The 52,951-nt window shown below is 62.1% G+C and carries 62 protein-coding genes, 1 tRNA gene and 1 pseudogene (1 of these 64 running past the window's edge); 38 read left to right on the top strand and 26 right to left on the bottom strand.

Annotated elements, in window-relative coordinates; translation table 11 throughout:
• The 3 genes and pseudogenes from ACWGTO_RS07835 to ACWGTO_RS07825 all read right to left on the bottom strand — a co-directional run.
• Window positions 1-249, bottom strand: the beginning of a protein-coding gene (locus ACWGTO_RS07835) for a TonB family protein (protein ID WP_454574289.1). 744 nt of this gene lie to the left of the window's left edge; only the first 249 of its 993 coding nucleotides appear in the window; the start codon lies at window positions 247-249; its stop codon lies off the left edge, out of view.
• 127 nt (window positions 250-376) lie between these two features.
• Window positions 377-816 (bottom strand): annotated as a pseudogene (locus ACWGTO_RS07830) (hypothetical protein).
• Window positions 817-821: 5 nt separating this feature from the next.
• Window positions 822-2,954: a TonB-dependent hemoglobin/transferrin/lactoferrin family receptor gene (locus ACWGTO_RS07825; RefSeq protein WP_454574288.1), complete on the bottom strand. Its 2,133-nt coding sequence runs from the start codon at window positions 2,952-2,954 to the stop codon at window positions 822-824.
• 272 nt (window positions 2,955-3,226) lie between these two features.
• Here ACWGTO_RS07825 and hemP point away from each other — a divergent pair, with 272 nt between their 5' ends.
• Genes hemP through ACWGTO_RS07800 form a run of 5 tightly spaced genes read left to right on the top strand, consistent with a single transcriptional unit; the run spans window position 3,227 to window position 7,337 of the window.
• Entirely contained in the window at window positions 3,227-3,433 is a 207-nt protein-coding gene (gene hemP / locus ACWGTO_RS07820; RefSeq protein WP_454574287.1) for a hemin uptake protein HemP, read from the top strand.
• Between the two features lie 32 nt (window positions 3,434-3,465).
• Window positions 3,466-4,524, top strand: coding sequence for a hemin-degrading factor (locus ACWGTO_RS07815; RefSeq protein WP_454574286.1), 1,059 nt, complete (start codon window positions 3,466-3,468; stop codon window positions 4,522-4,524).
• Between the two features lie 11 nt (window positions 4,525-4,535).
• On the top strand, window positions 4,536-5,423 hold the full coding sequence (locus ACWGTO_RS07810; RefSeq protein WP_454574381.1) for a heme/hemin ABC transporter substrate-binding protein: 888 nt from the start codon (window positions 4,536-4,538) through the stop codon (window positions 5,421-5,423).
• Window positions 5,424-5,427: 4 nt separating this feature from the next.
• On the top strand, window positions 5,428-6,525 hold the full coding sequence (locus ACWGTO_RS07805; RefSeq protein WP_454574285.1) for a FecCD family ABC transporter permease: 1,098 nt from the start codon (window positions 5,428-5,430) through the stop codon (window positions 6,523-6,525).
• A 23-nt stretch (window positions 6,526-6,548) separates the two neighbouring features.
• Window positions 6,549-7,337 (top strand): heme ABC transporter ATP-binding protein, encoded by a 789-nt coding sequence (locus ACWGTO_RS07800; protein ID WP_454574284.1) that lies wholly within the window; start codon window positions 6,549-6,551, stop codon window positions 7,335-7,337.
• A 5-nt stretch (window positions 7,338-7,342) separates the two neighbouring features.
• Here the strand turns inward: ACWGTO_RS07800 and rirA are convergent, their stop codons facing one another.
• Window positions 7,343-7,804 (bottom strand): iron-responsive transcriptional regulator RirA, encoded by a 462-nt coding sequence (gene rirA / locus ACWGTO_RS07795; RefSeq protein ID WP_112565484.1) that lies wholly within the window; start codon window positions 7,802-7,804, stop codon window positions 7,343-7,345.
• Window positions 7,805-8,074: 270 nt separating this feature from the next.
• Here rirA and ACWGTO_RS07790 point away from each other — a divergent pair, with 270 nt between their 5' ends.
• From ACWGTO_RS07790 to ACWGTO_RS07780, 3 genes are all read left to right on the top strand, one after another.
• Complete coding sequence (locus ACWGTO_RS07790) at window positions 8,075-9,370, top strand: DUF445 domain-containing protein (RefSeq protein WP_454574283.1); 1,296 nt, start codon at window positions 8,075-8,077, stop codon at window positions 9,368-9,370.
• Window positions 9,371-9,585: 215 nt separating this feature from the next.
• Window positions 9,586-10,011: a phasin family protein gene (locus tag ACWGTO_RS07785; RefSeq protein ID WP_454574282.1), complete on the top strand. Its 426-nt coding sequence runs from the start codon at window positions 9,586-9,588 to the stop codon at window positions 10,009-10,011.
• Window positions 10,012-10,187: 176 nt separating this feature from the next.
• Window positions 10,188-10,685: a MaoC family dehydratase gene (locus ACWGTO_RS07780; RefSeq protein ID WP_454574281.1), complete on the top strand. Its 498-nt coding sequence runs from the start codon at window positions 10,188-10,190 to the stop codon at window positions 10,683-10,685.
• On the opposite strand, the gene ACWGTO_RS07775 is transcribed toward ACWGTO_RS07780, so the two are convergent.
• Window positions 10,682-12,118: an MFS transporter gene (locus ACWGTO_RS07775; RefSeq protein ID WP_454574280.1), complete on the bottom strand. Its 1,437-nt coding sequence runs from the start codon at window positions 12,116-12,118 to the stop codon at window positions 10,682-10,684. The genes ACWGTO_RS07780 and ACWGTO_RS07775 overlap by 4 nt on opposite strands.
• Window positions 12,119-12,248: 130 nt before the next feature.
• Between ACWGTO_RS07775 and ACWGTO_RS07770 the strand changes: the two genes are divergently transcribed.
• Complete coding sequence (locus tag ACWGTO_RS07770) at window positions 12,249-13,142, top strand: LysR family transcriptional regulator (RefSeq protein ID WP_454574279.1); 894 nt, start codon at window positions 12,249-12,251, stop codon at window positions 13,140-13,142.
• A 4-nt stretch (window positions 13,143-13,146) separates the two neighbouring features.
• Here the strand turns inward: ACWGTO_RS07770 and ACWGTO_RS07765 are convergent, their stop codons facing one another.
• Complete coding sequence (locus ACWGTO_RS07765) at window positions 13,147-14,583, bottom strand: aminotransferase-like domain-containing protein (RefSeq protein WP_454574278.1); 1,437 nt, start codon at window positions 14,581-14,583, stop codon at window positions 13,147-13,149.
• A gap of 106 nt (window positions 14,584-14,689) precedes the next feature.
• Here ACWGTO_RS07765 and ACWGTO_RS07760 point away from each other — a divergent pair, with 106 nt between their 5' ends.
• Window positions 14,690-15,553 (top strand): DMT family transporter, encoded by an 864-nt coding sequence (locus tag ACWGTO_RS07760; RefSeq protein ID WP_454574277.1) that lies wholly within the window; start codon window positions 14,690-14,692, stop codon window positions 15,551-15,553.
• Window positions 15,554-15,682: 129 nt separating this feature from the next.
• Here ACWGTO_RS07760 and ACWGTO_RS07755 read toward each other — a convergent pair whose 3' ends face one another.
• The 3 genes from ACWGTO_RS07755 to ACWGTO_RS07745 are packed head-to-tail and all read right to left on the bottom strand — an operon-like array spanning window position 15,683 to window position 18,110.
• Entirely contained in the window at window positions 15,683-16,723 is a 1,041-nt protein-coding gene (locus ACWGTO_RS07755) for a zinc-dependent alcohol dehydrogenase family protein (protein WP_454574276.1), read from the bottom strand.
• A gap of 39 nt (window positions 16,724-16,762) precedes the next feature.
• Window positions 16,763-17,413 (bottom strand): maleylacetoacetate isomerase, encoded by a 651-nt coding sequence (gene maiA / locus ACWGTO_RS07750; RefSeq protein WP_454574275.1) that lies wholly within the window; start codon window positions 17,411-17,413, stop codon window positions 16,763-16,765.
• 4 nt (window positions 17,414-17,417) lie between these two features.
• Entirely contained in the window at window positions 17,418-18,110 is a 693-nt protein-coding gene (locus ACWGTO_RS07745) for a fumarylacetoacetate hydrolase family protein (RefSeq protein ID WP_454574274.1), read from the bottom strand.
• 207 nt (window positions 18,111-18,317) lie between these two features.
• Between ACWGTO_RS07745 and ACWGTO_RS07740 the strand changes: the two genes are divergently transcribed.
• Window positions 18,318-19,001 carry a response regulator gene (locus ACWGTO_RS07740; RefSeq protein WP_023681717.1) on the top strand — a complete coding sequence of 228 codons (684 nt, stop codon included), beginning with the start codon at window positions 18,318-18,320 and terminating at the stop codon, window positions 18,999-19,001.
• Between the two features lie 46 nt (window positions 19,002-19,047).
• On the opposite strand, the gene ACWGTO_RS07735 is transcribed toward ACWGTO_RS07740, so the two are convergent.
• The 3 genes from ACWGTO_RS07735 to ACWGTO_RS07725 all read right to left on the bottom strand — a co-directional run bounded on the left by ACWGTO_RS07735 (window position 19,048) and on the right by ACWGTO_RS07725 (window position 22,055).
• Window positions 19,048-19,389 (bottom strand): hypothetical protein, encoded by a 342-nt coding sequence (locus ACWGTO_RS07735; RefSeq protein ID WP_454574273.1) that lies wholly within the window; start codon window positions 19,387-19,389, stop codon window positions 19,048-19,050.
• Window positions 19,390-19,570: 181 nt separating this feature from the next.
• A complete protein-coding gene (locus tag ACWGTO_RS07730) occupies window positions 19,571-20,914 on the bottom strand; it encodes an ATP-binding response regulator (RefSeq protein WP_454574272.1) in 1,344 nt (447 codons plus the stop codon).
• 4 nt (window positions 20,915-20,918) lie between these two features.
• Complete coding sequence (locus ACWGTO_RS07725) at window positions 20,919-22,055, bottom strand: FIST N-terminal domain-containing protein (protein WP_454574380.1); 1,137 nt, start codon at window positions 22,053-22,055, stop codon at window positions 20,919-20,921.
• 20 nt (window positions 22,056-22,075) lie between these two features.
• Here ACWGTO_RS07725 and ACWGTO_RS07720 point away from each other — a divergent pair, with 20 nt between their 5' ends.
• From ACWGTO_RS07720 to ACWGTO_RS07705, 4 genes are all read left to right on the top strand, one after another.
• A complete protein-coding gene (locus tag ACWGTO_RS07720) occupies window positions 22,076-22,294 on the top strand; it encodes a hypothetical protein (protein ID WP_454574271.1) in 219 nt (72 codons plus the stop codon).
• A 65-nt stretch (window positions 22,295-22,359) separates the two neighbouring features.
• Complete coding sequence (locus ACWGTO_RS07715; RefSeq protein WP_454574270.1) at window positions 22,360-22,860, top strand: (2Fe-2S)-binding protein; 501 nt, start codon at window positions 22,360-22,362, stop codon at window positions 22,858-22,860.
• Between the two features lie 113 nt (window positions 22,861-22,973).
• Entirely contained in the window at window positions 22,974-25,319 is a 2,346-nt protein-coding gene (locus ACWGTO_RS07710) for a xanthine dehydrogenase family protein molybdopterin-binding subunit (protein WP_454574269.1), read from the top strand.
• Between the two features lie 118 nt (window positions 25,320-25,437).
• Window positions 25,438-26,235: an FAD binding domain-containing protein gene (locus ACWGTO_RS07705; RefSeq protein ID WP_454574268.1), complete on the top strand. Its 798-nt coding sequence runs from the start codon at window positions 25,438-25,440 to the stop codon at window positions 26,233-26,235.
• Between the two features lie 138 nt (window positions 26,236-26,373).
• Here the strand turns inward: ACWGTO_RS07705 and ACWGTO_RS07700 are convergent, their stop codons facing one another.
• From ACWGTO_RS07700 to ACWGTO_RS07675, 6 genes are all read right to left on the bottom strand, one after another.
• On the bottom strand, window positions 26,374-26,856 hold the full coding sequence (locus ACWGTO_RS07700; RefSeq protein WP_454574267.1) for an SRPBCC family protein: 483 nt from the start codon (window positions 26,854-26,856) through the stop codon (window positions 26,374-26,376).
• 69 nt (window positions 26,857-26,925) lie between these two features.
• Window positions 26,926-27,420 (bottom strand): GNAT family N-acetyltransferase, encoded by a 495-nt coding sequence (locus ACWGTO_RS07695; protein ID WP_454574266.1) that lies wholly within the window; start codon window positions 27,418-27,420, stop codon window positions 26,926-26,928.
• Window positions 27,420-28,175 carry a copper homeostasis protein CutC gene (locus ACWGTO_RS07690; RefSeq protein WP_454574265.1) on the bottom strand — a complete coding sequence of 252 codons (756 nt, stop codon included), beginning with the start codon at window positions 28,173-28,175 and terminating at the stop codon, window positions 27,420-27,422. Before ACWGTO_RS07690 ends, ACWGTO_RS07695 begins: the two co-directional genes overlap by 1 nt.
• A 121-nt stretch (window positions 28,176-28,296) precedes the next feature.
• On the bottom strand, window positions 28,297-28,731 hold the full coding sequence (locus ACWGTO_RS07685) for a cupin domain-containing protein (protein WP_454574264.1): 435 nt from the start codon (window positions 28,729-28,731) through the stop codon (window positions 28,297-28,299).
• A 101-nt stretch (window positions 28,732-28,832) separates the two neighbouring features.
• Window positions 28,833-29,216: a hypothetical protein gene (locus ACWGTO_RS07680; RefSeq protein ID WP_454574263.1), complete on the bottom strand. Its 384-nt coding sequence runs from the start codon at window positions 29,214-29,216 to the stop codon at window positions 28,833-28,835.
• A gap of 64 nt (window positions 29,217-29,280) precedes the next feature.
• A complete protein-coding gene (locus ACWGTO_RS07675) occupies window positions 29,281-29,877 on the bottom strand; it encodes an alpha-ketoglutarate-dependent dioxygenase AlkB (protein ID WP_454574262.1) in 597 nt (198 codons plus the stop codon).
• 138 nt (window positions 29,878-30,015) lie between these two features.
• Between ACWGTO_RS07675 and ACWGTO_RS07670 the strand changes: the two genes are divergently transcribed.
• A complete protein-coding gene (locus tag ACWGTO_RS07670) occupies window positions 30,016-30,243 on the top strand; it encodes a KTSC domain-containing protein (protein WP_454574261.1) in 228 nt (75 codons plus the stop codon).
• 27 nt (window positions 30,244-30,270) lie between these two features.
• Here the strand turns inward: ACWGTO_RS07670 and ACWGTO_RS07665 are convergent, their stop codons facing one another.
• Window positions 30,271-31,773, bottom strand: coding sequence for a winged helix-turn-helix domain-containing tetratricopeptide repeat protein (locus tag ACWGTO_RS07665; protein ID WP_454574260.1), 1,503 nt, complete (start codon window positions 31,771-31,773; stop codon window positions 30,271-30,273).
• A gap of 265 nt (window positions 31,774-32,038) precedes the next feature.
• Here ACWGTO_RS07665 and ACWGTO_RS07660 point away from each other — a divergent pair, with 265 nt between their 5' ends.
• The gene (locus ACWGTO_RS07660; RefSeq protein ID WP_454574259.1) at window positions 32,039-32,305 is read left to right on the top strand and encodes a hypothetical protein; all 267 of its coding nucleotides are present in this window, start codon (window positions 32,039-32,041) and stop codon (window positions 32,303-32,305) included.
• A gap of 55 nt (window positions 32,306-32,360) precedes the next feature.
• Window positions 32,361-32,633, top strand: a complete 273-nt coding sequence (locus ACWGTO_RS07655; protein WP_454574258.1) for a hypothetical protein — start codon at window positions 32,361-32,363, stop codon at window positions 32,631-32,633.
• Window positions 32,634-33,969: 1,336 nt separating this feature from the next.
• Here the strand turns inward: ACWGTO_RS07655 and ACWGTO_RS07650 are convergent.
• The gene (locus tag ACWGTO_RS07650; protein ID WP_454574257.1) at window positions 33,970-34,143 is read right to left on the bottom strand and encodes a hypothetical protein; all 174 of its coding nucleotides are present in this window, start codon (window positions 34,141-34,143) and stop codon (window positions 33,970-33,972) included.
• A 336-nt stretch (window positions 34,144-34,479) separates the two neighbouring features.
• Here ACWGTO_RS07650 and ACWGTO_RS07645 point away from each other — a divergent pair, with 336 nt between their 5' ends.
• The 14 genes from ACWGTO_RS07645 to ACWGTO_RS07580 all read left to right on the top strand — a co-directional run bounded on the left by ACWGTO_RS07645 (window position 34,480) and on the right by ACWGTO_RS07580 (window position 47,914).
• Window positions 34,480-34,788, top strand: a complete 309-nt coding sequence (locus ACWGTO_RS07645; RefSeq protein WP_454574256.1) for a putative quinol monooxygenase — start codon at window positions 34,480-34,482, stop codon at window positions 34,786-34,788.
• Between the two features lie 916 nt (window positions 34,789-35,704).
• Entirely contained in the window at window positions 35,705-37,006 is a 1,302-nt protein-coding gene (locus tag ACWGTO_RS07640) for a tyrosine-type recombinase/integrase (RefSeq protein WP_454574255.1), read from the top strand.
• Between the two features lie 747 nt (window positions 37,007-37,753).
• Window positions 37,754-37,942: a helix-turn-helix transcriptional regulator gene (locus ACWGTO_RS07635; protein ID WP_454574254.1), complete on the top strand. Its 189-nt coding sequence runs from the start codon at window positions 37,754-37,756 to the stop codon at window positions 37,940-37,942.
• A complete protein-coding gene (locus tag ACWGTO_RS07630) occupies window positions 37,942-38,124 on the top strand; it encodes a hypothetical protein (RefSeq protein ID WP_454574253.1) in 183 nt (60 codons plus the stop codon). The genes ACWGTO_RS07635 and ACWGTO_RS07630 overlap by 1 nt, the downstream gene beginning before the upstream one ends.
• 211 nt (window positions 38,125-38,335) lie before the next feature.
• A complete protein-coding gene (locus ACWGTO_RS07625; protein WP_454574252.1) occupies window positions 38,336-38,578 on the top strand; it encodes a hypothetical protein in 243 nt (80 codons plus the stop codon).
• Complete coding sequence (locus tag ACWGTO_RS07620) at window positions 38,575-39,057, top strand: hypothetical protein (RefSeq protein WP_454574251.1); 483 nt, start codon at window positions 38,575-38,577, stop codon at window positions 39,055-39,057. Before ACWGTO_RS07625 ends, ACWGTO_RS07620 begins: the two co-directional genes overlap by 4 nt.
• A 399-nt stretch (window positions 39,058-39,456) precedes the next feature.
• Window positions 39,457-39,846: a hypothetical protein gene (locus ACWGTO_RS07615; RefSeq protein ID WP_454574250.1), complete on the top strand. Its 390-nt coding sequence runs from the start codon at window positions 39,457-39,459 to the stop codon at window positions 39,844-39,846.
• Window positions 39,843-41,282 carry a hypothetical protein gene (locus tag ACWGTO_RS07610; protein WP_454574249.1) on the top strand — a complete coding sequence of 480 codons (1,440 nt, stop codon included), beginning with the start codon at window positions 39,843-39,845 and terminating at the stop codon, window positions 41,280-41,282. Before ACWGTO_RS07615 ends, ACWGTO_RS07610 begins: the two co-directional genes overlap by 4 nt.
• Complete coding sequence (locus ACWGTO_RS07605; RefSeq protein ID WP_454574248.1) at window positions 41,279-41,473, top strand: hypothetical protein; 195 nt, start codon at window positions 41,279-41,281, stop codon at window positions 41,471-41,473. Before ACWGTO_RS07610 ends, ACWGTO_RS07605 begins: the two co-directional genes overlap by 4 nt.
• A gap of 11 nt (window positions 41,474-41,484) precedes the next feature.
• A complete protein-coding gene (locus ACWGTO_RS07600; RefSeq protein WP_454574247.1) occupies window positions 41,485-41,643 on the top strand; it encodes a hypothetical protein in 159 nt (52 codons plus the stop codon).
• Between the two features lie 106 nt (window positions 41,644-41,749).
• Entirely contained in the window at window positions 41,750-42,334 is a 585-nt protein-coding gene (locus tag ACWGTO_RS07595; protein WP_454574246.1) for a hypothetical protein, read from the top strand.
• A complete protein-coding gene (locus tag ACWGTO_RS07590; protein ID WP_454574245.1) occupies window positions 42,334-42,723 on the top strand; it encodes a hypothetical protein in 390 nt (129 codons plus the stop codon). Before ACWGTO_RS07595 ends, ACWGTO_RS07590 begins: the two co-directional genes overlap by 1 nt.
• Before the next feature lie 4 nt (window positions 42,724-42,727).
• Window positions 42,728-45,793, top strand: a complete 3,066-nt coding sequence (locus tag ACWGTO_RS07585) for a hypothetical protein (protein ID WP_454574244.1) — start codon at window positions 42,728-42,730, stop codon at window positions 45,791-45,793.
• Between the two features lie 99 nt (window positions 45,794-45,892).
• Complete coding sequence (locus tag ACWGTO_RS07580; protein WP_454574243.1) at window positions 45,893-47,914, top strand: hypothetical protein; 2,022 nt, start codon at window positions 45,893-45,895, stop codon at window positions 47,912-47,914.
• Window positions 47,915-48,000: 86 nt separating this feature from the next.
• On the opposite strand, the gene ACWGTO_RS07575 is transcribed toward ACWGTO_RS07580, so the two are convergent.
• A complete protein-coding gene (locus ACWGTO_RS07575; RefSeq protein ID WP_454574242.1) occupies window positions 48,001-48,225 on the bottom strand; it encodes a hypothetical protein in 225 nt (74 codons plus the stop codon).
• An 86-nt stretch (window positions 48,226-48,311) separates the two neighbouring features.
• Between ACWGTO_RS07575 and ACWGTO_RS07570 the strand changes: the two genes are divergently transcribed.
• Entirely contained in the window at window positions 48,312-49,187 is an 876-nt protein-coding gene (locus tag ACWGTO_RS07570) for an ATP-dependent DNA ligase (RefSeq protein WP_454574241.1), read from the top strand.
• Window positions 49,188-49,211: 24 nt separating this feature from the next.
• Window positions 49,212-49,433, top strand: a complete 222-nt coding sequence (locus ACWGTO_RS07565) for a DUF768 domain-containing protein (RefSeq protein WP_454574240.1) — start codon at window positions 49,212-49,214, stop codon at window positions 49,431-49,433.
• 11 nt (window positions 49,434-49,444) lie between these two features.
• On the opposite strand, the gene ACWGTO_RS07560 is transcribed toward ACWGTO_RS07565, so the two are convergent.
• Both ACWGTO_RS07560 and ACWGTO_RS07555 read right to left on the bottom strand, forming a co-directional pair.
• A complete protein-coding gene (locus tag ACWGTO_RS07560; protein WP_454574239.1) occupies window positions 49,445-49,693 on the bottom strand; it encodes a hypothetical protein in 249 nt (82 codons plus the stop codon).
• Between the two features lie 523 nt (window positions 49,694-50,216).
• Complete coding sequence (locus ACWGTO_RS07555; RefSeq protein WP_454574238.1) at window positions 50,217-50,438, bottom strand: helix-turn-helix domain-containing protein; 222 nt, start codon at window positions 50,436-50,438, stop codon at window positions 50,217-50,219.
• Window positions 50,439-50,528: 90 nt separating this feature from the next.
• On the opposite strand from ACWGTO_RS07555, the gene ACWGTO_RS07550 reads away from it, so the two are divergent.
• From ACWGTO_RS07550 to ACWGTO_RS07535, 4 genes are read left to right on the top strand one after another with little or no spacing between them, the layout of a single operon-like run.
• Window positions 50,529-50,681, top strand: a complete 153-nt coding sequence (locus tag ACWGTO_RS07550) for a hypothetical protein (RefSeq protein WP_454574237.1) — start codon at window positions 50,529-50,531, stop codon at window positions 50,679-50,681.
• Complete coding sequence (locus ACWGTO_RS07545; RefSeq protein ID WP_454574236.1) at window positions 50,678-51,241, top strand: hypothetical protein; 564 nt, start codon at window positions 50,678-50,680, stop codon at window positions 51,239-51,241. The genes ACWGTO_RS07550 and ACWGTO_RS07545 overlap by 4 nt, the downstream gene beginning before the upstream one ends.
• Window positions 51,238-51,459 carry a hypothetical protein gene (locus ACWGTO_RS07540; RefSeq protein WP_454574235.1) on the top strand — a complete coding sequence of 74 codons (222 nt, stop codon included), beginning with the start codon at window positions 51,238-51,240 and terminating at the stop codon, window positions 51,457-51,459. Before ACWGTO_RS07545 ends, ACWGTO_RS07540 begins: the two co-directional genes overlap by 4 nt.
• A complete protein-coding gene (locus ACWGTO_RS07535) occupies window positions 51,456-51,677 on the top strand; it encodes a hypothetical protein (protein WP_454574234.1) in 222 nt (73 codons plus the stop codon). The genes ACWGTO_RS07540 and ACWGTO_RS07535 overlap by 4 nt, the downstream gene beginning before the upstream one ends.
• Window positions 51,678-51,730: 53 nt before the next feature.
• On the opposite strand, the gene ACWGTO_RS07530 is transcribed toward ACWGTO_RS07535, so the two are convergent.
• The 3 genes from ACWGTO_RS07530 to ACWGTO_RS07520 all read right to left on the bottom strand — a co-directional run bounded on the left by ACWGTO_RS07530 (window position 51,731) and on the right by ACWGTO_RS07520 (window position 52,893).
• Window positions 51,731-52,303, bottom strand: a complete 573-nt coding sequence (locus tag ACWGTO_RS07530) for a hypothetical protein (protein ID WP_454574233.1) — start codon at window positions 52,301-52,303, stop codon at window positions 51,731-51,733.
• Window positions 52,294-52,644, bottom strand: a complete 351-nt coding sequence (locus tag ACWGTO_RS07525) for a Rap1a/Tai family immunity protein (RefSeq protein ID WP_454574232.1) — start codon at window positions 52,642-52,644, stop codon at window positions 52,294-52,296. The genes ACWGTO_RS07530 and ACWGTO_RS07525 overlap by 10 nt, the downstream gene beginning before the upstream one ends.
• 174 nt (window positions 52,645-52,818) lie before the next feature.
• Window positions 52,819-52,893 (bottom strand) — tRNA-Asn (locus tag ACWGTO_RS07520).
• Between the last annotated feature and the right edge of the window lie 58 nt (window positions 52,894-52,951).

Raw genomic sequence — 52,951 nt, 5'->3', positions numbered from 1 at the left:
CAAATCGCTGCCGACGACATCAGCGCCCGATTGATCAGTGCCCTCGGACTGTATCGCGCTGCTGGAATCGAATGTTCCCGCAGGCGCGATCAAAAACGCCGCTGCAACAGCAGCGTGGAGCAGGCCGGACGCAATGATCGCCACCGTCCACTTGCGGTCCGCGGCCGACGGCTGCAACTGCGCAAGCGGCTCGGCCGGCGCAATCGCCAGTTCGTTGCCGGCGTCGGGGAGGGGGCTGATGTCCTGCATGGTTTGCGGCGAGACCTGCCGCGAGCGGGGTGGGATTGTCAAATCAAGATCGGTTGCGGGCCACGGCGATGGACCGGAGATGGGCCACTCCGCGCTATCGTGCTTGAAGGCGGGATGCAGTCCCACCTCAGACGCCGAATGCGATGCCGGTCTTGGTCGCAGTCTTCAGCCCGCGCATGCAGGCGCCCGGCTCAACGCCGGCGCCGGCGCATTCGGTGGCCCTGTTGATCAGCACGCGGCTGAGCTTGGTGCAGTCGGTGCCGGCGAGGTCGAAACGGGTCACCTTGGTCTTGCCGGCCGGCAGGTCCTTGAAGTCGAGCACGCTCAGCCGATCGACGACGCGGCATCGTTGAACAGCGCGATCTCGAAGGCCGCCTCGGACAGATCGGCGCCAAGCGCATTGTTAACGACGAAGGTCAGCCGGCAGCCCTTGTCGGATGGCTGCGCGGCATTGAGCTCGAGGCTGAGTTGCGGCGCCGGCGCGGACTGAGCCCACGCCGGCGCCGAACCGAGCGACATCGCCAGCGTCGAGGTCAGGAGACGAAGCGATATCGTCAAGCTTATCATTGACGTCAGCCTCCAAAGCGCATGGTTGCCGCCAGCTTCAGCGTGATGCCGGGCTCGTAGATGACGGCGGTGGTGCCGCCGTTCAGCGGGTTGGTGTATTTGACATCGAACAGATTGTCGGCGCGGAAATCGACCTTCAAATTGTCGGTCGCCTGGTAACTGGCGAAGGCGTTGACCAGCGTATAGTCCTTGGCCACGGGGTTGCCCTTGGGCTTGCCGTTGTATTGCACCTCGCCGCCAACGGTCAGCTTGTCCTGAAGGAAGCGGAAGCCGAGCTGCCCGGTGACCTGCGAGGACGGGATGGCGGCAAGGTCGGCCCGCTCGCCTTCGTAAGAGATGGTGTGGCCGTTGATGATCGAGGCCGAAAGCCCGGCATAGCCCCAGGCGGCGTCATAGACGCTTTCCAGTTCGACGCCGTTGATCTTGGCCTGGGCGAAGTTTTGGTACTGGAAGCAGATCGGGATGCCGGGGCCGAACGGGCAGCCGCTGGTTGGGTCGAACGGCGACAGCGTCACGCCCTCGATGTAGTCGTCGACATCGTTGTGGAAGTAGGCGGCCTTGAGCCGAAACGCGTCCCCGGCCTCGATGATGTCGTTCAGCTTGTAGTTGACGCCGAATTCGGTGGTCTTGCCGGTTTCGGGCCGCAGGTTCGGGTTGGGCAGGAACGGGAAGGTGACGCCGGCCGGATGGTTGCCGCTGATCAGCGTTTCGGTCAGCGACGGCGAGCGATAGCCTTCCGCGTAGGTGCCATAGAACTGCAGGCCGGCAAGGCTGGCGCTTTCGAAGGGCGAGACGCCGACGGTGATGCGCGGCGACAGCCGGTCGCCTGACGTTTCGTTGGTGTCATCCTTAAGGCTGTAATTGTCGTAGCGCAGGCCGGTGATGACTTCGAGCCAGGCCCAGCTCAGCTTGTCCTGGATGTACGCGCCTGACACGTTGCGCTTGCCCGACGGCGTGTAGAAACTGTCGCCGCCCGATGTGCCGCCGGTCTCGACGTCGTCGCCGACCCAGTCGCCGCCATAGGTCAACTCGTGCGCGATGCCGGCGGTTTCGAAGCGCGACGTGTTCCAAATATCGATACCTGACGTGCCGATGTCGAAGGTCGATGTCGAGCCGGCCGGCAGCACGACGGGAAGACCGGTGACCGGATCGAACCGGTTTTGCGGCACAAGCGTCGTCAGGTCGAGATTGGTCTTGTTGTAGGAGGCATTGATTTGGAGATCGAGCCAGCTCTTGGCGTCGTCGGTGATGTTGTAGCGGGCGGTAAAGGTGTTTGACTTGAGGTCGACGTCGTTTGCCGGCACACCGCCGCTGGTTTCCGTCCAGCCATCGCTCGATCCGACCCAGCCTAGCTTCAATTCGCTGTTTTCGCTGGGGCGGATGGTGGTCTTGAGCAGGCCGCTCAGCACGTCGAAGCCGGTGCCGGCGACTGTGTTGCCGCTGCCGTTCTTGTAGTCGTCGTAGTCGCGGTAGACGATGTTGCCGAGCACATCCCAATTGTCGTTGAATTTGTAGGCGCCGGTCGCGCTGGAGGTCCAGCCCTTGCCATTGCTTTCGTACCGTCCAGTCACCGATGCGCCCCAGGTTTCTCCCGGCCTGAGGAAGTCTTGCGCGTCCTTGGTGTCGAAGAAGACGACGCCGCCGATGGCGCCTGAGCCATAGGTGTTGGCGGTCGGTCCGCGGATCACGTCGACGGATTTGATGAGCTCGGGGTCGACATAGAAGGTCGATTGCGTGCCGTGATCGGAGCGCTGGAAATTCTGCCTTGCGCCGTCGACGATCACCGCGACGCGGCCGAAATCCTGCAGGCCGCGAATGTTGATGCTGGAGCTGACGCGTCGCGCATCGGCCTGCACGGCGACGCCCGGCACACCGAGCAGCATTTCGTTGGGCGTCGTCGCCATGCGCCGGTCCAGCTGTTCCTGGTCGACATGGCTGGCCGAGGCCAGCGATTCGATCGCCGTCTCGCCTGTCCGGCTGATGACGAGGATCTTGTCGAGCAGCGTCACGCCGGCAGGGGCGGGCTGGGTTTCCTCGGTTTTCTTGGTCTGATCAGCTGCCGGCTGAGCGGCTTGTTGCGCGCTGGCCGGCGGTGTCAGCAGCGCGATCGCCGCTGCCCCCGCAAGCAAGGCCGCCATTGCCTTTGCCATAGGCCGATGCACCGGATCGGCGCCCGCCAGACCCAGTCGTCCACAATTTGCCAACCCCATGCCCCAACTCCAAAATCCAGGTTCGATGCTGGCTGGCGCGGTCGCTCGCTGGCATTTTTCATTCCGTCCGGCGTCTTAAATGTTGACTCATTTAGTCCGGTAATGCACTGACTAGTAAACATGATTATTCGAGTCAAGAAATGAATCGGCATTTTTGCAACGCCTAGCCAGACGCCCGGCACAGGAAGGGATAGACCGAGATGAACACCCACAATCCCAACGATTTCCGCTACCGCGTCCGCCGTTCAGAGGAGACGCCGACCCGCTTCGATCGGGTGCCGCTGGCGGTGCGGACCTTGTCGTCCAACGCGCTGTTCCAGGGCGAGCACGAGATCGGCATCGAGCACCATGGCGCGCTCTATCGGCTGAAGATCACCCGTCAGGGCAAGCTCATCCTCAACAAGTAACGAACCAGACAAGGCAGACAGGTAAGCAGGACATGGACCAGCGCGTAAAACCCGCCCCGCATGAAATCCGGCGGGCGCGGGCAGACAACCCGAAAGCGCGCGAGCGCGACCTTGCCGCCGAGCTCGGTATTTCCGAGGCCGAACTGGTTGCCGCGCATTGCGGCGAGGGCGTCGTGCGCGTCGAGCCGCGGGTCAACGATCTGCTGACCGGCCTCGACGCCGTCGGCGAAGTGATGGCGCTGACCCGCAACGAAAGCGCGGTGCACGAGAAGATCGGCGTCTACGACAAGGTTGTGCCCGGTGCGCACAATGCCATGGTGCTGGGCGAACACATCGACCTGCGCATCTTTCCGAAAGTCTGGGCGCATGGCTTTGCGGTGGAGAAGCGCGATGGTGGCGATATCCGCCGCAGCCTGCAATTCTTCGACGCGGCGGGCGATGCGGTGCACAAGGTGCATCTGCGGCCTGCGTCCAATCTCTATGCCTACCAGAAGCTGATGGCGGCGCTCGAATCATCGAACCAGGAGCCGACGGTTGCTGTCGTGGGCCTGGCCGAAGACGACGCCGAGACACCCGGGGTTGCCGCAAACATCGACGATCTGCGCGACCGCTGGAGCCGGCTGACCGACGTGCATCAGTTCTTCGGCATGCTGAAGGCGCTGAAGCTCAGCCGTCGCCAGGCCGTGCGCATGGTCGGCCAGGACTATGCCTGGCTGCTCGACAATGACGCCGTCAGCGCCATGTTCCATCATGCCGCAGCCGACAGCATGCCGATCATGTGCTTCGTCGGAAACCGCGGTTGCATCCAGATCCATTCCGGCCCGGTCAAGACGATCAAGCGGATGGGGCCGTGGATCAACGTCATGGACGAGACTTTCCATCTGCATTTGCGGACGGATCACATCCAGGAAGTCTGGGCCGTGCGCAAGCCGACCAAGGACGGTCATGTCACCTCGCTCGAAGCCTATGGCGCTGACGGCAAGATGATCATCCAGTTCTTCGGCAAGCGCCATGAAGGCGAGGGCGAACGCGACGACTGGCGGTTCCTGGCTGAAAACCTGCCGCGCATTCCAAGCCCGACCGCCGCCTGAGGACCACGATGATGATTTCACTGTTGACGCGCCCGACGCTTGCCGCGGCCATGGGCCTGTCGCTGTTGCTTGCGGCGCCGGGGCGGGCAACCGAGAACCTCGCCGTCTTCGCCGACACGTCGCGGATCGCGGCAATCGGCGGCTCGATCACCGAGATCGTCTACGCGCTTGGCGAAGAGGGCCATCTGGTCGCCCGCGATTCAACCAGCCGCTACCCGGCGGCGGCGGTCGCATTGCCCGATGTCGGCTATATGCGCCAGCTGTCGCCGGAAGGCGTTTTGTCGGTCAATCCGTCGGGCATTCTGGCGCTGCATGGCAGCGGCCCGAGGGAAGCGGTCGATGTGCTGAAAAAGTCGAGCGTGCCGTTCATCGACGTGCCCGAGCACTACAGCCATGACGGCATCCTGGAAAAGATCCGCATCGTCGGCAAGGCGCTCGGCGTCGACGCAAAGGCCGAGAAGCTGGCGGCCGAGACCGACGCCAAGCTGAAGGCGGCCGAAAAGCAGACGGCGTCGATCAAGGAGCGCAAGCGCGTCCTGTTCGTGCTGTCGATCCAGGGCGGCAAGATCCTCGCCGCCGGCAGCGACACCGCTGGCGACGGCATCATCAAGCTCGCCGGCGCGGTCAACGCGGTCGAAGGCTTTTCCGGCTACAAGCCGATGTCCGACGAGGCCATCGTCACCGCCAGGCCCGACGTGATCCTGGCGATGAAAAATGCCGGACCGCCGATTGCGGAGGCTGAGCTGTTCGCCATCCCGTCGATCATTTCGACGCCGGCCGGCGAAGGCCGCAAACTAGTCCTGATGGATGGCAGCTATTTGCTCGGCTTCGGGCCGCGCACGGCCGCTGCCATCCATGACCTCTCCGTCTCGCTCTACGGCAGTCAGGTCACGGACTGAGCTGATGGTGGATCAGTCGATCGCCGGTGCGGCGAGCAAGGTGGCGGCCGAGGGCGATCGTTCAGGGCGGGCGCGCCTTGTCATCGTGCTTTTGTGCCTGGTGCTTGCCCTTTCCATGTTCCTGTCGCTGATATCGGGCGCCTCCGATGCGTCGGCCGTCGGCGTCATCCGTGACTGGCTGACCGCCACTGTGCCGGCCGACGCCGCGCTCGGCGCTCGCGACAGGCTGATCGTCTACGACATCCGCATGCCGCGCGTGCTGCTCGGCGTGCTGATCGGGGCGGCACTCGCCGTGTCGGGCGCGGTGATGCAGAGCCTGTTTCGCAATCCGCTCGCCGACCCCGGTTTGATCGGCGTTTCCGCCGGATCGAGCCTCGGCGCGGTCGCCGTCATCGTGCTCGGTACGACCTGGCTGGCGCCGCTGACTTTGGCGCTGGGCAGCATGGCCTTGCCGCTCGCCGCCTTTTGCGGCGGCCTTGCGGTGACGCTGGTGCTCTACCGCGTCGCCACGCGGCAGGGGCGGACCTCGGTCGCCACCATGCTGCTTGCCGGCATTGCGCTCGCCGCCCTTGCCATGGCGCTGACCGGCATCCTGATCTTCATGGCCGATGACCGGCAATTGCGCGACCTGACCTTCTGGCAACTGGGTTCGCTTGGCGGCGCGACCTGGCCGAAGATCGCTTCCGTCGGCCCGATCATCGTGCTGGCGCTGGCGACGATGCCGTTTCTCGCCCGCGGCCTCAACGCATTGGCGCTGGGTGAGGCGACGGCCGGCCATCTCGGCATCCCGGTGCAGCGGCTGAAATACACCGCGATCGTCGGCGTCTCGGCGGCAGTCGGCGCTTCGGTCGCGGTCAGTGGCGGCATCGGCTTCGTCGGCATCGTCGTGCCGCACCTGCTTCGCCTGCTGATCGGTCCGGACAATCGCTACCTGCTGCCGGCATCCGCGCTGCTTGGCGCCTCGATGCTGCTCGTCGCCGATGCGGTCGCTCGCGTCGTCGTGGCGCCGGCCGAACTGCCGATTGGCATCGTCACCGCGATCGCCGGCGCGCCGTTCTTCCTCTGGATCCTGCTGCGCAAGCGCGGCGTGATCGACCTGTGAGATTTGAAACCTGTGAGGCAGGCATGATCGAAGCACGCGATGTCTCGGTGGCGATCGGCGGCAAACGCATTGTCACCAATGTAGATTTTGTCGCGCGGCAGGGTGAGATCGCCGCCATTGTCGGACCCAATGGTTCGGGCAAGACGACCTTCCTTAAGGCACTGTCGGGCGATCTAACGTTTACGGGAACGATTGCCGTTAACGGCCGCAACCTCGCTGATATGAAGCCGGTGGAGGCGGCCACTGCACGCGCGGTGCTGCCGCAGGCGACGACGCTGTCCTTTCCCTTCACCGTGCATGAAGTGGTCAGGCTCGGGCTTGTCGGCGGCCGTTCCGGCGTGCTGCCGGGTGAAGACGACAGGCTGCCGGAGCGGGCGCTGGCGCGCGTCGACCTCGACGGTTTTGCCGGCCGTTTCTACCAGGAGCTTTCGGGTGGTGAGCAGCAGCGCGTGCAGCTGGCGCGCGTGCTGTGCCAGGTCTGGGCGCCGGTGCTCGACGGCAAGCCGCGCTATCTGTTCCTCGACGAGCCGGTTTCCAGCCTCGACATCAAGCACCAGCTGATCATCATGAACATCGCGCGCGACTTCGCCCGGCGCGGCGGCGGCGTGATCGCCATCCTGCACGACCTCAATCTGACGGCCATGTATGCGGACCGGATCTTCGTCATGCATCGCGGAAGGCTCGCCGCCGACGGTTCGCCGCAAGAGGTGTTGAGCGACGATCTGATCGAAAAAGTGTTCGATTGCCGGCTGAAGGTCGGTGTGTTGCCGACTGGAAACGTGCCGTTCGTGCTGCCGCAGTCGGCGGCTTAGAAAGCTCAGGCGGCCGGAGCCCGCTGCACCAGCATGTCGATGCCGAGCAGATGGCGCACGTTTGGCCGCGCCGCCACCATATCGGCAATCGTGTAACGGGAGAGTACGGCAAAGAAGGCGTTGAGCGCCTCACGCAGCGCCGAGTTGAGGGCACAGCTGTCGACCAGCGGACATTCGGCCGCGTCGTTCTCGAAGCACTCGGCCATGGCGAAGCTCTCCTCGGTCACCCGCACCACGTCGAACAGGTTGATCTGTTCGGCGGGACGGCCAAGCCTGACACCGCCATTGCGGCCGCGCACCGTCTCGACCAGACCATGCTCGACCAGCGGCTGCAGGATCTTGAACAGGAAAAGCTCCGACACCGAATAAGCGGCCGCGATCTCCGGGATGCGGCTCAGCCGTTCGGTGTTTGCCGCGCAATACATCAGGATGCGCATGGCATAGTTGGTCTGGCGCGTTAACCGCATTTCATTCCTCACCCAAGTGCTGGCGCATTGGCACTGCACCAGATTTTAGATTGCGCTGGTGCGGCTTTCTCACCCGGAGTTTCGGATTCGCCCACACTGGCCTCTTCGGAATATGGCCTATACCTTGGAACAATTCCAGACTGGGATTGCATGATAGGTGAATATTCTTGTCAACTTTGTGTGCGTCTCGAGGCGAAATCGGCCGTCCGGTCATGTCCCGGGCCGAAACAGTCCCTAAATACCCCTGAGATCGACGAGGAGTGGCCCATCATGTCTCAATCGGCCCCGTCCCTGGCGTCCGGCGGTTTCGATACCGAAGCGGGCGCCAAGCTTTCCGCGCTGCGGTGGACAAAGTTCCTTGCCACGGCAGCGCTGGCGCTTTGCGTCGTGGTCTTTGCCGTCGCCAAATCGTTCGAGGGCACCTATCCGTGGCTTGGCTTCGTGGCGGCCTTCGCCGAGGCGGCGACCATTGGTGGCCTGGCCGACTGGTACGCGGTGGTGGCGCTGTTCAAGCGGCCGCTCGGCCTGCCGATCCCGCACACCGCCATCATCCCGGAGAACCAGAACCGCATCGCCGACAATCTCGGCCGCTTCATCGAGGTCAATTTCCTGGCGCCGGAGCCTGTGCGCGAAAAGCTTGCCGAGGTCGATTTTGCGGCGCTCGTCTCCGACTGGCTGGCCGATACCGAGCGCGCCCGCGGCCTGTCGCTCTTCGTCGTGCGGTTGGTGCCGCAGACGCTTGCGGCGATCGAGCAATCCGGCCTGCGCGGCTTCGTCACCAGCCGCATGCTGGAGCAGATTGACAAGGTGCCGCTGGCGCCGCTGGCCGCCGAACTGCTGTCGGCGCTGACCGACGACCGCCGCCACCAGAAGCTGTTCGATGAGTTCACCCGGGTGGTCGGCCGGTTCCTGAACGACGAACAGGCTCTGGGGACGATGCGCGAGAAAATCCGCGAGGAGTTGCCGTCGCTCTTCAACCTGTTCAGAGCCGACGCCTATCTCCTGAAGAAGATCGTCGCTTCCGCCGGTTCGCTGCTCGACGAGGTGAGGGCCGATCCCGATCACCCGATGCGGGCCGAATTCGACCGTTTCGCGCATAGTTTCATCGAGCGGCTCAGGACCTCGAAGCAATACGCCAAGCGGGCCGAGAAACTGAAGCGCGATTTCCTGGCGCGGCCAGAGGTCAAGGCGCTGGCCGGTGATATGTGGCAGAGCCTCAGCCTGTTCATAGAACAGGACGCCAAGGCAGAGAATTCGATCGTTCGCGAACATCTCGCCAACATGTTCGTCGAGGTCGGCCGCCATCTTGCCGGCGATCCGCAGATCAGGGCCGACATGAACCAGGGCTTTGTCGTGGCGCTTGGCTCGTTCGTGGAGAGCCAGAAGAGCGGCGTGTCGACATTCATCGCCGACCAGGTCAAGCGCTGGGACCTTGCCCAACTGACCAGGCTGATCGAGATGAACATCGGCAGGGACCTGCAATATATCCGCTTCAACGGCATGATCATCGGCGGCCTTGCCGGCGTCGCGCTCTACGTGGGTGAGCGGCTGCTGCTTGCCGGCTGACCTGCATTCGCCGCCAAATTGCATTGCGCGGGCGAATGGACACGCGGCGCGCGAGTGCTATTGTCCGGAATAGAGCAGTTCACCGTTTTCACAGAAAACTGCGACCTGCTCTAACTCTTTGTTTTGACGCAATTCCGGACGGAAAACCGTTTCACACTTTTCCTGGAATTGCTCTAGGGTTCCGCATTTGCAGTAAACTGGGGAGCAAACGAGCAATGGCCAAACAACCCGATTCCGATTCGTTCCTGGACATGTTCAGCCGCTTCGGCCGCGACCTGAAGGTGCCGAATGTCGAGGCGGTCCTTGCGCATCACCGCAAGAACCTCGAGGCGCTGGAAAAATCGGCGCGGGCGGGGGCTGCCGGCGCGACCTCGCTCTTGTCCAGGCAGCGCGAGATGCTGCAGGACACGCTGCGTGAAGTCAGCGACATGGCGCAAAGCTACCGGGTGCCGGGCAACCCGCAGGAGTTGATGTCGAGACAGGCGGAGTTCGCCAAGAAATCCTTCGAAGCCGCCCTGAAGAATGCCAGCGAAGTGGCCGAGATGGTTAAAAAATCCGGCACCGAATCGGTCGAAATCCTGCGCGAGCGCATCAAGGAAGCGATGGAGGAAATCCGCTCCGGCTACGAAAACAAGAAGTGATGCCAGGGGCGGCCTGACGACGGCAGCCAGCCGCGGCTCTGACAGGCTGCTTGCGCGCATGACCATGGACGAAGGGCGGTATTTGGCCGAGAATGGCGGAACAGAATCGCAACAGGCGAATTGACAGGGGCTGTCGGTTCGTGGTCCGAGGCATTGGAGCCATCGGGAAAGCAGGAATGACGGAACTACGGTCGAAAGCGCCGCCGACCTTCGAGCAGCTAAGGGCGATGGTCGGGCAGGAGCTCGGCGTGTCGGAATGGACGACCGTCGACCAGAACCGCATCAACCAGTTTGCCGAATGCACCGGCGACCATCAGTGGATTCATGTCGATCCGGAGCGCGCGAAGCGGCAGAGCCCATTCCGCACAACGATCGCGCATGGCTATCTGACGCTGTCGATCATCGGCGCACTGGCGCTCGACATGGGCATTGTGCCTGAAAGCACGCAAGCCGCCTTCAACTACGGCTTCGACAAGGTGCGTTTCCTGGCACCGGTCAGGGTCGGCGCGCGCATCCGGCTGCGCTCCACGCTGTTGTCGGTGGAGGACAGGGGGCCGGGCCAATACCTGATGAAGGCCGCCAACACGGTCGAGATCGAGGGCGAGCAAAGGCCGGCGCTGACCGCGGAAACGCTGGTCATGCTCTACGAACGCCGCAAGCGGGCTGGGGCCTAAGCCGGCCGGCCGGCGGCGCGGGCCGAGAGCAGCGCCAGCAACAGAGCAGCCACTGCCAGGGCTGTCGCCGTCTGAAAGGTGATCTGCATGCCTTGGGCGGCTGCCGCTGAGGTCAACTGACTTTCCGGTCCTCCAGTCGATGCGGTCGCAAAGATGGCGCCCATCAGCGAAGCGCCGGTGATCAGGCCGAGATTGCGCGACAGATTGAGCAGGCCGGACACGACGCCGCGCTCGCCGGCGGCGACACCGTTCATGACGGCTGCATTGTTGGAGGTCTGGAAGAGCGCGTAGCCGAAGCAGGTGACGATGATCGGCATGACATAGCTGGCAATGCCGAGTTTTGTCATAGCAAGCGACAGCAATGAGGTGCCGATGGCAAGGCTGAACAGTCCGGCGACCATCATCCTGTGCGCGCCGAAGCGATCCGTGAGGCGGCCGGCGATGAGCGCCGAGAGCGCCGAGACCAGCGGACCTGTCGACAGCACCACACCGACCATCGCGGCATTGAGCCCGAGACCGCGCGACAGATAGAACGGCGCAACCACCAGCGTCGCCATCATCACCGTGGCGACGACGAGGTTCATGGCGAGGCTGGCAGTGAGCCTGATGTCATACAAGCCGGCAAGCCGGATCAAGGGATTCTTCGCTCTCGTCTGCGCAACGCCGAAAAGAACGACGCCGACGCCGGCGGCGATCAGCAGGCCGATGTTGAGGGTGCCGAAATTGCCGCGGCCGAGCGACATCGCCAGCGCATAGGCGGCGAGCGTCAGAGCGAGCAGCGCGGTGCCCGCTGCGTCGAAGCTGCCTTGATCGGCTTCGGCAGCCTTGCCGCGGGCGGGCAGGGCCAGCCAGGCGAGCGCGAAGGCCGCGACGCCCAGCGGAACATTGACGAGGAAGATCGCCCGCCAGCCGAAGCCGGCGATGAGAAGGCCGCCAAGCGAGGGGCCGAGCGTGGTGCCGATCGCCGACATGGCGCCGAGCAGGCCCATGGCGCTGCCGGTTCGTTCCTTTGCTACCGTCTCGGCGACAAAGGCCAGCGTCAGCGCCATCATCAGAGCCGCGCCAAGCCCTTGCACGGCGCGCGCCGCGATCAGCAGCCACAGCGTCGGCGCCAGCCCGCAGAGAACCGAGGCCAGCGTGAACAGTGCGATGCCGCCGAGCAGCAACGGCCGGCGGCCGAACATGTCGGCCAGCCGCCCGGCGCTGACGATCAGGGCAGTGATGGCGAGCAGATAGGCGAGAACCACCCATTGCACCGACTGGAACGACGCGCCGAAGGCCTGCATGAGGGAAGGCAGCCCGACGCTGGCATTGCTGGTGCCGAGCGACGACAGCAGCGTGGCGAGCGACAGGCTGGCCAGCGCCAGGACAGAGGACTTGATCTGTTGCGGCGCGGAGACGCGCTCGCTTGCGTTCTGCTCGGCAATTGCCATGGCGATCTCCTTTTTTCTATCCGAGAGCGGACCCTGCCCGAGATCTAGTTTCTGAAGTGACATGGCGGAACTCGCAGCATTTGCATCTTATTCGTGCTTCAAACGCCATGTCTTGTGTTACAATCCGCTGATGACATCGCCCGATCTCAATCTGCTGTTCGCGCTCGACGTCCTTTTGGCCGAAGGCAGCGTGGCGCGCGCCGCCAGCCGGCTGAGGCTCAGCCCTTCGGCGATGAGCCGTACGCTGGCGCGGCTGCGCGAGGCGACGGGCGATCCGCTGCTGGTTCGCGCCGGCCGCGGCCTGGTTCCAACGCCGCGCGCGGAGGAATTGCGGCGGCAGGCTGGCCGCGTCGTTGGGGATGCCGAGGCGTTGCTGCGCCCTGCCAGGCTTCTCGATCTTGCGAAGCTGGACCGGATCTTCACGCTGCGCACCAATGAAGGGTTCGTCGAGGAGTTTGGACCGCGTCTTGTTGCCCGCATCCAGGCCGAGGCGCCGGGCGTGCGGCTGCGCTTTGCGCCCAAAGCCGACAAGGATGTCGCCTCGCTGCGCGACGCGGCGATCGATCTGGAGATCGGCGTCGCTGGCGAAACCGGACCGGAGGTGCGCATACAGGCGCTGTTTCGCGACCGGTTCGTCGGCGCGGTGCGAGCCGGCCATCCGTTGAGCGAAGGTGCGATGACACCAGAACGCTATGCAGCCGGCCGCCACATCAGTGTTTCCAGGCGCGGCCGCGAAAGGGGACCGATCGACGAGGCCCTCGCTCTGCTTGGCCTGCAGCGGACGGTGGTGTGCATGGTCGCCGGTTTCTCGGCCGCCCTCGCCATGGCGCGTGCGTCGGACCTGATCGCCAGCGTGCCGGGACGGCATACCCAAGGCGCACGTGCCGGCATGGTCAGCTTTCCGCTGCCGGTCGCCACAGTCGAGGTCACCATCTCGATGCTCTGGCATCCACGGCTTGACGCCGATCCGGCGCAACGCTGGCTGCGCGACTGCGTTCGCGAGGTCTGCGCGGCCTCTCGCTGATCGATCACCGCGCCATCGAGGTCTCAAGCACCCTGAAAATGCGCTCGTCCTGACACTGCGCGACGTTGAAGCGCAGGAAGCGGCTGGCGGTTCCCGACAGGCTGAACGCGTTGCCGGGCGCCAATACGATGTTGTCGGCCAAAGCGCGGCGGGCGACTTCGGCTGCATCGATGCCGTCGGGAAGGCTGCACCACAAAAACAGGCCCGCCGGCTGGTCGATCCATGGCGTGATGCCGATCGCTTTCAGGCGCGCGGCCGTCTCGCCCATGGCGCGCGAAAGGCGCGCCCGCAACAGATCCATATGCTTGCGATAGCTGCCATCCCTGAGCAGCGCCAGCACCAGTTCGGCCGCCAGTCGGCCGCCGCCGAAAGTGGTGGCGATCTTGAGGTCGGTGAGTTGCTCGATCCAGTCGCGCGGTGCTGCGATAAAGCCGCAGCGCACCGAGGCCGACAGCGTCTTGGAGAAGCTGCCGATGTGGACGACGCGATTGAGGCCGTCGAATGCCGCTAGCTGGGGGGCGGGGCTATGCTCGAAATCCGCAAAAATATCGTCCTCGATGATGGTCAGGTCCGACTGGTCGGCGAGTTTCAGCAGCCGGTGTGCGGTGACCGGCGACAGGATCGCGCCGGTCGGATTGTGGATGGCGGAATTGGTGATGTAGAGGCGCGGCCTGTGCTCGGCGAGAGCCTGCGCGAACAGCTCGATATCCGGCCCCGATGGCGTGTAGGGAACGCTGACGACCTTGGCACGATGGGCACGCAGCAGCGCGTGAAAATTGAAATAGCAGGGGTCGTCGACCAGAACGGTATCGCCGGGCTCGATCAGGAAGCGGCAAAGGAGATCGATGGCCTGCGTGCCCGATTCCGTCAGCATGATCTGTTCGGGCGAGACCTCGATGCCGTGGCCTGCCATGCGCCGCGCCAGCAATTGCCGCAGTGGCGGCAGGCCAAGCGGCGTGCCGTAATCGGCCAGCGCGACATCGTCAGCGCGCGCCACCGTGCGCAGCGCCCGGCGCAAGGCGGATTGCGGCATCCACGAAGCCGGCATCCAGCCGCAGCCGGGTTTGAGCATCTCGCCGCCGGCCTCCAGCGACTGGCGCGACACCCACAGCGGATCGACCTCACGGTCGAGCCGTGGGCCGATCTCGGCGAGCGACAGCGGCGCCAGCGATCCGGCGGCATAGAAGCCCGAACCCGGCCGGGAGCGGATCGCGCCTTCGGCGGCAAGCCGTTCATAGGCTTCAACGACGGTCGATTTCGACACCTGCATGGCTTTGGCGAAGGCACGGATCGAAGGCAACCGCGCGCCCGGCGTCAAGCTGCGCGCGGCAATACGCTGGCGAATGGTCGCCATGACAGTTTCGACCAGCGTGTGGGAGATAGGCGTGGTCGCAGCGAGGGCGGCGTCCGCAGGGTTAGTTTTGAGAGCGAGTTCGGTCATCTGTATTGCTCAGTCGGCCATTACAGTTTTGCAAAATTGTACCGCATTGTCTCTGGCAGTTCCATACCCTCAGGCCCGATAGAGAGCGCAAGAATTGGAGCCTGGAATGGACAAGACTGCGAGCGGCTGGGTGAATGGATTCGTCGGCGTGCTGATCTTCAGCGGTTCGCTGCCGGCAACGCGTGTGGCGGTGGCGGATTTCGATCCGACCTTTTTGACCTCGGCCCGCGCGGCGATTGCCGGGCTGCTCGGCTTGGCAATGCTTGTCTTGTTCCGGCAGAAACGCCCGGAGCGCACCGATTTCATGTCGCTCGTGATCGTCGCACTTGGCGTGGTGGTCGGCTTTCCCTTGCTAACGGCGCTGGCGCTGAAGCACGTCACCTCCGCCCATTCGATCATCTTCGTCGGCCTGCTGCCGCTCGCCACCGCGATCTTCGGCGTGCTGCGTGGCGGCGAGCGCCCGCGCCCGGCCTTCTGGCTGTTTTCGTGCGTCGGCAGCGGGCTGGTCGCCGGCTTCGCGCTGTCGCAAGGCGTGACGGCATCACCAGTCGGCGACGGCCTGATGCTTGCCGCCATCATCGTCTGTGGATTGGGCTACGCCGAAGGGGCGGCGCTGTCGCGGAGGCTCGGCGGCTGGCAGGTAATCTGCTGGGCGCTGGCGATCTCGCTGCCGATCATGCTGGTGCTGAGTTTCGTGACCCTGCCGCCTTCGTTCGCCACAATAGGTTCCGGCGCCTGGGTCGGTCTTGCCTATGTCTCGCTGTTCTCGATGCTGATCGGCTTCGTCTTCTGGTATCGCGGTCTGGCGCAAGGCGGCATCGCGGCGGTCGGGCAGTTGCAGCTGCTGCAGCCCTTCTTCGGCCTGGCGTTGGCGGCAAGCCTGCTGCACGAACAGGTGAGCCCGCTGATGGTGGTCGTCACGCTCGGCGTAGTCGCTTGCGTGTTCGGGGCGAAGAAGTTCGCGCGCTAGATCCGCGGCGGACGGCTACTCCGCACCTAATGCATGTCGCCCAAAAGTGATCTCGGTTTTGGGACAACGACATGCATAAAAACAAAGACCTAAAGCGCGTCGCATGAATCCGATCCGACGCGACACGCTTTAGAACTTCGTCACAACCCCAATACCAATCCCCTCAAACCCACCCATCGCCATCAAGGCGGCGGGCGCCTCGTCGAGGCTGATCTTCTTGCCGACCAGCAGTTCGGGCTTGAGCTTGCCGGTGCGGATCATCTCCATCATGGCGGGGTAGCGGTATGCCTGCATGCCGTGGCTGCCGAGGATTTCGAGCTCGAAGGCGATCACCTTGTCCATCGGCACCTGCGGGCGGGCATGTTCGCCCAGCATCAGGCCGACCTGCACATGGCGGCCGCGCCGGCGCAGATTGGCGATCGAATTGAACGATGTCGTGGGATGCCCGAGCGCATCCATCGACATATGCACGCCGCCATTGGTGATCTGCTTCACCGCCTTGACCACATTCGGCGTGTTCGCCGCGTTGATGGTCGCCACGGCGCCGATCTTTTTGGCGAATTCCAGCTTCTCGTCGGTCAAGTCGATGGCAATGACATTGGCGCCCATAGAACTGGCGATCATGATCGCCGACAGGCCGACGCCGCCGCAGCCATGCACCGCCACCCATTCGCCTGGCGTCACCCGGCCCTGGTCGACAATCGCGCGAAACGAGGTGACGAACCGGCAGCCGAGGCTGGCGGCGGTGGCGAATTCCATCTCCTCGGGCAGGCGCACGAGATTGGTGTCGGCATGCTCGATGGCGACATATTCGGCAAACGATCCCCAGGCGGTAAAACCCGGCTGCGTCTGGTGTTCGCAGACCTGGTGGTTGCCTGAGTTGCATTCGAAGCAGCGGCCGCAACCGACGGCGAACGGCACGGTGACGCGCTCGCCGGCCTTCCAGCGGGTGACCCGCTTGCCGGCGGCGACGACGACGCCCGCCAGTTCGTGGCCGGGAACATGCGGCAGTTGGACGTCAGGGTCATGGCCCATCCAGCCATGCCAGTCGCTGCGGCAGAGTCCGGTCGCCTCGACCTTGATGACGACGCCATCAGCGGCCGGCTTCGGATCGGGCACGGTCTGGATCGTCGGCGCTTCACCGAATTTCTCGAAGACGACGGCTTTCATCGGGTGGTCCTCATGCTCTGCACCAGCAACATTGCGCGGCTATTCCGCATCTATCTGATTCTCGGGCGCCGCCTTCTGAAAGGCCGGCAGCGCCATGCAGGCGGCGTGGATGCGCGATATGGTGGGGTAGGGCGTCAGGTCGACGCCGAAGCGGGCGTTGCTGGCGATCTGGGCGACCAGGCAGATGTCAGCGAGGCCCGGCGCGTTGCCATGGCAGAAAGTGCCGGTCTCGGCCGATGAAGCCAGAATCTTTTCAAGCGGCTGAAAGCCCTCGTTCACCCAGTGGCGGAACCAGTTGACGACATCCTGGTCGCCGGCGGCAAACAGCGTGCGCAGCGAGGTCAGCACGCGCAGATTGTTCACCGGATGAATGTCGCAGGCGATCATTTGCGCCAGCATTCGCACGCGGGCACGGCCGAGCGCGTCCCTGGGCAGCAGCGGCGGTTCGGGCTTGATCTCGTCGAGGTACTCGATGATCGCCAGCGACTGGGTCAAAAGCGTGCCGCCCTCCAGGATCAGCGCCGGCACCAGCGCTTGCGGATTGACCGCGCGGTAGGCCGGCTCCAGGTGCTCGCCATGGCGCAGATGATGCGGCACGTAATCGTAGCTCAGCCCCTTCATCTCGAGCGCGATCCGCACCCGGTAGGAGGTGGAGGAGCGGTAGTAGTTGTGGAGGATGAGAGCGCTCATCGGATCAGGCTTGACCGACGGTGATCTCGATCGTGCCGATTCCGTCGACGCCGCCGGTCATCGTCTGGCCCACTGCCACGGCGCCGACGCCGGCCGGCGTGCCGGTAAAGATCAGGTCGCCCGGTTGTAGTGCAACCGACTCGCTACAGATCGAAACGATATCGGCGATCGGCCAGATCAGCTCGGCAAGGTCGCCATCCTGTTTCACCGCGCCGTCGACGGCGAGCCAGATGCGGCCCTTTTTCGGGTGGCCGGATTGTGCGGCGGTGACCAGGGGGCCACAGGGCGCCGAACGATCGAACGCCTTAGACCAGTCCCAGGGCCGCGCCGCTTTCTTGGCCTCGTCCTGCAGGTCGCGGCGAGTGAGGTCGATGCCGACGCCGTAGCCCCAGACATGGTCGAGCGCCTGCGCGCCGGGGATGCGGACGCCGGCCTTGCCGATCGCCGCGACCAGCTCGATCTCGTGATGCAGGTTTTTGGTCAGCGGCGGGTAGGGAATCGTGGTGCCGCTATCGACCACCGCATCGGCCGGCTTGGTGAAGAAGAAGGGCGGGTCGCGCTCGTCATTGCCGAGTTCGCGCGCATGCGCGGCGTAGTTGCGGCCGACGCAGAAGATGCGGCGCACCGCAAAGCGGGCCGGCGAGCCGGCAATGGCGACCGACGGGGCAGTGGGCAAGGGGAGGACGAATTCTGTCATGCACGGTCTTTCTGCTCCAGCTCCCGGCACATTTGACCGATTTGAACCGCCGGGCAAGCATGAGCGTCCGCAAAAGCGTCGGCTCGGCCTTGATTGTCTGGAAGAAGTCGGCTTCGCCTCCGGGGTTAAGATGGCGATAGACTATTTGCCAATAAGCTGGCCATACCAGCGGGAGTATCGTGCCCAGGGAGGACTGAAACGAGCCCCATGACAGCAATCAACGATCGTGCCCGGTTCCTGATCATCGACGACCATCCGCTGTTTCGCGAGGCGTTGCACAGCGCCGTGCAGATGGCCTATCCCGAAGTCGACACGGTGGAGGCACGATCGATCGCCGAAGCGCTCGATCTTCTGGGTGGGATAAAACCGTTCGATCTGGCGCTGCTCGATCTCAACATGCCTGATGTCCATGGCTTTGACGGGCTGCTGCAGCTCAGGACCCGCCATCCGCGGCTGCCAGTGGTCGTCGTCTCGGGCTATGAGGAGCCGAAGATCATCTCCGAGGCGCTGTCCTATGGTGCCGCCGGCTTCATCCCGAAATCGGCGCGCAAAAGCGATCTTGCCGCCGCCATCCGCTCGGTGATGGAGGGCGCGATCTATGTGCCGGAAAACTACGAGGGACAGCCGCCCGACGCTGACAGCACAGACCGCGCCGATATGGTGCAGCGGCTGGCGAAACTGACGCCCCAGCAACTCAGGGTGCTCCAGATGCTGCGCCAGGGTCTGCTCAACAAGCAGATCGCCTACGAGTTGCAGGTCGGCGAAACCACGGTGAAGGCGCACGTCTCGGAGATCCTGCGCAAGCTCAATGTGTACAGCAGGACGCAAGCGGTGATCGAGGTGTCGAAGCTGGACAATGCGGAGTTGTTTAGGGATCAGGCGGGGTTTTGAGGGGGCGAAATGAGTGCACTGTCACCATAAGCCGAAAGCGCCCTAGTTAGAACTTCAGGCCGTCTTTCGCATCATCTCTAACCCTCATAAAGTATCTGATCATCGCCAAAAGATCTGAAACGCCGTTCGGAAACAAATTAATCATCGAGCCGTCCTTAAGATTTATGTTTAGGTATTTGCTACCCGCTCCATCTGGAGCTGATACAAGCCTAAGATTTCGATATAGGACGGTTCTTTTTCCCAAGTGATCGTATTCAATTCCATTCTCGTAGAAATAAATAGGACCGTTCGGCTTGTCGCCGTGGTATGTCCCAATATGCCGGCCAATTCCAAGTATTTCTTCAGAGGTTTCGAACGCATCCTGTGGAACGGGTTTGTAATTTTTCAATTTTGAGAGAATTCGATGAGCTCGTGATCTGGCTGTCAATTTATTTTAATCCAGGATTGAGGTCATAGTTGGCCACTGGATGACGATGCCGGACCGCTGCGCTATCTCGCGGTGACGCCGGCTTTCCCAGGGTAGCGAAGAATATTATTCGTCATCGGTTCTACCTGCCGCATAACCTGTTTCAAGCCAGCAAATGTGCCAGCAGCGCCCTTAGCTGCGCCGGTTTCAGCGGCTTGCGCATCAGTTCGATGCCGGCGGCGCGGGCGGCTTTCACCACCGCTTCGGAACTGTCGGCGGTGACGATCAGGGCCGGCACCGCGCGGCCGAGATAGTCGCGGACTTCGGCGATGGTGGCGGTGCCGAGGTCGCCGTCGTCGAGATGCTGGTCGGCAATGACGATGTCGGGCACCCAGTCGGTGTCGCCGAGCAGGCTGATTGCGTCCTCGGTCGAGGTCGCGGCGCGCACCAGGCATTGCCAGCGCTCGAGCAGGAAGGTCATCGCCTGCAGCACGTCGGCGTCGTTTTCGACCAAAAGCACCTTGGTGCCGAAGAGGCCGTAGCCGCGTGGACGCTCCATCTCGGCAAGGCTGGCGATGGCATCGGCGCTGGCGCCGATGCCGACCGGCACATCGATATGGAAGATCGTGCCGCGCCCGAGCTTCGAGGAGAACGTCACGGGATGGCCGAGCGCGGCGGCCATGCGCCGCACGATGGCAAGGCCGAGCCCCAGCCCGCCGCCGGAGATTCCGGTATCGCCCGGAATGGCGGAGCCGCGATGGAATTCCTCGAACACCGCCTCGCGCTGATCTTCGGGAATGCCGCAGCCGGTGTCGGCGACATCGATGCGGATGGTGTCGCCGCGGTGCCTTGTGCCGACCAGCACGCCGCCGGAGCGGGTGTAGCGCAGCGCATTGGATAGGATGTTTTGCAGGATGCGGCGCAAAAGCGTGCGGTCCGAACGCACCACCGCGCTGACCGGGCGGAACTTCAGCGCCAGGCCCTTCATCTCGGCCACCGGCAGGAAGTCCGAGCGTAGCGAGGAAAACAGCGTCTCCAGATTGACGTCGCCAATGTCGGGCTCGACCACGCCGGCATCGAGCTTGGAAATGTCGAGCAGCGTGCGCAGCAGGTCTTCCATCGTCTCCAGCGAGCGCTCGACCTGGCGGACGAGTTTCTTGCCCTCCTCGCTGGTCTGCACTTCGGCCAGCGCCGAGACCGAGAGGTGGGCGGCGTTCAGCGGCTGCAGCACGTCATGGCTGGCTGCGGCCAGGAACCGGGTCTTGGACAGGTTCGCCAGCTCGGCGTTTTCCTTGGCGGCGCTGAGGTCGATGTTCGACTGCTCCAGCCGGCGCAGCGTCGAATGCAGTTCCTCAGTGCGGATGCGCACCCGGTTTTCCAGTGAGATCGCGGTCTGGAACAGCGAGAAGGCGTTGCCCTGCTGGTCCATCGAGCGCTCGACGCGGCTGACCAGAGCGGCGTTGATCTTCTTCAGCCTGTCGACGTCGTCGATATCCCTGAGCGGCATGGGGCTACTCCGCCGCCTGGCGTTCGCCGAACGCGATGCCGGTGAAAGTCTGGTTGAGGTGCATCGACCGGTACTGTTCGCCATAGGTGCCGAAGCCGATGACGTTGTTGACCCGATAGAGTTCGGAGATGTCGCGGAACACCTGGCGGTTGCGCGCATCGAGCCTTCGCAGCACGCAATCGAAACCGAGCACCATGTCGATGCCGCCGAGCCGCTCCCCGACGTCGCGCAGGGCGGCGCGCGTCGATTCCACCATGTCCTTGGGCTGGGCGATGGACAGCACGACGCCGTCGTCGATGGCGCAGAAGAATGACAGCGAGCCGTCGGGATGCATCTTCTGGATCGAGCGGCAATAATATTCGCCGCCCACCTTCACCACCACCGGGTGCGAGGCGAAGCTCAGCGGCGTCAGGTTCTGCGCAACGATGCCGACCGAAGCGGCATATTCCTCGGCCGCGTTGGTGGCGTTGAATTCGCGCACGGTGCGGTGGTCGGGATCGGATGCCGTCACCACCAGCTTCTCATCTGTAGGAACGAAATTGTCGGTCTTGAAGACGTGGAACGGAATTTCGGTTGATATCAGCACGATGATGGCGCTGTCGGAAGCCACCTTGCCGTTCGAGATCAGCCTGGTGGTTTCGAATTTCAAATCGTCGCCCGCCGAACCGCCAATCAGCGGGATGTCGTCCAGCCCCCAATGGATGGCCGATGTCACCGCTTCCTCGGCAAAGGACAGGCCGTCGATGAAGCAGAGCGCAAAGGTGCTGTTGGAATGGCAACCGCCGATGCGTCCGCGCAGCAAGCGCCGCAAGGCCTCGACTTCATCGGTGATCCTGTCCATGCCCGACGAGGAGAGATTGTCGACCATGGTGCTGACCGCGGAGAATGACGCGGAAGGAAGCAGAAGCGCCAGCACATGGCCTTCCTCTAGGCCCTGCGGGGTGATCTCGCCGGCCGTCGAGCAGGCGGCATAGGCCAGCGTCGGCGCATGGGTCTTCAACGCTTGCGACAGTGCGGTGGCGTCGACCAGGCTCTGCGAGAAGAACAGCAGCGCAAAGCCGGCGTTGATGGCAGAGGCTTCAGCGGCGACAGCCCGGGCGAATGCATCGGCGTCGGGCTCGTCGGTGGTGATCGCCGACAGACCGGATGCATAGCTCGTCCGTGAACTGGCCAGCAGCTTTCTCCGCGTTCCTCCGACGCATTTTTGTGCGCGCCTGTTTTCGTTTTTATGTCTTTTGGCGCGCCAGCGTCGATGGCATTGTTGCCTTCAATCCGCACTTTGGCAATGGGGCGGACGAGCCCATGATTTTCGCTTTCTCCATGACCGAAAGTACAATGACCACGCGTGTGTTTTTTGCGCGTTGTGCGGTGTACGAATAGCGCATGGCCGAGCGCCAAAGCCGCATCGGCAGCATGATTACCGAGGTTATACCCAGGGAGGATGCATGTCGGACGTTTCGTTTGTCGTGAATGGAAAACGGGTCAGCGGGGCTGCCGAGGACCGAACGCTTCTGGTTCATTTCCTGCGCGAAAATCTTGGTCTCACCGGAACGCATGTCGGCTGCGACACCTCGCAATGCGGCGCCTGCGTCGTCCATGTCGACGGCAGGGCGGTGAAGTCCTGTTCGATGCTGGCCGTGCAGGCCTCCGGGTCGACCGTGGTGACGATCGAGGGGCTCGCCAACGGCGCCGACCTGCATCCGGTGCAGGCCGCGTTCAAGGAACATCATGGGCTGCAATGCGGCTTCTGCACGCCAGGCATGATCATGACGGCGACCGACATGATCGCGCGCCATCCCGAAGGCCTCGACGAGGCGACGGTGCGCACCGAACTCGAAGGCAACATCTGCCGCTGCACCGGCTACCACAACATCGTCAAGGCGATCCTCGCCGCATCGAAGACGATGGCGAAGGGGGCGAAGGGCAGGGCGAAACAAGCGGCTTAGAACGAGGGTAATAAGGGAATAGGGCAGTAGGGGAGTAGGGCAAAAGGCTAAACCGGGCCGCTTTTCCCTACTCCCTTACTGCCCTACTCCCCTAAATTCCGGAGGAATTCCTTATGGGCATTGAAGGTATCGGCGCTCGGGTCGCGCGCAAAGAAGACAAGAGGTTCATCACCGGCGCCGGCCGTTATGTCGACGATATGGTGGTGCCCGGCATGAAGCATGCCGCTTTCGTGCGTAGCCCGCACGCGCATGCGCAGATCAAGAAGATCGACGTCAAGAAGGCGCAGGCCATGCCCGGCGTCATCGGCGTCTTGACCGGCAAGGAACTCAAGGCCGACGGCATCGGCAACCTGATCTGCGGCTGGATGATCCATTCCAAGGACGGCTCGCCGATGAAGATGGGGGCCTGGTCGCCGCTCGCTGTCGACAAGGTGCGCTATGTCGGTGATGCCATCGTCATCGTGGTGGCCGAAACCAAGGGCCAGGCGCGTGATGCGGCGGAAGCCGTCGAGATCACCTACAAGGAATTGAAGGCGGTGGTCGATGCGACCAAGGCGCTGCAAAAAGGCGCGCCGCAGGTCCATGCCGAGGCCGAGGACAATCTGATCTTCGACTGGGAGATCGGCGACGCCAAGGCGACAGACGCGGCGATCAAGGCTGCCGCCCATGTCACCCGCATGAAGATCGTCAACAACCGGCTGGTTCCGAACGCTATGGAGCCGCGTGCCGCCCTTGGCCACTACGACAAGGCCGAGGACCACTTCACCTGCTGGACGACCTCGCAGAATCCGCATGTCGCGCGGCTAGTGATGAGCGCCTTCTACAATGTCGCGCCGGAAAACAAACTGCGCGTCATTGCGCCCGATGTCGGCGGCGGCTTCGGCTCGAAAATCTACATCTATCCCGAAGAGATCGTCTGCCTGTGGGCATCGAAGAAAACCGGCGTGCCGGTCAAATGGGTCGCCGACCGCACCGAAAGCTTCCTCACCGACGCGCATGGCCGCGACCATGTCTCGACCGTGGAAATGGCGTTCGACAAGAACAACCGGATCACCGGCTTCAAGGTCGACACCATCGCCAATCTCGGCGCCTACATGTCGCTGTTCTCGTCCTGCGTGCCGACCTATCTCTACGCGACGCTGCTGTCGGGCCAGTACAACATCCCGACGATCCACGCCAATGTGCGCACCGTCTACACCAACACCGCCCCCGTCGATGCCTATCGCGGGGCAGGGCGGCCGGAGGCGACCTATCTGCTGGAACGGACAATGGAGACGGCGGCGCGCGAACTCGGCGTGTCGCCGGCCGAACTTCGGCGCACCAACTTCATCACCACCTTCCCGCACCAGACACCGGTGATCATGAATTATGACGCCGGCGATTATGGCGCTTCGCTCGATGCGGCGACAAAGGCGTCCGACTATGCCGACTTTGCCAAACGCAAGGCGGCCGCCGCCAAGGCGGGCAGACTGCGCGGCATCGGGATGAGCTGCTACATCGAGGCCTGCGGCATCGCGCCGTCGGCGGCGGTCGGTTCGCTCGGCGCCGGCGTCGGCCTGTGGGAATCGGCCGAAGTGCGGGTCAACGCCGTCGGTACGATCGAGGTGCTGACCGGCTCGCACAGCCATGGCCAGGGCCATGAGACGACGTTCGCGCAGCTGGTCAACCAGCGTTTTGGCGTGCCGATCGACTCGGTCTCGATCGTCCATGGCGACACCGACAAGGTGCAGATGGGCATGGGCACCTACGGCTCGCGCTCGGGCGCCGTCGGCATGTCGGCAATCGCCAAGGCGCTCGACAAGGTCGAGGCCAAGGCCAAGAAGATCGCCGCCCACCTGCTTGAGGCCGACGAGGGCGACATCGTCATCGAGAATGGCGAGGTCAAGGTCGCCGGCACCGACAAGAGCCTGCCCTGGTTCCAGGTGGCGCTTGCCGCCTACACCGCCCACAATCTGCCGGCCGGCATGGAGCCGGGGTTGAAGGAGACAGCGTTCTACGATCCGGCAAACTTCACCTTCCCGGCGGGCTGCTACATCTGCGAGGTCGAGATCGATCCGGAAACCGGCACGACCGAGATCGTCCAGTTCGTCGCGGCGGACGATTTCGGCAACATCATCAACCCGATGATCGTCGAGGGCCAGGTGCATGGTGGTATTGCCCAGGGCATCGGCCAGGCGCTGCTCGAAGGCGCCCATTACGACGCCGGCGGACAGCTGCTGACGGCGAGCTACATGGATTATACGATGCCACGCGCGGGCGACCTGCCGTCGTTCAAGGTCTCGACCTCCAACACGCCGTGCCCGAGCAACCCGCTCGGCATCAAGGGCTGTGGCGAGGCCGGCGCCATCGGCTCGCCGCCGGCAGTCATCAACGCCATCACCGACGCAATCGGGATTACCGACATCGCCATGCCGGCCTCGCCGTCCACCGTCTGGGCAGCGATCCGGGCAACGAAATGAGTGAGTAGTGAGTAGGGAATAGTGAGCAGGGAATAGAAAGCCTCGGCCTCCGTCAGAGGCCATCTCCCTACTGACTGCTGACTACTCACTACTCCCTAATCACTTCAGGGAGGATCCCATGTACGCAGTCAACTACCACCGCGCCGCCTCGGTCGCTGACGCCGCCAAGATGGTGAAGAGCGGCGACGCCAAGCTTTTGTCGGGCGGCATGACGCTGATCCCGGCGATGAAGACCAGGCTTGCAGCACCTTCCGACCTGGTCGACCTGTCGCGGATCAAGGAGCTGCAAGGCGTCAAGGTATCGGGCAAGACCGTCACCATCGGTGCGGCCACCACACATTACGACGTCGCCAGTGACGAGAAGTTACGAAAGGCCTGTCCGGCGCTGGCGAATATGGCGTCGCTGATCGGCGACCCGGCGGTCCGCCACAAGGGCACGATCGGCGGCTCGGTCGCCAACAATGATCCGGCTGCCGATTATCCGGCAGCATTGCTGGCGCTTGGCGCCACCATCGTCACCAACAAGCGCGAGATTTCGGCCGCCAAATTCTTCACCGGCTTGTTCGAGACGGCACTGAAGGAGGGCGAGATCATCACCGCGGTCAGCTTCACTACGCCGGCGAAGGCTGCCTACGAAAAATTCCGCAATCCGGCCTCGCGCTACGCGATCGTCGGCGTGTTCGTGGCCAAGGGCAAGGATGGGGTCAGCGTTGCCGTCACCGGCGCCGGCGACGACGGCGTGTTCCGCTCGAAGGAAATCGAGGCCGCGCTGGCGAAGAACTTTGCCGCATCAGCGCTCGACGGCGTGAAAGTGCCGGCGAAGAATCTGATGACCGACCTCCACGCTTCGGCCGAATACCGCGCCAACCTGATCGCGGTGATGGCCAAGCGCGCGGTGAACGCCGCCAACGCTTGATTTCTTCTGAAATAAATGATTGGAAAGGGGCCATTCGTGGCCCCTTTTTGCTGGGGCGGCTCATGTTTCAAGGAAACGCAGAGCTATTCTATCGCGAAAAAATCGGCGTGCGTCTGGCTGGCAGCCAGCAAGGCGGTATCATGCCGCCTTCTTCTGCGCCGCGAGATAGCGGCGCAGGCCTGCTTCGCCGCGCGGGGTGGTCCAGCGATGGTTCCAGGCAAAGGCTGGCCTGAGCAACGGCGCCAGGAACTTGAGGATCGGCCTCTCGACCGTCACCTGCCAGACAAGATCGACATGGGTGCCGGTTCCCGAAGGCGACAGTTCCGCACGCCACAGGCCGTCGAAATCGCCGAAGGTCTTGACCACCACCAGCCGGCCGGGCTCGAGCTCGGCGGCTTCGACGATGAAGTTCAGTTCATAGGGCAGGGCGCCTCGTGCCCGCGCTTTGGCCCGCGAGCCGACGACGCCCTTGCCCTTGCGGTCGAGTGGCACGACCTCCTTGTAGACGTCGCCCCACCACAGCGGCAGCAACTCTGCGTCGGAGAGCACGTCCCAGACCTGTTGCGGCGTCGCCTCGGGAATGTCCCAGCTCTCATCGAAGCGGAAGACGTTGCTCGGCATGGTATTTCGCCTCCGGCTGGCGGAAGTTACATTAGGCCTGGCTTCTTTATGGCGCCAGTGGCGCCCGCGTCATCCGGCGATCTGCCTGAGATAGTAGCGCACCGCCTTCTTGCCGCCATGGATCACGGCGTCGCCGACCTCGGCAAAGCCGAGCGCGGCGTGGAAGGCGTCGGAAGCCGGGTTGGGGGGCTCGGCATTGACCTCGCAGGTGACGATGCTGTGGCCTGCGCGGGCGACTTCCACGAACAGATCCTCATAAAGCCTGCGGGCATGGCCGCGGCCGCGCGCCTCCCCGGCTACGACGACGCGGTCGACATAGACGAAGCGTGGATAGCGCTCGCGAAACCAGAGGACGTTCGGGCTGTCGTAGCGTGCATCCTGGTCGAAGGTCATGATGAAGGCTTCGAGCGCGCCGATGCGCCTGGTGTAAAACGCTTCGCGGAGCAGGAAGGACAGCCGTTCAGGTTCGAGCCATGACAGCTCGGCCGCATGCTCATTGTTGAGCGCGAGGATGGCAGCTTCTTCCGCTGCCGAGACGCGGCAGATCGGCGCGGGCACGGTCATCAAGCCCTGGCCGCCGCGATGGTCGCCGCAACCAGCGCGGCGTCGGTTACCGTGGTGCGATATTCGCGGTCGAGATCGGTGCCGCCCATGCCGACTTGCGGATTGCGATAGGCCATTGCGCTCGGCACGTCCTTGAGCGTGGCGAAATGCATTTCTGTCAGCCCGGTTTTCGCAAGCACCTCGACGATGTTGTCGGGATCGAGCCCGCCGCAGCCGAGGATGATGATGCGGCTGCCGGCCTGGCGGACGAGGTCCGCCAAAAGGCCGGCGCCTTCAAGCGCGGTATCGCGCTGACCGCTGGTCAGCACGCGACCGACCTTGCAGCGGATCAGCGCTTCCAGCGCCTCGGCCGGGTCGCGGGTCATGTCGAAGGCGCGGTGGCAGGTAACGTTGAGCGGACCCGCCGCCTCGACCAGGGCGCCCATGCGGGTTTCGTCGATGGTGCCGTCGGCATTGAGGCAGCCGACGACGACACCGGCGACGCCGAGATCGCGCAGCGCTGCGACATCGGCGAGCATCGAGCGGTATTCGGCCTCGCTGTAGAGGAAGTCGCCACCGCGCGGCCGCACGATGACATGGAAAGGGATGGTCGCGCTCTCAAGCGCTGCGCGCACCGTGCCAAGGCTCGGCGTGATGCCGCCTTCGACCAGGCTGGCGCAGAGTTCGACCCGGTCGGCGCCGGCGGCTTGCGCGGCCAGCAGTCCGTCTATGCCTTCGACGCAGATTTCGATCAGGGGGCGAGCATTACCGGCCAAGAGACGATCCTTCATTAATGCAGACGGCCAGCCCTAGCATCGGCTCGATTGCCGGGGAAGCGGAACAACCAATCGCTGCTTGGGCCAGCCGGGAAGCCGGCCTAGATCCGTCGCGGGAGGCCTATTGTTTCTGCAGAATGGTGTTCTTGACGCCTTGCTCGACCTGGTCGATGACCAGCAGCTTGACCGGGCCGTCACCGATATTGGTCGCCTGGTGCCACTGGCCGATCATCTCGACGATGAAATCGCCTGTCTTGTAGGTGTTGGCGTTGCCGGTCTCGACATTCGTCACCTTGAGCGTTCCGGCCTCGACATAGGCGTAACGGGCAAACGGGTGCTTGTGCACCGGCAAGGTGGCGCCGACCGCGATGTTGTAGGTCGAAACCAGCACCTGGACATTTTTCTGCGGCAGCACGATCGGCTGGCCGGAAGCCGTCTGGGTGCGATCGGCAAGCGGCGTCACGACTACCGGGGTTCCGCTGCTGTCCAGTGCCAGGGCGGCGTTTACGGATAATGCGACCGCGAACAGCAGCGTCGATGCCAGAATCTTTCGCATGGTTCCTCCAAGTTTTTGCCGCCACATCCGTGGCAGGCATCCGCGCAAGGTGCGCCAAAGTTCTACCTATCGTCGGTTACCGGTCGATGGGAGACATAACGTCATCCACCCGCGCCATCGTCCATCATTTTATTCGTGAGTTTCTCATAGATGTTGCTGCATGTCTGAGACTGCGGGCAGTGTTTTACGACAAGCCCCGGGGCGACAGTCAGTGCGACGGCGAGCAGCATTTGCAGGAAGAGAGAAGGCCCGAACCGTTTGCCGAACAAGGCCCGGCAAGCGAAGTAGAGGCTCTGCGCCAGGCATGCCCAGACAAGGACATGCAACGGCGTGCTGGTCGCTCTCGCATAGGGCGTTGCGTATCCGTCGGGAAAGCCGACCATCCCAAGATCGACGAGCCATTGCAAAGCCAGCAGGCAGGACAGACACGCCCATAGAACGAGCGTTGCGCGGATGCCCAGGGTTTTGCTGCGATCAACGCTCATATGCAATCGAAGCACAACTGGGCGCTGCCTTCCAGAGCGGCTGCTGCGTGCCTTGGAGTGGTGCCTATTTCAGGGTGCGCAGCGTGATGGAATAGCGGTGCCCGGTGACGGGCGGAATGCTGTGTTCCCATTCGCGGCGCGCCGGACCGTCTATGAGATAGACGGACCTCGGCTCGACCTCGATCGTCTCACGGTCCCATTTCACGCTGGCTTTACGGCGCAGCCGAAAGCTGCACGGCGCCAGCAGCGACACGCCGGCGACAAGTTCGAAGTGCGGCTTGTCGCGATGCCATCCTATGCCCGCTCCCGGGCGGTATTCATTGATCAGTACTTGCGCGAAATCTGGGGCTGCGCGACCAGCAAAGTCCGCTACCTTGTCGCGAAGCGGTAGCAGGAATTCTGGGATGGGCGGCGCTTCAACGACCTCGCGCCGATCGTAGTCGTAGCGCAGGCCAAAGCCGGCCACCTGCCGGGTGGCAAGATGGCCATGGAAGTCAAAGGGCTTGAACGACAGTCCCTTGAGGTGACCGACCAGCGCGGTCTCTTCGTCTGGAGTGATCAGGTCCGGCCGATAGGAGAACCCTTCCGGCAGGGTGGACGCCATGCCGAAGAGATCGCCCTGGCAGGCGTGGGCTTCAGTGCTCGATTTCATCGGTGACATCTGACGCAGATAGGAAGGCTCAGCGAGCAGGCAAGATTTTGGCGCAGCCGGAGGCCTGTCCGTCCGACGGAACCTCCGGATTGCTGCGGCATTAAGAACTGGCGAAGCGGGATTTTGAGGCGAAGCAGGATTTTTGACATGCCGTCCACAGCCATCCGCAACACGCATTACGACCCGGCGACGAAGGTGCTTTCGGTCTGGTTCGTCCCGAGCGGGAACCGCTACGACTATGAGGAGGTCGAGCCCGAGACCTATGCGGCGTTCAGGGCCGCCTTCTCGAAAGGGCAATTCTTCAACGAGTTCATACGTGATCGCTACCGGTTTCGCCTGGTTGAGGACGGGCGCCGGCGAGCGGCTGGATCCTGAGCAACGCATCAGGCCCCGAAGGTGCGTTCACGCGGGAAAACCGGCCTTTCTCAAGCCTGACGTGAAAAGCTCGAGGGCGACTTGGTCGGCGAACGGGAGACCTGACATCATCCGGAGAGTCAGGCCGTGTTTCCTCGTCAGTGCTTCAGCGACCTCAGCGCGGGCCTTCTGCGTCTCGCCCAAATGTGCGTGCGCCGCTGCGAGGAAGGCATGAATGAAGAATTGGTCGCCGGCCTTCTGATACGAACCGACGGCTTCCGAATACCTTCCAAGCAGGAAGAGCGAGCTGCCCTTCACCTCCCAGAACCATATCGGAGGTAATGGGTCGCGCAGGAGCGCAGTTTCGAGCACGTTCAGCGCCGTCTCGGCCTGTCCGCCGTAGTTGAGCCAGCTTGCGTAGTCCCCCGCTATGTTCACGTCCAGCGGGTTCAACGAGCGCGCCTGCTCCAAATGCACTCCGGCATCGCTGTGCCGGCGCATGTGCGTAAGCACCAGCCCCATGCTCTGGTGACAAACACCGTCGCTCCTGTCGAGAGCGAGCGCCGTCCGCGCCGATTCCCAGGCCTTCTGCAGCGTCCGCGGATCGTTGTCGTACCAAAATCGGCTAACAAGGGCCTGCGCAAGGAAGGCGTGGCCTTGGGCGAACGTCGAATCGAGCTCGACACACCGAACGAACAGAGGCTCGGCCTTGTCATTTTCGTACCGGTAGAAGTGCGCGCGCCCCTGCAGGTAGTAGTCGTATGCATCCCACTCGGCCGGAGGCTTGCGTCTGGTCCGGCTCGCCGAATCGGCCCCCGCTTGGCCTTCGACCATCGAGGCGATGAGAGCCGCAACCTCGTCTTGCAATGCGAAGATGTCGTCGAGGGCCCGATCGTAGCGTTGAGCCCACAGGTGGGTGCCGGTGGCGGCATCGATCAACTGTGTGGTGATCCGAATGCGATCACCGAGCTTTCGCACGCTGCCTTCGACGAGGTAGCGAACTCCGAGTTCGCGATGGACGTCGGCAATGTCCAATGCCGGATGACGAAACTGAAACGATGAATTGCGCGCGATGACAAGGAGGGAGCGGAACCTGGCCAGCTCGGTAATAATGTCCTCGGTTATGCCGTCGCTGAGATACTGCCGGTCCTGATCGCCGCTCAAATTGGCAAAAGGCAGCACCGCAATCGACGGCTTGCCGGACGGGGGTATCGGTCTGCGGGATGCGCTCGCCACCGGCTCGACAGTCCCGGTGAAGCGGTAGCCGATACGAGGCACCGTGGCGATCCACTCGCCGCCATTGTCAGCCGGCCCGAGTGCCTTTCTTAGTGTCGCGATCTGGACGGTAAGGTTGCCTTCCTCAACGGCGGTGCCAGGCCAGGCAGCGTCCATCAACTCGGCCTTGGTCAGGATCTCACCGGGCCGTGCCGTAAGCGCAGCAAGCAGCGTCAGCCCACGATGCCCAACAGCGATCGGGATCTGCTCTTTACGGAGCGTCCCGATATCGGGATCGAGTACAAACGGACCAAAAGCGAGGCGAGTCCCCTGCATGTGGGCATATTAGACGTTTTGGACGTTTCGGAACAGCTTCGGCACCGCTTAAGTGCCGGCGTCACTTTCGAGGCTTATGCCCTGAACGCCACGCCAGATATTCAGCTGAAGTAGCGAAGTCGCCGCCGGTCCCCCCGGGAGGCTGCTCCTCGGGGGCGGCTGCGCAAGCGACCGAACTGCCATACTTGCGCGATTGCTAAAATAATAAATAATGGTCAGAAGGGTGTGGGAAGCCGTTGGGGAACGTCGGAAAGGGGTTGGGGCAATGTATTTTCCGCAGTTTGTGGTAGGAATGCTGGCGACGTCGGTGGTCGTTGCAGTTTGGGCCTATCTCGACACGGGGTCCATGGGGAAGGGCGTAATCTGGGGCGTCATCGCCGCTTTTGTGCTGCAGGCGGGGTATTTCGCGCTTGTGTTTGGGCTTGTCTACGGGCGGCGGGACACCAAACAGGAAGCGAAGGGCACCATTCCGGACGCCGCCAAACAGGTCGAGCGCGAAGCTTCGCCGTCGTTGCGGACAAAACGTGGTTGACGTCAAGTCAACTAGGCGCAATCATTTCGGATTGTGTAAGGTGAGGGGCGTTTCAATGAAACTCGTTGTCTTTGGCGTAGCAATAGTATTGGCCGCCACCGGAGCGGCTGTTGCGAAAGAGAAGAAAAAGGTGGCCACCGCTCAGGCTGCAACGTCGTGTTCCGCAGCTCATATGAAGGCTGGCAGCAAGCCGACCACGAAACGGGATTGCAAATTGACCAGCACCGTGGTTGCGCGACCCTCAAATGGGGGCGCAAACTTCCTGGATCATTACAGTCCGCGCTTAGGGTATGACACCAGTCCGTGGTTTCAGACTGGCTATAATTGACGGCGGCTTCGGCTTCCGGGCTCTTCCAGGCGCGAACGTCCGCTGGCATAGGCGGATGCTTGTTCGTTCATATTCGATGCATTGGCCAGAAAGTCAGCCAAGTCATTGAAACAGGCTGCGCTTGGAGATAGCCAACTGCGCCTACCACCTCTCTCCACTTAAAATCCTGACAGATCCAAGGCCGACATGATCAAGAGGTGCTTGCGCATGTCATGCAAGCTGATCGGTGGGGTCAACGCTTCTGCAGCAGCTTCCTCTCGCTCAGGCTTTTCATATTAGCAATGATTAAAATACGAGAATGTCCATGGCAGGGTTGTTAGCAAACTCCTGCTATTGTGCGGCCTGGTGTCAGGTGGATGAAATTGTGCTGGTGATGCGCGGGGCTGGATGGATCAAGGGTCTGAGGGAAGCTGAGGCTCGCAACCTGCGGAGCGAGATCAGTCGGCTCGAAATAGACTTGATCGCCGCTGCCAATTCTCAGGGTAAATCCAGGCTGCATGACGTCGCGCACGCACTGCGATTCCAGAAGGCGCGCCTGGAACGTCTGGAGGATTGCCTCGCCTCAATGACGTCGAATGTCCGGTCAGCGGCTTCCGCAACGCCGACTCGTGAAGTCTGCCGATAAGCGAACGAGTCCCCCAGCCTCACGGTGGCGGGCTTTTCGCGTGGCGCTACGCTAACGGACATTCTTTTTGTCATTCGCCGCCGCAAGTTGCCGCGCTTGGTCAAAAACGCCACCGGAAAGCGACGTGGTTGGTTGCTAAGCAGCTTCTTGGAAACCACTTGTCGTAACCGTTGATTCAACCATTGCTAGTATACAGAGGCGTGGAAGCGGCTCCGACACTGCGCTTGGGTTGGGGGTTGCCGGAGCCGCCTGCGCAGTCCGGTTGGGGTTTGACCGCGCCGTCCTATTTTGGGACAGCGCGGTCAACGATTCGTTAAAATTTTCCAGAACTAATAAAGTGCGTGCTAATGGACTCCCGATCTTGCGAGTTTGAGCATGCTCCGGTCCGAAATGGGCACTGTCCCTTTTCAGCACTGAAATACTGGCACCGCTCTTGCTGCATACCACTTTTGCCGGCTGATCCCCGGTCCTGATCGCGTACTCTGGTCAGGTTGTAGGCTCGCCGGGCTTGGGGCGGTTGGGGTCTTCGCCCGGCGAGTTTCTACCAAGCCAAGCGAGGGTGGAGACGCGGGGAACGTTTCAGGCCTTACCGACTAGCCGCGTTTTCCGCTTTGGCGCAACATAGCTCTCGACCAAGCGAACGTGCTCGGCATCGACGGTCACGAGCGGCCGAAGGCTGATCGTCACCTTATCGCCGTCAACGCGCGTGACCTAGCCAGTGAGCTCCATATGCTGGCCGATCACGGCCTTCGAAGTCGAATCGACGACCGAATGTGGGAAGGCGTAGGAGGGGATGGTCACGCTGATGCGATCGGGCGTCACCCGCCCGCGCACAATGGCAGTGACAGCGACCTCATCGCCTACTTTGATATTACCCCGAGCCATGCCCAAGACTCTGGAGCGGCCGGCGCTGGCGTCAAGATGAGCGGGAGCTAATATGACCCGCGCGCTTTCTCTTCGATGAGCACGCGCGGCACTGACTTTCTGTATAAATGGATCTCGGACAATGTGCCGCAAGACGGCCGGGGCCGAAATGTCCCGCCTTCTGTAGGGGTGGAACCGCAACGCCTATCGCGGGTTGTGTATGCAGCGGTCGATTTCCCCTTAGCGAATGTAGCCGCTCCCATCGAGAACGCTGCTCGTCCCTCGAATTCTGCCGCCAGGCAAGAAGGCCGATTGGTAGCGATCGACACTAGCAAAAGATTAGAACGGGAGAACAGAATGACAAAGTTCGCGCTGTACGTTCCGCTTGAAGCCAAGCCCGGCAAGGAGAAGGAGGTCGCGGACTTCCTGAAGTCGGCGGTTCCTTTGGTGGAAGCCGAACCCGGAACCATCACATGGTATGCGATTCAGGAAGGACCTTCGTCTTTCGCAATATTCGATACCTTCGACGACGAGGGGGGACGTGACGCGCATCTCAACGGGAAGGTTGCCGCCGGATTGATGGAGAAGATCAAGGCAGGCGACATGTTTGCTAAGACACCGGAAATCCAGAAATTGGGTGTCATCGCCGACAAATCGGCGAAGTAAAGATCTTTGCCAAGATCAACTTGAGGCACTTATCGGAAAAGCGGCCCGGCACTTGGGGCGGGTAGGCCAGTAAGCACCGGGCCTAACCGGCAGGGGCATCAAGATGGTGGCGCCGGCTGATGGGATATATACGTGCTCACTAATATAGTCGGAACACCACCAAATGAACGAACGACGCAACCAAAGGGTGAGCCCGCCGCGCTGGCGCCGCCCTGATGGCAACGTGGTGTTGATAAAGCGTCGGTGAATCTTGCGTGGATCGGTCCGTCCACCTTGGCAAGATGGCCGGCGCCGTGGGTGGGGTTTATGGTGGGCAGCGCCGGCCAATACGGGGTTGGGGACCCGCGAAAATCAAGCTATCTGAGTCGTTGGCGGCGCGAATGGGGGTAATCACGTAAGCTGTCCCTAATGCGCCGGATGCCCGGGAAGAACTGCCGCTATGGTGAATAGTGGGTTACTATCCACAGGGCGCTCAGTCATGCGGGAGGCGACGACGAGCGCGAAGCCGACCATGGCGACTATGACGGCCCGTGCCTCATATCTGGAGGGCAAGGGCTCTGAAAATCTATCAGCGTGTTAGTCTTGGCCGCTGTCATCACGGTGGCGGGCTTTTCGATTCGAAAGGCAAGCAATCTGGTCCACCGTACATATACCGCACATAACCGAAAAATCGCCGGTTTTGCAGCTTCGCCACGTGCTTGAAAAGATTGGCTCCCCGGGCCGGATTCGAACCAGCGACCAACCGGTTAACAGCCGCATTCGGGATAGGTAAACAGAGCACATTACCGGTTGTTCGGAGCCGACGCATGCCTTGTATTTGTTGGCAGTTCGCTTTCCCTATTGCACATTAGTGCACACTAGGGCAACATAAGCAGCAGTCGAGCCCTGTTGCCCCGACGTTGCCCCGGAGAGCCGAATGCCCCGCGAAAACCTTACCGACAACCGCCTCAAGGCTTTAAAGCCTGCGCCGACCGGTCAGCGCTATGTGATCATGGATGCCCAGGTCCCGAACATGGGTGTCCGCGTCACTGACAAGGCGCCGGCGAACGGCTCCAAACTCAAGGCCGGGCAGGTGAGCTTTATCTACGTCGCCCGCTTCGGCGGTGCTGCGCAGCCTGCCCGCCGTGCACTCGGTGAATACGACGTCATGTCACTCGACGCTGCCCGGACGAAGGCAAGGGAATGGGCGGCCTTGATCGACCGGGGGATTGATCCCAAGGTGCTGGCCGAGGAAGAGCGCGAAGCTGCGGCGCGCGCCGCATTGGAAAGTCGCGACCGCTCTTTTGAAACCATCCTGGACCGCTTCATCAAAGCACGGCGCCGGGACGGTATTCGAAAGGCTGACGAGGATGAGCGCGACCTAAACCGCGAATGTCTGCCGAAATGGAAGGGCAGGGACGTGGCCACGCTAACGAATGCCGACATCATGGCCGTGGTTGAGCCAATCTATGAGCGCGGTGCGCAGCGGCAGGCGCTCAACATCGCGCAGAAGATCGGAACGTTCTTCGGCTGGTGTGTTGACGACGACCTGATCCCCGCCTCGCCCTTCCGCGCAAAGAAAGTGCGCACCACGATAGGCGAGAAGGCATCAAGGGACCGCGTACTCAACGACGCTGAGATCGCGGCGCTGTGGAGGGCAACGGCTGCTGGCGACGTGTACAGCGCCGTCTATCGCCTGCTCCTTCTGACCGGTCAGCGCCTCAATGACATCGCGCAAGGGTCATGGTCTGAAATCGACGTTGACCGCAAGACGCTGACCGTGCCGGCGGCTCGCTTCAAATCCGGCCGGGACCACGTTGTCCCGCTGACCGATGAAGCACTCGCCATCATTGAAAAGCTGCCGCGGTTCAAGAAATGCAACTGGCTTTGCTCGCTCGACGGCGCCGGACCGGTGACGATCGGGCATAAGGTAAAGCTTCGGATCGACGCTGCGATGCTCGAGGCGCTCAAGAAGGACGACCCTGAGGCGACACTGCCGGCCTGGGTCAACCACGACATCCGCCGAACGGTTCGCACCCGATTGTCCGAGCTCGACGTCATGGACGAGGTGGCCGAGGCCGTCATCGGGCATGTGCCTACAGCGCTTGTCAGGACCTACAATCAATCCGACCGCCTCAAGGTCAAACGGGACGCCCTGACGCGCTGGGAGGGCGCCCTGCTAGGGCTGACTGGACGGGCAACGGCGACAAACGTGTTTGCAATGCCGGCGAGGGCCTAACCGGTGAAAGCAAACGGTAAGCCCTATCGAGATAAGTTGAGGCAACCGATTGTCCTGCCCGATCACTGGGCATTTAAGCGGAAAACCTTTGGCGAACACGCTCTCCAATATGTCGGGCCGGCAGAACAGAGACACGACGAGGCCGTTCGAGCCGCCGGCGAGCGAGAGCGAATCCCTCAACTATTTGACCATTTCTCGATATCATCAACGCAGCCTGACGCATGGCGGCTTTTGGCTCTTGCACTAGCTAGGGTGCACGTCCCCGGCTTTGCCGCAATTCGTTCGCCTGGGGCGCCCGTGACACGCGACGCTCAGGTAAAATATCTGCTCTACAAGCTGGCACGCCGGAAGCGGAACACGCTGGCCGCGAGAGGAACTACGATCACGCAACGTCAGATCTGCGAGGCCTTATCGCACGATAGGGACTTTAAGCAGCAGGTCCCCGATCTGGCCGGCGTGTCTTCAAAAAGTTTGGCAAATATTCTCTCGGAGGCCCACAAACTCCGACGTGCGAGCATAATGCACCGATGGGACCGCAGGGCGACGATGCGCAGACTAGCTGCCTTGTCGGATGATGAGTTGATGTCCGCGACATTTGGCCTGTTCGGTGACGCGCCCTATTGGCCCGGTCATGTAAAGCCGGCTTTTAAAAAACCGTCCCGTTAAGGGTAGGTCCCAACTCTTATTGGGATGGGCAGCGATCCAAATTCCTAGGCGTGAATAGACACCTAGGAGGCTATCTAAGCCATGCCGCTTATCCCCCTCGCAGAACTGCCCAAGAAGGGCATCACCTACTCCCGCAATTACATCGATAAATTGATCAAAGAGGACCGCTTTCCTCGACCGGTCTTTTTGTCCCCACGGCGCCGCGCGTTTGTCGAAAGCGAGATTGACGCCTGGGTTAAGGCCCGCGTCGACCAGCGTGAGGTGGCGTAATGACCACGGATCACGAACACAGCGAAGCCGTGGCCCATGCCGGCGAATGGCTTTCCCAGACCAGCCGCGAACGCATTGGGCGGCCGATCATCCCCACACTGCGGGAGAAGTTCGGACTTTCCCCCCAGGAGGCTGTCGATGCTGTCCGCGAGGCCAATCTGCGGAGGGCTCGTGCGCTATGAGGCATCCATATAAGGGAAACGCCGCCCCGATGGCTGTCGGGAACGGCGTTGAAGAAGACCGGCGATTTTCCGAAGGCCAGTTGACCACAGTATATGGCGGTGCCGGGGTTTCTGCAACGGCTCTTGCCGCCGCAGTCATCGCTCGCCGGCACCGCCTCACTCCGCCGATCGCTCGTCTTGTGGTCGAACTTGTCGGCATGGGAGGGGTGTCATGAGCAAGTACCCCTCACAAGCCAAATGGCGCGAGCAGCATCCGAAAAAGGTTTGGGCGCAGCAGTGTCTCCGCTCGGCCGTCAGGCGCGGTCTCGTCATCCAGGAGGCGTGCAAGGTGTGCGGCTCGCCTGACAGCGAAGGCCATCACGCTGACTATGGCCGGCCGATGGATGTCGACTGGCTTTGCCGCAACCACCACAAGGCCGAGCATCGGCGGCTGAAATGCGAGGCCGCGTCATGAGCGGGCGCGAGTGGTCGAAAGTCTCTCCAGCCCTGTGGCGCTCTCCGCGCTTCCTGGGGTTGGAGGGAAGCGACGAACGGCTGCTGCTGGTCTACTTCATGACCGGCGATCATATGAACTCGTCGGGCTGCTACAGGCTGCCCGACGGCTACGCGATAGCTGATCTCGGCTGGACAATGGAGCGATACCGAAAGGCACGCGGCCTGCTCGTCGCCGCCGGCCTCATCAGCTTCGACCAATCGACCGAGGAGGTGTTTGTAGACCGATGGTTCAAACACAACCCTCCAACCAATGTGAAGCACGCCAAGGGCGCCAGACGCCTCATCAACAGGATCGACAGCGATGAACTACGCAAAAAGGCCGAGGCCGAATTCTGTGAAACCGATTGGGGCGGGCAGAGCGAAACCACCGTCAACAGCGAGATCAGCAATCACTCAAGGCTGGCCAGTTCAGCGATTGCCCTGCGCGCGGCACGATAGCCTATCGATAGCCTATGCATACCCTATCGATACAGAGAGACCGAGACCGAGAGAAGACCTGAGACCGAGACGGAGACCAGACTGAGACTGAAACTTAAACCGAAAGAAGACTTTGAGACCTCCGCAAGGAAATGAAAAAACAGCAACATTGTTAAAACGGCTGGTCAGTTTCAGAGGAAAGCACAGCCGGAGGAAATTGCTCAAGGCACACGCTCGGAGCACGATAATTTTCTGCACCTCTCAAATGCCTTCGATGCCTTGAAAAAAGAGCGCACATTAGAGCAAACCGGCTACAAACCGGTTGTTCACTTGGCCTGAAAGCCTTGCAATTCCGCTGTTTTCCAAGCATTCTTACGCCTCTGCTTCGATTTGGGGCAACATACGGGCAACGGAACTTCGATGGCAGAACGCGCGGGCGTCGTCCCCACCAAGTCACGGCAACGAAGCAAGCTCGGCAACGGGACTGCGCTGCTGCCGGACATTGACGGCCGCTCCGCGATAGCGCGTCGAATCCGCGAACTGCTGGCAGAGTTCACCAGCGACATGGGCCAAGACCCTTCCGCGCCCAAACTCGTCATTGCCAAGCGCGCCGCCGTCCTCTCGGCCTGGTGCGAAAGCGCCGAAGCAAAGATGGCGAAGGCCGACGACACGCTGGAGGCATTGGACATCGGCACATACACGACCGCCATCAACACGCTGCGCCGTCTGCTGACCGATATCGGCCTTGAGCGGAAGATGAAGGACGTTACCCCCTCACTGCGCGACCAGATGCAGCGAGGTGCGGCGTGACCTCACCATCCCCGATCGATTTCTTCGCGCGCCTCAACTGGATCGACGGCCGGCCGCTCATGGACACCATCGAGCCTTACAGGCGCGAGTTCATGATGCGGGCGCTCTACACCCTCCGCGACGACGGATCGCCGCTGTACAACCTTGTGCTGTCGGGCAGGGCCAAGAAAAACAACAAGACCACCGACCTGGTGCTGGCAAGCTTCTACCGCCTGCTGATCTGGGACAGCTCACACGGCAATGACGTAAACATCCTCGCCAACGACGAGGACCAGGCCGGCGACGACCTCAAGCTTGCCAAGAAGCTGATAGACGCCAACCCGCTGACGCTCGGCCGCGAGGTCAACGCGCTCACCAAGGGCATCAGGCGCCGGGACAACCGCGGCGAGATTCGCATCCTGCCCGCCCGTGACGCACTCGGCGCGCACGGCAAGACAGCATCGCTGAACGCCTATGACGAGATCCACGGTTATCGCAACTGGGACATCTTCGAAGCCCTTGCACCGGACCCGACGCGCGCCGATGCGCTGCAGTGGATCACCAGCTACGACACGATCTATTCCAGCCCTGGAGTGCCGCTCTACGACCTGAAGCAGCTTGGCAAGGCCGGCGCCGATCCCCGCATGTTCTTCTCGTGGTATTCGGGCGACGTCTGCACCGATGCCGACTTTGCGGACCTGCCGCAGGAGGAACGCGCCAACCCGTCGATGCTGTCATGGCCGGACGGCCCTGCCTACCTCGAACAGCAGAAGCGCCGACTGCCGACCCACAAGTACCGCCGCCTGCACCTGAACCTGCCTGGCGCGCCCAATGGGGCGTTTCTGGATGGCGACATGGTGATGCGCGCCATTGTGCCGACCATGCGCATCATCCCGCCGGAGCGTGGTGTCAAATATCGCGCCTTTGTCGACATGAGCGGCGGCAGTTCCGACGATGCCACGCTTGCAATCGGCCACAGGGACGCGCGCGGCCGGCGAATCCTCGATCTTCTTGTCTCACAGGACGGCGCGCCACCCTTCAACCCGCAGAAGGCAGTCGAGAAGTTTGCCCGCCAGATGAAGGTCTACGGCATCCGCAAAGTCACCGGCGATGCCTATGCCGGCGAAACATTCAAATTCGCCTTTCAGGCAGAGGAGATCACCCTCAAAACCTCGGAGTTGAGCCGCACTGAAATCTATGAGGCCTTCGAACCGCTGTTGAACGCGGGAGATGTCGAGTTGCTGGATGTCGGCAAGCTTCAGGAACAGCTTCTGACCCTCGTTGTGCGCGGCGCGCAGATCGACCACCAGCCCGGCGACCATGACGACTGGGCAAACGCCGCCGCCGGCGTGCTCACACTCGATTTTGACAGCGCCGACCTTGACGACGGTTGGCCAATCAAGGCGCCGCTAGGCCACACCGGCAAGCACCATGACCCTCTAGGAGATTTCAGATGAGCACTATCGGCGATGCATTCGGCCCAGACGGTCGCGAACGTGGCAATCCTTTCAAACGCGGCGAGGACGGCAAGATTCCGAACCTGACCCGGGTCTACGAACTGTGCCGGGAGAACCCACGCCGCGCGATCGAACTGTGCAAGGCAGCGGGCGAAGACTTGAACAAGTGGTTCCCGAACAATCCGCAGTGAAGGAAATAGCCATGAGCGGACAGACCAATTCAGCCCCGGCCAACGCGGCGAAGCTGCGCAAGGACCAGAAAAAGCGCCTGGCAGCAGCGAAGGCCAAGCAGGCGCAATCGATCGCAGCCCACACACGCAAAGGAACCCGACATGACACCTTCACAGCAGCCCGGCATTGATGCCATCCGCGCCGGCGGCCACGCTCTCGACGCCTACACCAGGCAACTCGCGGAAGCGCGGACCGCTGGCGATTTTGCCGCCGTCATTGCCGCGCTCGACACCGCGATGAACGACGTCATGGCCCGCAAGGCGGATCTGGCGAAAGCAGAGGACAAAGCCATCTTCGGCGATGGTGATCTGGCCGCAGTGCGTGCCTCCATTGCCGAATGCGACAGCAACATAGCGCTGATCGAAAAGGCCATCGAAGGCGCCGAGAAGCGCCGTATCGCTGCTGCGAAAGCCGAGGCCCTTACGGAACTGGAGGCGGTCGCCGCCGATGCCAAGGCCAAAGGGGAAGCCCTTGGGAAGCATTATCGCCGCGTCTATGAACTGGTCGAGGAGCTTCGCGGCGAACTGTTCAGGGTCGATGCGCTGGCGAACTCCATCAATGGCGCCAACGCAACCTTGGAAGCAAATGGTCGACAGACCATCAACCTGTCCGCAGTGCGACGTCTGTCGATGGCTGGCCCGCGCGCTTCCATGCCTGCACGTCTCAGCCCCTGGGGCGTGAAGGCTGACAAGGCTTTGCTGCAGTTCCTTTCCAGCGGTGGAATCATCGATCGCCGCGCTACGGCTGCGCCGCCGGTGGATGCCGTCGAGAGCAACAGCCGCTTTCACAGCCAGATGCTGAACCGAGAGGGTAGCGCCTGATGTCGTTCGTTGCTGCTTACGAGTTCCAGCACCGCGACGAAACACTTGGCTCGCTTGTCGTGACCGGGAGCATCGTCCAGGTCGATCCGCTTTCGGAGCTTCGGCCGCTGGATGTGGTGGCCGTGGTCCGCGAATCTGGCGCGGAGTGCAAGATCTATCTCGGCGATCGTCAGACGCCCGAGGGTGAAACCCTTTGCATTCTGGCCCAGACAAACCCGCCGCTAATCTTGCCGGTCAAGGCAACAGAAATCAGGGCAATGCATCGCTGCCCGGAACTCGGCATCGCCGGCGCCACCGAGGCCGAAATCGAGCCTCTGTTGCCGTTTGTGGCCGACAGCGACCTCAGGCCTGCCATCAACCCGACCTGGCACCCTTGGGCGGAGAGCTAGCACGATGCCGTTTTTTGATGAGCGCAGGCCGATTGGAGACCTGACCAACATTCCGGTCGAGGAGCCACCTCCTGAACCGGCATTCGGGGAGACCTGGAAGGCAGCATTCCGGACGGTCAACGTCACGACGGCTTTCGCGGAAGCAAGCGGCCGACCAGATCCGGGCGCCGTCGATGACCCGAGCTTCAACGCCATCGATTACGTCAAGGATGACCCGCACTACGCGCCGTATGTCGAGAGCTTCGCAGGCGTGATGAACAAGCGCGCCGCTGACTCGATCAAGATCCAGATCGACCAGGAGAACGCCGACAGACGGACCATTGCTGCTTCAGGATGGAAGGGCACGATTGCGCAGATGGCAGCGGGAGTTTTTGACCTTCCCACGCTGCTTTCCTTCGGCGGCGGCGCGGTGATCGGTGGCGGCACAAGGCTCGCTCTCGCGGGACGGATGGCTGCCGGCGCTGCTGCCGGCGCCGGTATTCAGGCAGGCGCTACGGAAATAGGGCTCCAGGCCACACATTACACAAGGACGCGAGAGGAAAGCCTTGCGAGCATCGGCGGGTCCATCCTGCTTGGCGGAGCGCTCGGAGCCCTGGCAGGGCGCTATCTTGGCGCAGCGGAGAGCCGTGCGCTGTCTACGAAGCTTGAGGGGCAGGGCGCAGCCTGGGCAGCGGCGGACAAGGAATTCGCGAACCTTGGCAACAGGTCGACCGTCGGCGCCGCCGCAGCTGACGTCGGCCCTCTCGTGCTGAAGGATGAGGGGTTCATTTCAAAGATACCATTCGTCAACAAGCAAGATCCCCTGATCCGGCTCCAGCTCAGCGAATTTGACGACGCGCGGCAGGCTGTTCGAAAGTTGGCAGAGACCCCGCTCGAGTATGTGGAAAACGCTGCCGGCGTCGCCACCGAACGTGGTGGATCGGTCGAGACGCGGATCAAGATGTGGAATGCTCCGCTCGCCCGGGCGCTTCGCGAGATCGACACCGCGTATGCCCGATATTTCCACAACACTCCTGAGCCGACCACCTTCCAAAGGTTTCTGGCTCCTGGCCTGTCCGAATTCGACAGGGTACGCGGATCGACAGGCCGTCTGACCTACCAGGATTTCAAGCGGGAGGTCGGCAAGGCTGCCTTTTCGGGTGAGGAACACGCGATCCCGCAAGTTGCGGAGGCTGCCCGCATCTACCGCAAGCTTGACGACGCGATGAAGCAAGCCGCTGTGGATGCACGGCTGCTGCCTGAGGACGTGGCAGTCCAAGGCGACGTCAGCCATCTCTTCCGGCTCTATGACAAGCAGCGGATCATCGCCAAGCGCGACGAGTTCACGACCATCCTCAATGACTATTTTCTGAGCCGACGCGACCATGCAGCGAAAGCAACAACTGCAAGTGAGCTGGCGGCAAAGCCGAAGAAGCTTGACCCGCAGTTCGAGGAACTCGGCCGGATGTCCGATGCCGAGGTGAAGGGCCTGGTAAACGATACCGTCGACCGCATTCTCGGCAACGCAGACACACGCATCCCCTATGACATCGTCGCTGGCCCGCGTGGCCCGCTCAAGGAACGTCTGCTCAAGATTCCCAGCAAGCAGATCGAAGGTTTTCTGAACACCGACATCGAGGATGTCCTCAGGGCGCAAACCCGGACGATGTCAGCGGATGTCGAGATCGCCCGGAAATTTGGTGACGTAAATCTTTCTGAGGAAATCAGGAAGATCAACGATGCCGCGAACGGCAAGATAGCGCTCGCCACCACCGAGAAGGCCCGCATTGCAATCGATGACGCGAGGAAGGCCGCAATACGCGACCTCTCCGGCATCAGGGACCGTCTTCGCGGCACCTATGCGCTCCCGGCCGATCCCAACTCCCTCGTCCTCAGGGCGGGCCGTGTGGCTCGCAACGTCAATTACCTCCGTCTCCTTGGCGGAATGACTGTCTCGGCCATCCCTGACCTTGCCAAAACCGTTTTCTCCCATGGCCTCGCCAGCACCTTCAGCGATGGTTTCCTGCCCATGGTGCGAAACATGCGAGGTTTTCGCCTCGCAGCTCAGGAAGTGAAGGACGCAGGCACCGCTCTCGATATGGTGCTCGACAGCAGGGTGATGGCGCTCTCGGATATAACCGATGTCTACGGCCGCCATACTGCTTTCGAGCGGGGCTTGCATGCTCTGACAAACCGGTTTGGCCTGGTGTCCCTCATGGCGCCCTGGAACGCGACCCTGAAGCAGTTTTCCGGCCTGGTTACGATGACGAACATCCTGCGAGCCTCCCAGCGCCTGGCGGCCGGGACCGGCACGGCAAAGGACATCCGGGCACTGGCCGCATCCGGCATAGATTCCGATCTTGCCGGCCGCATTGCGAGAGAGTTCGCAGAGCATGGCGAAGAGCAGGGCGGGATACTCCTCGCGAAAGCCGGCGACTGGGCAGACCCCGTGGCGCGCGAAGCGTTCAGGGCGGCAGTCGTGCGGGAGGTCGACAAGATCATCGTGACGCCTGGGCAGGACAAACCTTTGTGGATGTCGACCGAGCTCGGGAAGACCATCGGCCAGTTCAAGTCCTTTTCGATCTCCTCCATGCAGAAAACCATGCTGGCCGGGCTACAGCAGCGCGACGCGGCGACACTGAACGGTGCGCTGCTCTCCCTTGGCCTCGGCGCCATGACCTACTGGGCGAGGAAAACAGCAGCAAACCAACCGACGTCAGAAGATCCGAGAGTGTGGGCCGCTGAAGCGCTCGACTGGTCAGGCCTCACCGGCTGGCTCATGGATGCGAACGGGGTGCTGGAGAAGGCCACCAGAGGCCACGTTGGAATCTCTGCGCTCACCGGCAAGCAGATATCGCGCTATGCCACCAGAAACACCGCTGGCGCCCTCCTGGGGCCCACACTGGACGCTGCCTCAGACATCTTCCAAGGCACCGGCGCCATCGCCGCCGGCGACTTCAGCCGTAGCGACCTGCACACGATGCGGCAGCTCGTCCCGCTGCAAAATCTCTTCTACCTCAGAACCCTGTTCGACCGCGTGGAAAAAGCCACCGGGTCAGCCCTCGATCTTCCTGACAAGAGGAAAAACTGACATGCCGATCTCAATCGGTTGTCATGCCAACCCGCACCTTTGGCAAGTGCGCCCAGGAACGTCGGATGACGTCCCGTCCCTTAGATGGAGCCCCTTTTCATGGCACGCCCAGCAACAGCAGCGGTAAGGCTTCTCACCGGCGAGCGCGAGCCCGTCAGACTTGCAACAACTGGTCCGATTGACGTCGATACCGGCGGGTTGCTGACGATCGATGGCGTTGTGACTGAAGTCGGCGACCGCGTGCTGGTCAAGGACCAGACCGACGGCTCGGAGAACGGCATCCGCACCGTTTCGGCCGGCCAATGGTACCGAGCGGCCGATGCTCGGTCGTCGCGCACCATGCAGAAGGGAACGACGGCTCGTGTCCAGGAAGGCACTGCAAATGCGGGCAAGACCTTCGTTTTCAACACGCTGGATCCTGTGGTTGGTGACACCGCGCTTTCCATCATCGAGGACACGCCGGCCGCTTCTCAACTCCTCAACACCCAGACCGGCACAGGTGCCGTTTCCCGCACCATCCAGAACAAATTTACCGAGATCCTTTCGGTGAAAGACTTCGGCGTCGTTGGCAATGGTGTCGCCAATGACACGGCGGCGATCGCACTGGCTGAAGCTGCGCGCGCTGCTGTGGGCGGTGAGCTTATCTTCCCGTCAGGCAGCTACCTATTCAGCGGTCAGGCGATCAACCGCGCCAACGGCGGCGGCTGGCGCGGCCTCGGCGACGTCAAATTCCTGCCGGTCGCAAACAGCAACGTCATGATCGACGTGGCTGGCGCCATCATCGGTTCCCCCGTGCCGTTCAAGGTCCAGAACATCCGCTTCGTCAACAACGGCAAGACCGGGATCACAGCGTACCGCGAAAGCGCGCCTTACTATACCTCGCTGAAAGGATTGAGCTTCAGCGATCTCGCATACTGCGCCATTTTCACAGGCAGCGCAGCGGCGGCGCAAACGGGCTGGATCAACATCGATGACATTAATCAGCGCGGCGCCGGCACGTGGGTGTTCCAGAGCGCCGACGACAGCCATTACATCTTCAACATCAACATCAACAACCTCAACCAGCAGGGTACTGGCGCGTCGACGTGGCAAGACTTGAAGATGTTCAAGCTCAGCCGGGCAGTGTCGGTCTACCTCAACAACGTCAATGCCGCCTCGCTCGATGGCGGTGCGGATGGCGTCTCAATGGTCGGCGACTGTCAGGGCGTGTTTCTGGTCAACACCATCATCGGTTGGCCTCGCACTGGCGTCATCGCCCAGGTCGGAACCGACACGCTCATTCCGTCCTATGTCTACCTCGTCAACTGCGGCTTTGATCAGGCCACGGTGGCGGGTCTGGACATCAATGGTCGCACCTGGCGCATCCACAATACCAACTCGACCAACGGCTATCTGCGCGGCAGCACCAGCGCCGCCTTGCGCCTGCGCGCCACGGCCACTGATATCGTCGTGCGCGACTTCCTCGCCGCCTACATGAACCACAATGGCATCCAGGTCGACACAGGCGCAACGAAGGTCATCCTCGCCGGTATCACCGCAGAAAACAACAACCAGAACGCGGGCGGCAACTTCGACGTGAATCTGAACGCCTGCCTCCGCAAGGACGTCATCCTCGAAGGCCGCAACTACATCGGCGCGGCCGGCGTCAATGCGACGGCTCAACGTGTCATCAACGGCAAGTCATCCGAAGCTGTTTCGCTGAACCTCACCCCGGCCTCGACCACGGCGGTCACGACGGCCGAAGACTTGATGACCTACAGCATTGCGGCCGCGTCCCTCGCGATCGGTCGCCGTGTCCGGATCAAGGCATGGGGCACCACCGCAGCGAACGCCAACACAAAGACCGGCCGGCTGTGGTTTGGTACGACAAACATGGGCGGCTGGGCATCGGCACTCAACGGCGTCGGCTGGCAGATCGAAGGCGAAGTGTTCATCACGGGTGCCGCTACCCAGTCCTACGTCAGAGAAACGTCAGGCCCGAGCACCATCTCGCAGATCACCAGCGGCACTGGCGCCGACGCGATCAGCGGTGCCATTGTCGCCAAATTTCAAGGGCAGAACGGCACCGCCAGCGCCGGGGATATCACCTGTAACGGACTTGAGGTCGAGGTGCTGGACTGACCTATATGCTGTCTTGGCGATCGGCCGCGACACCGCAACGGTGACGCTGCCGCAGCTTGCCGGCCAGTGTCGGCGGGCTTTTGCGTTCAGCCCTTGACGCTGGGTTCTGGCGGCTTTTGCGCCTGGTCGAACGATAACCGCTGGACCGTCGCGACGATAGCCGTTGCCAATGCTTCGGCCTCGTCGATCAAGTCCGGACCATAAAGCCCGTTGACCATTTCCTCGCTGGGGAGCACGCCGGGCGGGCAGTGGTTTTCGATCGTTTCTCTGATCAAGCGCAGGGCTGCCCGGCATTCTGGATCGTTCTTCATGGCGATTCGAACACCGACGCTCGGTAAAAGTTCCGGAACCATTTTAGCTAAAACTAATTGAATCCGCGTTCTCGGAGTATCCGTGTATGAGTGCTGACCGGCTGAAGTTCATCAAGCCGCAGGAACCGCGGCTGGTGCTGGAGCCGCCTATCAGCGACGAATGGCTGCACGAAATTAAATATGACGGCTTTCGCGTCCAGCTCATCCTTGATTGGGCCGGCGCCCGTGCCTTCACTAAGAATGGCCACGACTGGTCGAAGCGGTTCTGGCCGGTCATCGACGCCGGCGAAAAGCTGCCGGCGAAGTCCTTCATCATCGACGGCGAGATGATCGCCCCGGAAGCCGACGGCCGTCCGAACTTCCACGCCATGCACTCACGCATGACCTGGAACGCCGAACAGCTCGCCTTCGTCGCCTTTGACATTCTGCACAAGGATGGAAGTGATCTGCGCGTGCTGCCGGCGATCGAGCGCAAGGCCATCCTCTGGGATCTCGTTAAACCAGCCAAGGGCATCATCCAGTACAGCCAGCACGTCGAGGGCAGCGGCGCCGACTTCTTTGCCGCAGTCGACAAGATGAAGCTCGAAGGGATGGTGTCGAAGCGGCGCAACAGCCCCTATCGCAGCGGCGAATCCGATGCCTGGGTAAAAACGAAATGCTGGGATGTCGACCGCCTCGATCTCATCGGCGTCAAGCGGGAGGCCGGCAAGCAGACCGAGGGCCTGTTCGCCAAGGATGGCAAATATGTTGGCAAAGCCGTCATCGCGGCCACACGCGTCATCAAGGAACGTCTGTGGCAGCGGATCCAGCGCGCCGAACAGCCGGCCGGTGTCCCCACCGCTGTCGCCGACGGTGACGTCGAGTGGGTGAAGCCCGGTATCACTGCCCGCGTCCGGCATCTGCGCGGCGAGCCCAAGCTGCGCCACGCGTCGGTGCAGGACATCATCGAGGATGGAACCTAAGACGAAATGCCAGCTTAAAGGTTGATGAGCACGCGCGGCACCGACTTTTTGTATAAATGGATCTCCAACAACGTGCCGAAGACGGTCGGCGCCGATATCATTTCGGTGGCTGAGCTCACCCAGAAGCTTTTCGCCGACGCCAAGGCGATCGGAATCACCAGCACCGAAATTGAGGAAGATACCGGCAGCGTCTACCAAGCCATCTTCGACGCGATCGTGCACCAAGATGTCGGTTTGGCGGACTGATAAGGAACGGTTCACGTCGAGCAGCGGCGAGGTGGAGTCACCGGCCCTGTCATGTTCTGCTGTATGAACGGTGCCTTCTTGCCGGTGATCTTCTCTATCGATTTCAACAGCGGCTCATGGACCTCACGAAGCGCTTGGTAGTGCTCGCTGTGGTACGCCAGTAGCGGACCGATGATGCTCTTGTGCAGCGCCTCAGCCGCCACGAGAAAGCGCTCGATTTCATCCTGCGATAGCTGTTTTGAAGGCTTGGTCCTGGCCATGGTAGCGAACTCCGTTCGAGGGGGGTCGCCGCAACGAGGACTATAATCCTACATGCCGGGCCGGCTGGCAATCTGGACGCCCTACCTCACAGGAAGCAATAGGGCCAGGGCGGCAAGCGAGGCCATCAGGAGGCTTGCCCACATCCCTACCATGTCGCGCCGTCTGTAACGCCACACCGCGCTTGCGAGGCACGTGGCCCCAATGGCCGCGATGTAGAGCGGAACCATCAATAAAACGCTTGGTAGCAACTGTCGCCAGTCTGCCGAAAGTCCTTATCGAAATAGGTGACGCAACGCCTGATCAATCGTTCGGTCCCTCCAGTGTTTTCCCAATAGGACACTACGGCCTGTGTACCGTCAGGCCACGATAGTCCAGCTGCTGCACCGGTCTGTCGCCAACCCGACAAGGCGAGGTTTGCAGAACTGGTCCCGGGAACAATGACCCACGATGCCGACCGAGCCACATTCAAAGTCGCTGCCAAGGCCAAGGCTGGGATAATGATCCACTTCACCCCCTGGTAGGTCATTTCCTCAACCTCACACCGGCGCCGCCGCCGTTCTCGGGGATGAACTCGACGCCGGCAGCTTCAAGCGCTGTCCGCATCGCCGCGATGGTCGACTGTTTCGCGTCTGATCCGTTTTCGATGCGCGTGACTGTGTTTGCGGTCACGCCGGCTTTTTCGGCGAGATCCCTTACTCCCCACCCCAAAGCTGCCCTGGCCATCCGCATCTGAACTGGCGTCATTTGTACATTGTCCCTATGCAAGTTGACGAAACGTCGTTTCGTCGCTATCAATTGGGACGTTGTACACTTAGAACGCTACAGGAGCAACCAATGCCGAATACACCTGTTCCGGCAGCCGGCGGAGCTATGCCCGCCCTCTGCCGTGTCATTCGCCTACGCTTCGCGCTGATGCTGCTGCGCACGGCGCGCAAGCTGTCAGACCGCGCGGAACGCATCATCAAGAGCTTTGAGGGGCGGTCGTGAACGCCCCCGTCGGAAGTCTGAAGCCCTTCGGCATCCCGGAGGGGATAGATCCGCGCACCTGGCGCCGCGCCATCGAGAAGGAACTCAATGCGCTATTCGACAAAGCCACGGCGCTCATCACCGCCCTCGATGTGATGGAGGCGGATTGTGACCTGGAAGACGGCGCGGACTCTGAGCCGTGGCTTGGGTGGACTGATCGCGGCCCCCAGACGATGAGTCCCGTGTTCAGCGATGGCCGTGGGAGCCCCCACGACGACCGCGAGCAGGACAACAGCGATTACGAGGACGATGGCACCCTGGAGCCTTCGCTAGGGGCGCCAGAGCGCCACCCTTGGTCACGGGACGCCGATCCGCTCAGCGGCCTTGCAATGCCTCGCAGCTGCTTCACAAGGCAGGAGCCGGGCCAATCGCAGGAGCACTGGGCCGATGGTTCCCGAGGCGACCACGAGCGCGAGGTTGATCACGACCGCGAAGCGGACCCGGCTGATTACGATTGCCCCGGCGTCATTTGGGGTGGCAATGAGAGTCCGCCCAACACCGGGAAAGGGGGTGCGTCGTGAACACGCCCTTTCAAGAAGCCTGCGAGTTGGAAGAGCCGCTGACCACGGCCACCGATCTGATGAAGGCATTGGCGTTCATTGCTGAAACGTTGGGTCCCGATGTCAGCAGCGTCGTGCAGCGGCTGGCCTGGATGGCTATTGAGCAGATCGGGGCTGCCGAAGAGTGTCGCTCGCGGCTCTGCCAGATCACTCGCCGCGAGGAAGGGCCGAAGCCATGAGAGCCGTCATCAGCAAGCAGTATCCTGGCAACGAGGCTGTGGACGTCATGGACCATGCCTTAGACCTGCTGCGCGTCGCGCGTCTCGCCATCAACGCCTACGAGGCCGACCCGTCCAACGTGTCGAAGGATGAAATGGCTTCGATAGCCTATGTCCTGATCTATGCGCAGGACGTGCTCAAGCCGCTTCGGGAGCACCTGAACAGCAAACAGGCGTAGATCATTCCGCAGGCGAAACGTTTTGGCCCGCTGCCTCACGGTGGCGGGCGAAGTCATTTTGTATACTCGTCTTCTATGCTGTCCAATGAACGGAGTTCCTCGCCGATCCGTACGTTGAGGGTGCGCAGTAGGTCCGAAACCTGGCTAAGCCATCGGAAAGCATTATCCTTGCTTCTGGCCTGCTCCGTGTTCACGCAAGCATCTCGGAGCTTGGTGGTCAGTTCGCGAACCTGATCGTCGAGGACCCGCTCTCTCAGTTTTACAACCGTGGTTTGGGCGATGAAGAATTCGTTGCTCACGTCTTCGCCCACGAGGTTTTGCCGCCAAACTCCTGTCTCTCGATGAGCCGCCTCGTCAGCCAAGAACGTCTTGGCGGCAGATCTGGCAAGGTCGCCAGCGCGGTCCTGGAGTTCCAATAGTGTCACCCGCTGAAACTCGATCCGTCGAGTTCGCGCTGCGTCTTGCCGTTGCTCCAGCCGCGCGATCCGTTCACGATGAGCCGTGCGGCGATCGGTCAAGATTTGGGTGAAGGCACCTATAAGTGCGCCGGCCACTAAGGTGACTACAGGAAACCACACCTCGGGAGATAGACCGGCGGCTTCTGACGGTACACCGGTCACGGGCATTTCCAAACCTCCAGCAACGACCGGTAAATCAAAATAGGCGCGGGCAACTGCCGATCCTCGGGGTGTGCCGCCAGGTATCGACAAGCTAAGTCGCCAACCTGACTGTCCATAGCGCCCGTCGGAATACAGATGAATTTTTTGCCTATCACCGACTGCCCGGTGGCTTGGTCGATCACTCCTAGGTTGATACCGTTCATGTCGACCGCGCCAAGAATGTAACCTCGCGCATAGGCTGGCGATGAAGTGCAGAAGTCGTGAAGCTGGTTCCCGCTGAAAAAGTTGGCATTGGCTGTGCCGGTCCAGAACGTCGATAGCAGGAGTGCCGCTGCAGCCTTTTTCATAACCTGAAAGCCCTCCCTCTACCCGACCGGGCTCTTTTCTCGCGCGCGAAGGGAAAGGAGTGCAAGAACGCTCTCGGCTTATCCCACAGCTTCGATGTTGCCCCAGGCGTTGCCCCAGGCGCGTAATGGACGTTTCGACGGGAGGATAAAACTCACCTAAAGCCTTGAAAATGTTGGCTCCCCGGGCCGGATTCGAACCAGCGACCAACCGGTTAACAGCCGGTTGCTCTACCACTGAGCTACCGGGGAACAGAGGCTCTCATGTGAGTGGCGCAGCCTATAGCAAACCCGTTTCGGCTTTGCAAAG

The organism is Mesorhizobium sp. PL10, from assembly GCF_053714315.1.
Note: the sequence above shows the minus strand (reverse complement) of the source record. Positions and strands in the feature narration are given on the sequence as shown.

Coding starts and splice junctions, on each gene's coding strand:
- ACWGTO_RS07535 (WP_454574234.1), top strand. CDS start 51,456: ATGAGAGCCGTCATCAGCAAGCAGTATCCTGGCAACGAGGCTGTGGAC.
- ACWGTO_RS07815 (WP_454574286.1), top strand. CDS start 3,466: ATGGACCAGCGCGTAAAACCCGCCCCGCATGAAATCCGGCGGGCGCGG.
- ACWGTO_RS07680 (WP_454574263.1), bottom strand. CDS start 29,216: ATGAGCGTTGATCGCAGCAAAACCCTGGGCATCCGCGCAACGCTCGTT.
- ACWGTO_RS07780 (WP_454574281.1), top strand. CDS start 10,188: ATGACGGAACTACGGTCGAAAGCGCCGCCGACCTTCGAGCAGCTAAGG.
- ACWGTO_RS07530 (WP_454574233.1), bottom strand. CDS start 52,303: ATGCCCGTGACCGGTGTACCGTCAGAAGCCGCCGGTCTATCTCCCGAG.
- ACWGTO_RS07645 (WP_454574256.1), top strand. CDS start 34,480: ATGACAAAGTTCGCGCTGTACGTTCCGCTTGAAGCCAAGCCCGGCAAG.
- ACWGTO_RS07635 (WP_454574254.1), top strand. CDS start 37,754: ATGCCGCTTATCCCCCTCGCAGAACTGCCCAAGAAGGGCATCACCTAC.
- ACWGTO_RS07550 (WP_454574237.1), top strand. CDS start 50,529: ATGCCGAATACACCTGTTCCGGCAGCCGGCGGAGCTATGCCCGCCCTC.
- ACWGTO_RS07730 (WP_454574272.1), bottom strand. CDS start 20,914: ATGCCGCTCAGGGATATCGACGACGTCGACAGGCTGAAGAAGATCAAC.
- ACWGTO_RS07665 (WP_454574260.1), bottom strand. CDS start 31,773: ATGCAGGGGACTCGCCTCGCTTTTGGTCCGTTTGTACTCGATCCCGAT.
- ACWGTO_RS07810 (WP_454574381.1), top strand. CDS start 4,536: ATGATTTCACTGTTGACGCGCCCGACGCTTGCCGCGGCCATGGGCCTG.
- ACWGTO_RS07605 (WP_454574248.1), top strand. CDS start 41,279: ATGAGCACTATCGGCGATGCATTCGGCCCAGACGGTCGCGAACGTGGC.
- ACWGTO_RS07555 (WP_454574238.1), bottom strand. CDS start 50,438: ATGACGCCAGTTCAGATGCGGATGGCCAGGGCAGCTTTGGGGTGGGGA.
- ACWGTO_RS07800 (WP_454574284.1), top strand. CDS start 6,549: ATGATCGAAGCACGCGATGTCTCGGTGGCGATCGGCGGCAAACGCATT.
- ACWGTO_RS07765 (WP_454574278.1), bottom strand. CDS start 14,583: ATGACCGAACTCGCTCTCAAAACTAACCCTGCGGACGCCGCCCTCGCT.
- ACWGTO_RS07760 (WP_454574277.1), top strand. CDS start 14,690: ATGGACAAGACTGCGAGCGGCTGGGTGAATGGATTCGTCGGCGTGCTG.
- ACWGTO_RS07675 (WP_454574262.1), bottom strand. CDS start 29,877: ATGTCACCGATGAAATCGAGCACTGAAGCCCACGCCTGCCAGGGCGAT.
- ACWGTO_RS07565 (WP_454574240.1), top strand. CDS start 49,212: ATGAGCACGCGCGGCACCGACTTTTTGTATAAATGGATCTCCAACAAC.
- ACWGTO_RS07790 (WP_454574283.1), top strand. CDS start 8,075: ATGTCTCAATCGGCCCCGTCCCTGGCGTCCGGCGGTTTCGATACCGAA.
- ACWGTO_RS07525 (WP_454574232.1), bottom strand. CDS start 52,644: ATGAAAAAGGCTGCAGCGGCACTCCTGCTATCGACGTTCTGGACCGGC.
- ACWGTO_RS07620 (WP_454574251.1), top strand. CDS start 38,575: ATGAGCGGGCGCGAGTGGTCGAAAGTCTCTCCAGCCCTGTGGCGCTCT.
- ACWGTO_RS07775 (WP_454574280.1), bottom strand. CDS start 12,118: ATGGCAATTGCCGAGCAGAACGCAAGCGAGCGCGTCTCCGCGCCGCAA.
- ACWGTO_RS07590 (WP_454574245.1), top strand. CDS start 42,334: ATGTCGTTCGTTGCTGCTTACGAGTTCCAGCACCGCGACGAAACACTT.
- ACWGTO_RS07755 (WP_454574276.1), bottom strand. CDS start 16,723: ATGAAAGCCGTCGTCTTCGAGAAATTCGGTGAAGCGCCGACGATCCAG.
- ACWGTO_RS07570 (WP_454574241.1), top strand. CDS start 48,312: ATGAGTGCTGACCGGCTGAAGTTCATCAAGCCGCAGGAACCGCGGCTG.
- ACWGTO_RS07660 (WP_454574259.1), top strand. CDS start 32,039: ATGTATTTTCCGCAGTTTGTGGTAGGAATGCTGGCGACGTCGGTGGTC.
- ACWGTO_RS07785 (WP_454574282.1), top strand. CDS start 9,586: ATGGCCAAACAACCCGATTCCGATTCGTTCCTGGACATGTTCAGCCGC.
- ACWGTO_RS07585 (WP_454574244.1), top strand. CDS start 42,728: ATGCCGTTTTTTGATGAGCGCAGGCCGATTGGAGACCTGACCAACATT.
- ACWGTO_RS07705 (WP_454574268.1), top strand. CDS start 25,438: ATGTACGCAGTCAACTACCACCGCGCCGCCTCGGTCGCTGACGCCGCC.
- ACWGTO_RS07745 (WP_454574274.1), bottom strand. CDS start 18,110: ATGACAGAATTCGTCCTCCCCTTGCCCACTGCCCCGTCGGTCGCCATT.
- ACWGTO_RS07770 (WP_454574279.1), top strand. CDS start 12,249: ATGACATCGCCCGATCTCAATCTGCTGTTCGCGCTCGACGTCCTTTTG.
- ACWGTO_RS07715 (WP_454574270.1), top strand. CDS start 22,360: ATGTCGGACGTTTCGTTTGTCGTGAATGGAAAACGGGTCAGCGGGGCT.
- maiA (WP_454574275.1), bottom strand. CDS start 17,413: ATGAGCGCTCTCATCCTCCACAACTACTACCGCTCCTCCACCTCCTAC.
- ACWGTO_RS07740 (WP_023681717.1), top strand. CDS start 18,318: ATGACAGCAATCAACGATCGTGCCCGGTTCCTGATCATCGACGACCAT.
- ACWGTO_RS07710 (WP_454574269.1), top strand. CDS start 22,974: ATGGGCATTGAAGGTATCGGCGCTCGGGTCGCGCGCAAAGAAGACAAG.
- ACWGTO_RS07650 (WP_454574257.1), bottom strand. CDS start 34,143: ATGGCTCGGGGTAATATCAAAGTAGGCGATGAGGTCGCTGTCACTGCC.
- ACWGTO_RS07630 (WP_454574253.1), top strand. CDS start 37,942: ATGACCACGGATCACGAACACAGCGAAGCCGTGGCCCATGCCGGCGAA.
- hemP (WP_454574287.1), top strand. CDS start 3,227: ATGAACACCCACAATCCCAACGATTTCCGCTACCGCGTCCGCCGTTCA.
- ACWGTO_RS07700 (WP_454574267.1), bottom strand. CDS start 26,856: ATGCCGAGCAACGTCTTCCGCTTCGATGAGAGCTGGGACATTCCCGAG.
- ACWGTO_RS07615 (WP_454574250.1), top strand. CDS start 39,457: ATGGCAGAACGCGCGGGCGTCGTCCCCACCAAGTCACGGCAACGAAGC.
- ACWGTO_RS07655 (WP_454574258.1), top strand. CDS start 32,361: ATGAAACTCGTTGTCTTTGGCGTAGCAATAGTATTGGCCGCCACCGGA.
- rirA (WP_112565484.1), bottom strand. CDS start 7,804: ATGCGGTTAACGCGCCAGACCAACTATGCCATGCGCATCCTGATGTAT.
- ACWGTO_RS07685 (WP_454574264.1), bottom strand. CDS start 28,731: ATGCGAAAGATTCTGGCATCGACGCTGCTGTTCGCGGTCGCATTATCC.
- ACWGTO_RS07600 (WP_454574247.1), top strand. CDS start 41,485: ATGAGCGGACAGACCAATTCAGCCCCGGCCAACGCGGCGAAGCTGCGC.
- ACWGTO_RS07825 (WP_454574288.1), bottom strand. CDS start 2,954: ATGGCGGCCTTGCTTGCGGGGGCAGCGGCGATCGCGCTGCTGACACCG.
- ACWGTO_RS07595 (WP_454574246.1), top strand. CDS start 41,750: ATGAACGACGTCATGGCCCGCAAGGCGGATCTGGCGAAAGCAGAGGAC.
- ACWGTO_RS07695 (WP_454574266.1), bottom strand. CDS start 27,420: ATGACCGTGCCCGCGCCGATCTGCCGCGTCTCGGCAGCGGAAGAAGCT.
- ACWGTO_RS07625 (WP_454574252.1), top strand. CDS start 38,336: ATGAGCAAGTACCCCTCACAAGCCAAATGGCGCGAGCAGCATCCGAAA.
- ACWGTO_RS07575 (WP_454574242.1), bottom strand. CDS start 48,225: ATGAAGAACGATCCAGAATGCCGGGCAGCCCTGCGCTTGATCAGAGAA.
- ACWGTO_RS07560 (WP_454574239.1), bottom strand. CDS start 49,693: ATGGCCAGGACCAAGCCTTCAAAACAGCTATCGCAGGATGAAATCGAG.
- ACWGTO_RS07670 (WP_454574261.1), top strand. CDS start 30,016: ATGCCGTCCACAGCCATCCGCAACACGCATTACGACCCGGCGACGAAG.
- ACWGTO_RS07640 (WP_454574255.1), top strand. CDS start 35,705: ATGCCCCGCGAAAACCTTACCGACAACCGCCTCAAGGCTTTAAAGCCT.
- ACWGTO_RS07580 (WP_454574243.1), top strand. CDS start 45,893: ATGGCACGCCCAGCAACAGCAGCGGTAAGGCTTCTCACCGGCGAGCGC.
- ACWGTO_RS07805 (WP_454574285.1), top strand. CDS start 5,428: ATGGTGGATCAGTCGATCGCCGGTGCGGCGAGCAAGGTGGCGGCCGAG.